The organism is Streptomyces poriferorum, from assembly GCF_019399235.1.
Classification (GTDB): domain Bacteria; phylum Actinomycetota; class Actinomycetes; order Streptomycetales; family Streptomycetaceae; genus Streptomyces; species Streptomyces poriferorum.
Map to the genome: position 1 here is coordinate 364 of NZ_JAELVH010000028.1, position 56,238 is coordinate 56,601.

At 70.2% G+C, this 56,238-nt stretch carries 57 protein-coding genes (1 of these 57 only partly in view); 41 read left to right on the forward strand and 16 right to left on the reverse strand.

The features are described 5' to 3' along the window. Positions 1 to 43 precede the first annotated feature (43 nt). A complete protein-coding gene (locus tag JGS39_RS07935) occupies positions 44 to 898 on the reverse strand; it encodes a class I SAM-dependent methyltransferase (protein WP_219568044.1) in 855 nt (284 codons plus the stop codon). A 594-nt stretch (positions 899 to 1,492) separates the two neighbouring features. On the opposite strand from JGS39_RS07935, the gene JGS39_RS07940 reads away from it, so the two are divergent. From JGS39_RS07940 to JGS39_RS08025, 18 genes are all read left to right on the forward strand, one after another. After that, positions 1,493 to 2,086 (forward strand): hypothetical protein, encoded by a 594-nt coding sequence (locus JGS39_RS07940; protein ID WP_073739095.1) that lies wholly within the window; start codon positions 1,493 to 1,495, stop codon positions 2,084 to 2,086. 158 nt (positions 2,087 to 2,244) lie between these two features. Continuing rightward, positions 2,245 to 2,688, forward strand: a complete 444-nt coding sequence (rpsP, locus tag JGS39_RS07945; RefSeq protein ID WP_148021156.1) for a 30S ribosomal protein S16 — start codon at positions 2,245 to 2,247, stop codon at positions 2,686 to 2,688. Positions 2,689 to 2,690: 2 nt separating this feature from the next. Continuing rightward, positions 2,691 to 2,930 (forward strand): RNA-binding protein, encoded by a 240-nt coding sequence (locus JGS39_RS07950; RefSeq protein ID WP_003980229.1) that lies wholly within the window; start codon positions 2,691 to 2,693, stop codon positions 2,928 to 2,930. Positions 2,931 to 3,009: 79 nt separating this feature from the next. After that, positions 3,010 to 3,615, forward strand: coding sequence for a ribosome maturation factor RimM (gene rimM, locus JGS39_RS07955; protein WP_219568045.1), 606 nt, complete (start codon positions 3,010 to 3,012; stop codon positions 3,613 to 3,615). Then, the gene (gene trmD / locus JGS39_RS07960; protein WP_148021158.1) at positions 3,615 to 4,436 is read left to right on the forward strand and encodes a tRNA (guanosine(37)-N1)-methyltransferase TrmD; all 822 of its coding nucleotides are present in this window, start codon (positions 3,615 to 3,617) and stop codon (positions 4,434 to 4,436) included. Before rimM ends, trmD begins: the two co-directional genes overlap by 1 nt. A gap of 126 nt (positions 4,437 to 4,562) precedes the next feature. Continuing rightward, positions 4,563 to 4,913: a 50S ribosomal protein L19 gene (gene rplS / locus JGS39_RS07965; RefSeq protein ID WP_136329605.1), complete on the forward strand. Its 351-nt coding sequence runs from the start codon at positions 4,563 to 4,565 to the stop codon at positions 4,911 to 4,913. A 45-nt stretch (positions 4,914 to 4,958) separates the two neighbouring features. Beyond that, complete coding sequence (gene lepB, locus JGS39_RS07970; protein WP_219568046.1) at positions 4,959 to 5,729, forward strand: signal peptidase I; 771 nt, start codon at positions 4,959 to 4,961, stop codon at positions 5,727 to 5,729. Next, positions 5,722 to 6,801 carry a signal peptidase I gene (gene lepB / locus JGS39_RS07975; RefSeq protein WP_219568047.1) on the forward strand — a complete coding sequence of 360 codons (1,080 nt, stop codon included), beginning with the start codon at positions 5,722 to 5,724 and terminating at the stop codon, positions 6,799 to 6,801. Before lepB (JGS39_RS07970) ends, lepB (JGS39_RS07975) begins: the two co-directional genes overlap by 8 nt. Continuing rightward, positions 6,698 to 7,618: a signal peptidase I gene (gene lepB, locus JGS39_RS07980; protein ID WP_219568090.1), complete on the forward strand. Its 921-nt coding sequence runs from the start codon at positions 6,698 to 6,700 to the stop codon at positions 7,616 to 7,618. Before lepB (JGS39_RS07975) ends, lepB (JGS39_RS07980) begins: the two co-directional genes overlap by 104 nt. A gap of 267 nt (positions 7,619 to 7,885) precedes the next feature. After that, on the forward strand, positions 7,886 to 8,800 hold the full coding sequence (gene lepB / locus JGS39_RS07985) for a signal peptidase I (RefSeq protein ID WP_219568048.1): 915 nt from the start codon (positions 7,886 to 7,888) through the stop codon (positions 8,798 to 8,800). A 49-nt stretch (positions 8,801 to 8,849) separates the two neighbouring features. Then, a complete protein-coding gene (gene lepB, locus JGS39_RS07990; protein ID WP_219568049.1) occupies positions 8,850 to 9,599 on the forward strand; it encodes a signal peptidase I in 750 nt (249 codons plus the stop codon). Continuing rightward, the gene (locus JGS39_RS07995) at positions 9,589 to 10,077 is read left to right on the forward strand and encodes an NUDIX hydrolase (RefSeq protein WP_219568050.1); all 489 of its coding nucleotides are present in this window, start codon (positions 9,589 to 9,591) and stop codon (positions 10,075 to 10,077) included. Before lepB (JGS39_RS07990) ends, JGS39_RS07995 begins: the two co-directional genes overlap by 11 nt. A gap of 64 nt (positions 10,078 to 10,141) precedes the next feature. Then, positions 10,142 to 10,450 carry a DUF2469 domain-containing protein gene (locus JGS39_RS08000; protein ID WP_003965949.1) on the forward strand — a complete coding sequence of 103 codons (309 nt, stop codon included), beginning with the start codon at positions 10,142 to 10,144 and terminating at the stop codon, positions 10,448 to 10,450. A gap of 84 nt (positions 10,451 to 10,534) precedes the next feature. Next, positions 10,535 to 10,894 carry a YraN family protein gene (locus tag JGS39_RS08005; protein ID WP_219568051.1) on the forward strand — a complete coding sequence of 120 codons (360 nt, stop codon included), beginning with the start codon at positions 10,535 to 10,537 and terminating at the stop codon, positions 10,892 to 10,894. After that, positions 10,894 to 12,519 carry a YifB family Mg chelatase-like AAA ATPase gene (locus JGS39_RS08010; protein WP_219568052.1) on the forward strand — a complete coding sequence of 542 codons (1,626 nt, stop codon included), beginning with the start codon at positions 10,894 to 10,896 and terminating at the stop codon, positions 12,517 to 12,519. Before JGS39_RS08005 ends, JGS39_RS08010 begins: the two co-directional genes overlap by 1 nt. A gap of 89 nt (positions 12,520 to 12,608) precedes the next feature. After that, positions 12,609 to 13,793, forward strand: coding sequence for a DNA-processing protein DprA (gene dprA / locus JGS39_RS08015; RefSeq protein WP_236063231.1), 1,185 nt, complete (start codon positions 12,609 to 12,611; stop codon positions 13,791 to 13,793). Between the two features lie 290 nt (positions 13,794 to 14,083). Beyond that, complete coding sequence (gene whiG, locus JGS39_RS08020) at positions 14,084 to 14,920, forward strand: RNA polymerase sigma factor WhiG (RefSeq protein ID WP_219568054.1); 837 nt, start codon at positions 14,084 to 14,086, stop codon at positions 14,918 to 14,920. A gap of 273 nt (positions 14,921 to 15,193) precedes the next feature. Then, positions 15,194 to 15,769, forward strand: a complete 576-nt coding sequence (locus JGS39_RS08025; protein WP_219568091.1) for a TetR/AcrR family transcriptional regulator — start codon at positions 15,194 to 15,196, stop codon at positions 15,767 to 15,769. A gap of 50 nt (positions 15,770 to 15,819) precedes the next feature. On the opposite strand, the gene JGS39_RS08030 is transcribed toward JGS39_RS08025, so the two are convergent. After that, complete coding sequence (locus JGS39_RS08030) at positions 15,820 to 16,425, reverse strand: peptidoglycan DD-metalloendopeptidase family protein (protein WP_372456133.1); 606 nt, start codon at positions 16,423 to 16,425, stop codon at positions 15,820 to 15,822. Positions 16,426 to 16,876: 451 nt separating this feature from the next. Here JGS39_RS08030 and rpsB point away from each other — a divergent pair, with 451 nt between their 5' ends. The 5 genes from rpsB (at position 16,877) to JGS39_RS08055 (ending at position 21,449) form a co-directional block, all read left to right on the forward strand. Then, the gene (gene rpsB / locus JGS39_RS08035; protein ID WP_219568056.1) at positions 16,877 to 17,887 is read left to right on the forward strand and encodes a 30S ribosomal protein S2; all 1,011 of its coding nucleotides are present in this window, start codon (positions 16,877 to 16,879) and stop codon (positions 17,885 to 17,887) included. Next, complete coding sequence (gene tsf / locus JGS39_RS08040) at positions 17,865 to 18,701, forward strand: translation elongation factor Ts (protein WP_219568057.1); 837 nt, start codon at positions 17,865 to 17,867, stop codon at positions 18,699 to 18,701. The genes rpsB and tsf overlap by 23 nt, the downstream gene beginning before the upstream one ends. Positions 18,702 to 18,859: 158 nt before the next feature. Continuing rightward, positions 18,860 to 19,636, forward strand: coding sequence for a UMP kinase (pyrH, locus tag JGS39_RS08045; protein ID WP_219568058.1), 777 nt, complete (start codon positions 18,860 to 18,862; stop codon positions 19,634 to 19,636). Between the two features lie 170 nt (positions 19,637 to 19,806). After that, positions 19,807 to 20,364: a ribosome recycling factor gene (gene frr / locus JGS39_RS08050; RefSeq protein WP_024488459.1), complete on the forward strand. Its 558-nt coding sequence runs from the start codon at positions 19,807 to 19,809 to the stop codon at positions 20,362 to 20,364. After that, the gene (locus JGS39_RS08055) at positions 20,364 to 21,449 is read left to right on the forward strand and encodes a phosphatidate cytidylyltransferase (protein WP_219568059.1); all 1,086 of its coding nucleotides are present in this window, start codon (positions 20,364 to 20,366) and stop codon (positions 21,447 to 21,449) included. Before frr ends, JGS39_RS08055 begins: the two co-directional genes overlap by 1 nt. Before the next feature lie 74 nt (positions 21,450 to 21,523). On the opposite strand, the gene JGS39_RS08060 is transcribed toward JGS39_RS08055, so the two are convergent. Then, entirely contained in the window at positions 21,524 to 22,051 is a 528-nt protein-coding gene (locus tag JGS39_RS08060) for a hypothetical protein (protein WP_219568060.1), read from the reverse strand. A 139-nt stretch (positions 22,052 to 22,190) separates the two neighbouring features. Between JGS39_RS08060 and rlmN the strand changes: the two genes are divergently transcribed. The 6 genes from rlmN to JGS39_RS08090 all read left to right on the forward strand — a co-directional run bounded on the left by rlmN (position 22,191) and on the right by JGS39_RS08090 (position 29,802). Continuing rightward, a complete protein-coding gene (gene rlmN / locus JGS39_RS08065) occupies positions 22,191 to 23,297 on the forward strand; it encodes a dual-specificity RNA methyltransferase RlmN (RefSeq protein ID WP_219568061.1) in 1,107 nt (368 codons plus the stop codon). A 238-nt stretch (positions 23,298 to 23,535) separates the two neighbouring features. Further along, the gene (locus JGS39_RS08070) at positions 23,536 to 24,639 is read left to right on the forward strand and encodes a thiamine ABC transporter substrate-binding protein (RefSeq protein WP_219568062.1); all 1,104 of its coding nucleotides are present in this window, start codon (positions 23,536 to 23,538) and stop codon (positions 24,637 to 24,639) included. A gap of 86 nt (positions 24,640 to 24,725) precedes the next feature. Then, the gene (locus tag JGS39_RS08075) at positions 24,726 to 26,339 is read left to right on the forward strand and encodes an ABC transporter permease (protein WP_219568092.1); all 1,614 of its coding nucleotides are present in this window, start codon (positions 24,726 to 24,728) and stop codon (positions 26,337 to 26,339) included. A 2-nt stretch (positions 26,340 to 26,341) separates the two neighbouring features. Continuing rightward, a complete protein-coding gene (locus tag JGS39_RS08080) occupies positions 26,342 to 27,364 on the forward strand; it encodes an ABC transporter ATP-binding protein (protein ID WP_219568063.1) in 1,023 nt (340 codons plus the stop codon). A gap of 570 nt (positions 27,365 to 27,934) precedes the next feature. Then, positions 27,935 to 29,119, forward strand: coding sequence for a globin domain-containing protein (locus JGS39_RS08085; protein ID WP_219568064.1), 1,185 nt, complete (start codon positions 27,935 to 27,937; stop codon positions 29,117 to 29,119). Then, positions 29,116 to 29,802 (forward strand): pyridoxamine 5'-phosphate oxidase family protein, encoded by a 687-nt coding sequence (locus JGS39_RS08090; protein WP_219568065.1) that lies wholly within the window; start codon positions 29,116 to 29,118, stop codon positions 29,800 to 29,802. Before JGS39_RS08085 ends, JGS39_RS08090 begins: the two co-directional genes overlap by 4 nt. A 116-nt stretch (positions 29,803 to 29,918) precedes the next feature. Here the strand turns inward: JGS39_RS08090 and JGS39_RS08095 are convergent, their stop codons facing one another. From JGS39_RS08095 to JGS39_RS08115, 5 genes are all read right to left on the reverse strand, one after another. Beyond that, entirely contained in the window at positions 29,919 to 31,058 is a 1,140-nt protein-coding gene (locus tag JGS39_RS08095) for an LOG family protein (protein WP_219568066.1), read from the reverse strand. A gap of 68 nt (positions 31,059 to 31,126) precedes the next feature. Continuing rightward, on the reverse strand, positions 31,127 to 32,311 hold the full coding sequence (locus JGS39_RS08100; RefSeq protein WP_219568067.1) for a hypothetical protein: 1,185 nt from the start codon (positions 32,309 to 32,311) through the stop codon (positions 31,127 to 31,129). Then, a complete protein-coding gene (locus JGS39_RS08105) occupies positions 32,293 to 33,030 on the reverse strand; it encodes an ABC transporter ATP-binding protein (RefSeq protein ID WP_148021194.1) in 738 nt (245 codons plus the stop codon). Before JGS39_RS08105 ends, JGS39_RS08100 begins: the two co-directional genes overlap by 19 nt. 255 nt (positions 33,031 to 33,285) lie before the next feature. Beyond that, positions 33,286 to 34,665 (reverse strand): aspartate aminotransferase family protein, encoded by a 1,380-nt coding sequence (locus tag JGS39_RS08110; RefSeq protein WP_219568068.1) that lies wholly within the window; start codon positions 34,663 to 34,665, stop codon positions 33,286 to 33,288. Beyond that, positions 34,650 to 35,156: an Lrp/AsnC family transcriptional regulator gene (locus JGS39_RS08115; RefSeq protein WP_219568069.1), complete on the reverse strand. Its 507-nt coding sequence runs from the start codon at positions 35,154 to 35,156 to the stop codon at positions 34,650 to 34,652. Before JGS39_RS08115 ends, JGS39_RS08110 begins: the two co-directional genes overlap by 16 nt. 163 nt (positions 35,157 to 35,319) lie before the next feature. Between JGS39_RS08115 and JGS39_RS08120 the strand changes: the two genes are divergently transcribed. The 3 genes from JGS39_RS08120 to JGS39_RS08130 all read left to right on the forward strand — a co-directional run bounded on the left by JGS39_RS08120 (position 35,320) and on the right by JGS39_RS08130 (position 38,718). Next, on the forward strand, positions 35,320 to 36,759 hold the full coding sequence (locus JGS39_RS08120; protein WP_219568070.1) for a gamma-aminobutyraldehyde dehydrogenase: 1,440 nt from the start codon (positions 35,320 to 35,322) through the stop codon (positions 36,757 to 36,759). Between the two features lie 195 nt (positions 36,760 to 36,954). After that, on the forward strand, positions 36,955 to 38,118 hold the full coding sequence (locus JGS39_RS08125; protein WP_219568093.1) for an ABC transporter substrate-binding protein: 1,164 nt from the start codon (positions 36,955 to 36,957) through the stop codon (positions 38,116 to 38,118). A gap of 54 nt (positions 38,119 to 38,172) precedes the next feature. After that, entirely contained in the window at positions 38,173 to 38,718 is a 546-nt protein-coding gene (locus tag JGS39_RS08130) for a hypothetical protein (RefSeq protein WP_219568071.1), read from the forward strand. Between the two features lies 1 nt (position 38,719). Here JGS39_RS08130 and JGS39_RS08135 read toward each other — a convergent pair whose 3' ends face one another. The 6 genes from JGS39_RS08135 to JGS39_RS08160 form a co-directional block, all read right to left on the reverse strand. Beyond that, on the reverse strand, positions 38,720 to 39,922 hold the full coding sequence (locus tag JGS39_RS08135; RefSeq protein ID WP_219568072.1) for a serine hydrolase domain-containing protein: 1,203 nt from the start codon (positions 39,920 to 39,922) through the stop codon (positions 38,720 to 38,722). A gap of 84 nt (positions 39,923 to 40,006) precedes the next feature. Beyond that, the gene (locus JGS39_RS08140; RefSeq protein WP_219568073.1) at positions 40,007 to 40,735 is read right to left on the reverse strand and encodes a response regulator; all 729 of its coding nucleotides are present in this window, start codon (positions 40,733 to 40,735) and stop codon (positions 40,007 to 40,009) included. Then, on the reverse strand, positions 40,732 to 41,931 hold the full coding sequence (locus tag JGS39_RS08145; protein WP_219568074.1) for a sensor histidine kinase: 1,200 nt from the start codon (positions 41,929 to 41,931) through the stop codon (positions 40,732 to 40,734). The genes JGS39_RS08140 and JGS39_RS08145 overlap by 4 nt, the downstream gene beginning before the upstream one ends. Continuing rightward, a complete protein-coding gene (locus tag JGS39_RS08150; protein ID WP_219568075.1) occupies positions 41,931 to 42,737 on the reverse strand; it encodes an SAM-dependent methyltransferase in 807 nt (268 codons plus the stop codon). Before JGS39_RS08150 ends, JGS39_RS08145 begins: the two co-directional genes overlap by 1 nt. A 63-nt stretch (positions 42,738 to 42,800) precedes the next feature. Further along, a complete protein-coding gene (locus tag JGS39_RS08155) occupies positions 42,801 to 43,520 on the reverse strand; it encodes a glycerophosphodiester phosphodiesterase (RefSeq protein WP_219568076.1) in 720 nt (239 codons plus the stop codon). A gap of 24 nt (positions 43,521 to 43,544) precedes the next feature. Beyond that, entirely contained in the window at positions 43,545 to 44,579 is a 1,035-nt protein-coding gene (locus JGS39_RS08160) for an adenosine deaminase (protein WP_219568077.1), read from the reverse strand. A gap of 120 nt (positions 44,580 to 44,699) precedes the next feature. Here JGS39_RS08160 and JGS39_RS08165 point away from each other — a divergent pair, with 120 nt between their 5' ends. Next, on the forward strand, positions 44,700 to 45,500 hold the full coding sequence (locus JGS39_RS08165; RefSeq protein ID WP_219568078.1) for a DUF4190 domain-containing protein: 801 nt from the start codon (positions 44,700 to 44,702) through the stop codon (positions 45,498 to 45,500). A 146-nt stretch (positions 45,501 to 45,646) separates the two neighbouring features. Here the strand turns inward: JGS39_RS08165 and ybiA are convergent, their stop codons facing one another. Continuing rightward, positions 45,647 to 46,225 (reverse strand): riboflavin biosynthesis intermediates N-glycosidase, encoded by a 579-nt coding sequence (gene ybiA, locus JGS39_RS08170; protein ID WP_219568079.1) that lies wholly within the window; start codon positions 46,223 to 46,225, stop codon positions 45,647 to 45,649. 206 nt (positions 46,226 to 46,431) lie between these two features. On the opposite strand from ybiA, the gene JGS39_RS08175 reads away from it, so the two are divergent. The 8 genes from JGS39_RS08175 to JGS39_RS08210 all read left to right on the forward strand — a co-directional run bounded on the left by JGS39_RS08175 (position 46,432) and on the right by JGS39_RS08210 (position 56,230). Further along, positions 46,432 to 47,946: a gamma-aminobutyraldehyde dehydrogenase gene (locus JGS39_RS08175; protein WP_219568080.1), complete on the forward strand. Its 1,515-nt coding sequence runs from the start codon at positions 46,432 to 46,434 to the stop codon at positions 47,944 to 47,946. Between the two features lie 43 nt (positions 47,947 to 47,989). Further along, entirely contained in the window at positions 47,990 to 49,240 is a 1,251-nt protein-coding gene (locus tag JGS39_RS08180; RefSeq protein ID WP_219568081.1) for a polyamine ABC transporter substrate-binding protein, read from the forward strand. Between the two features lie 60 nt (positions 49,241 to 49,300). Continuing rightward, the gene (locus JGS39_RS08185) at positions 49,301 to 50,449 is read left to right on the forward strand and encodes an ABC transporter ATP-binding protein (protein ID WP_219568082.1); all 1,149 of its coding nucleotides are present in this window, start codon (positions 49,301 to 49,303) and stop codon (positions 50,447 to 50,449) included. After that, complete coding sequence (locus JGS39_RS08190; RefSeq protein ID WP_219568083.1) at positions 50,446 to 51,372, forward strand: ABC transporter permease; 927 nt, start codon at positions 50,446 to 50,448, stop codon at positions 51,370 to 51,372. Before JGS39_RS08185 ends, JGS39_RS08190 begins: the two co-directional genes overlap by 4 nt. Then, a complete protein-coding gene (locus tag JGS39_RS08195) occupies positions 51,372 to 52,172 on the forward strand; it encodes an ABC transporter permease (RefSeq protein WP_219568084.1) in 801 nt (266 codons plus the stop codon). The genes JGS39_RS08190 and JGS39_RS08195 overlap by 1 nt, the downstream gene beginning before the upstream one ends. Positions 52,173 to 52,195: 23 nt before the next feature. Then, entirely contained in the window at positions 52,196 to 53,611 is a 1,416-nt protein-coding gene (locus tag JGS39_RS08200) for an NAD(P)/FAD-dependent oxidoreductase (protein WP_219568085.1), read from the forward strand. A 252-nt stretch (positions 53,612 to 53,863) separates the two neighbouring features. Next, positions 53,864 to 54,313, forward strand: coding sequence for a hypothetical protein (locus tag JGS39_RS08205; RefSeq protein WP_219568086.1), 450 nt, complete (start codon positions 53,864 to 53,866; stop codon positions 54,311 to 54,313). An 87-nt stretch (positions 54,314 to 54,400) separates the two neighbouring features. After that, positions 54,401 to 56,230 (forward strand): chitinase, encoded by a 1,830-nt coding sequence (locus JGS39_RS08210; RefSeq protein WP_219568087.1) that lies wholly within the window; start codon positions 54,401 to 54,403, stop codon positions 56,228 to 56,230. Here the strand turns inward: JGS39_RS08210 and JGS39_RS08215 are convergent. Beyond that, a protein-coding gene (locus JGS39_RS08215) for a phosphatase PAP2 family protein (RefSeq protein WP_236063235.1) crosses the window boundary here: on the reverse strand, positions 56,181 to 56,238 show its 3' end. 761 nt of this gene lie beyond the right edge of the window; 58 of the gene's 819 nt are visible here — the last part of the coding sequence; its start codon lies off the right edge, out of view; the stop codon is at positions 56,181 to 56,183. The genes JGS39_RS08210 and JGS39_RS08215 overlap by 50 nt on opposite strands.

Below are 56,238 nucleotides of genomic sequence, written 5' to 3' on the forward strand. Positions count from 1 at the left end.
CGACGAAGCGGCCGCCCGCCGTCCTGCGAGGTGCTGTGACGTCCTACGTGGTGCAGACGAGGTAGCGGAACACGTTCGGCATCCACACCGTGCCGTCCCGGCGCAGATGCGGATGCAGGGCCTCCGCGACCTCCTTCTCCACCTGGGACCGGTCCGTCGCCCGTACCGCGGCGTCGAAGAGGCGCGTCGACAGCAGGCCCCGTACCGCGCTGTCCACGTCCGCGTAGCCGAACGGGCACGCCACCCGCCCCGATCCGTCCGGCCTCAGGCCGGACCGGAACGCCACGTTCTCCAGGTCGTCCCGCCGCGCCCCCCGCCCGCCGGCGGCCCTCGCCGCGCCCGGGCCCTCCGCGAGCCGGGTCGCCACCCGCAGCACGGCATCGGTGGCGCACCGCTCGGGCGGCCCCCAGCCGGTCAGGACGACCGTGCTGTGCCGGCCGGCCGAGGGCACCGCGGCGCCGAGCGTCCGCACCAGCTCCTCCCCGTCGTCGGGGGAGCAGCCGATCGGGGTGAAGGCGGTGATCAGGTTGTAGGGCTCCCGGCCGGGAGCCGGGGGCGCAACGGACTCCAGGAGCTGCGGTTCGGCGGGACCGGGCCCGCTCTCCTCCTCCGGACCGGGCAGCAGCCGGATCCGGGCGAGCGACAGACGTTCGAGGTCGGGATCGACGCCGGTGACGTGGGCCCCGCGGCCGGCCGCGATCAGCAGCGCGAGCCCGGATCCGCAGCCGAGCGAGAGCATGCGCGTGGCGGGCCCCACCTCGAGCCGCGTGTACACCGCCTCGTAGAGCGGCGCGAGCATCCGCTCCTGGATCTCGGCCCAGTCGCGGGCACGGGAACCGGTGTCCACGGACGCGGACGGCTCCGCCTGCGTGTGGTGCCGGACGAGCGTTGGTGTCATGGAATGCGCCCCAATCCGCCGAGAGCCGGTCAGACCGGTCGGCCGTACCGATCGGTCGAGCCTGTATGGACGATCTCCCCGTGGTCGTACGCCCGCGCTTCCCCCGTATGCCAGAGAACTGCGCATCCGCCGCCGCGTCCAGGGGTCTACGGGCAATGGTTGCCCGCGGTGGCCGGATGCGATGCGCCCGGAGCCGGGGCGCCCGTGGACAGGGGTGCCCCAGCGTTTCCGCTTTCCCGTGCTGCGGTCCAGTCTCACCCGGCACGCGGGGGCGGGCACGTCGAGCGCTCGGGTCCGGGCCGGCCGGCATCTGCGGCGCTGCTCCGGGGACGGGTACGGGGAGGGCGGTGTGCCGCGGGTACTGTCGGTGTCCGGGCCCGGCGCCCGCGCATCGGCGGGCGGGCGTACGCGCCGTCTACGCGCCGGGGCGTACCCGGCGCTACGTACCACCTTGGTGTGAGCTGTGCGTCTTCTCCGCAGATCAGCGCACCCGCCCTCGTCAGGACGCATGAACGGCAACTGACTGGTACGTGCAAAATATTTGGGATGGCCCGGAATCGGAACACCGAGGGCCCCGCGCTCGTTGGTCACGACGTGAGCACGACACCACCTGTACTTGCCGCAGAGCTGGCACAGGCGTGGGCCGATATTCAGCGGTACCACCCCGAGCTGCCCGATCTTGCCGCGCCCGAGTCCCTGATCGGAGAGTCCTCGTCCGCCTGCGGCGCCGAGCTCTCCTTCGAGCGACTGCTCCATGAGGCAGTCCACGGCATTGCCGCCGCCCGAGGTGTCCGTGACACCTCGCGCGCCGGCCGATACCACAACCGTCGATTCCTCGCGATCGCCGAGGAGCTGGGCCTCGATCACGCCGAGGAACCCCACCCCAGCAGTGGCTTCTCGCTGGTCACGCTCAATCCCGAAGCCAAGCGCCGGTACCGGCCGACGATGGAACGGCTGCAGCGCGCCCTCAAGGCGCACACCGTGGCCACCGCCGCCGACACCAAGCGCTCCTTCCGCGGGCCCGCGGCCCGGCACGGCTCCTCCGGAGGAGGCGTCCGGGTCAAGGCCGTCTGCGACTGCGGTCGCAACGTGCGCGTCGTCCCGTCGGTCCTCGCGCAGGCCCCGATCGTCTGCGGTGGCTGCGGAAAGCCGTTCCGGATCCCGGAGGCAGTGGTCGCGGTGGGGTGAGGCGGCGGGGTGTGGCACAATGGCTAGCTGTACTCGACAGTCGCATAGGACCCCTCTCTCCTCCGGCTGACGCGTCCATCGGGCACTCCGAGTACCGCAACCCCACGTGGCATCTTCGTTGTGCCCAACCACGTCATAGACCAGGAGACACCACTTCCGTGGCAGTCAAGATCAAGCTGAAGCGTCTGGGCAAGATCCGTTCGCCTCACTACCGCATCGTCGTCGCCGACTCCCGTACCCGCCGTGATGGCCGGGCCATCGAGGAGATCGGCCTGTACCACCCGGTGCAGAACCCCTCGCGCATCGAGGTCAACGCAGAGCGCGCGCAGTACTGGCTCTCCGTCGGCGCCCAGCCGACCGAGCCGGTTCTCGCCATCCTGAAGCTCACCGGTGACTGGCAGGCGCACAAGGGCCTCCCGGCCCCCGCGCCGCTGCTGCAGCCGGAGCCCAAGGCTGACAAGCGCGCCCTGTTCGAGGCCCTCACCAAGGACGCCGGCGAGGAGTCCAAGGGCGAGGCCATCACGCAGAAGGCGAAGAAGGCCGACAAGAAGGCGGACGAGGCTGCTGACGCTGCCGCGCCCGCCGAGTCGACCGAGGCCTGAGCATGCTCGAGGAGGCTCTCGAGCACCTCGTGAAAGGCATCGTCGACAACCCCGACGACGTGCAGGTCGCCTCGCGCACCCTGCGTCGTGGTCGTGTGCTCGAGGTTCGGGTCCATCCCGATGACCTCGGAAAGGTGATCGGCCGCAACGGCCGCACCGCACGCGCGCTGCGTACCGTCGTGGGCGCCATCGGCGGCCGTGGTATCCGCGTCGACCTCGTCGATGTGGACCAGGTTCGCTGACAGAGTTGAACACCGGCACGGGCCGGGGAGGGCCATGCGCCCACCCCGGCCCGTCGTCGTACGACAGGAGATACACAAGGTGCAGTTGGTAGTCGCGCGGATCGGTCGCGCCCACGGCATCAAGGGCGAGGTCACCGTCGAGGTGCGCACGGACGAGCCGGAGCTCCGGCTCGGGCCCGGCGCCGTACTGGCCACCGAACCGGCCTCCACGGGGCCGCTGACGATCGAGACCGGCCGGGTGCACAGCGGCAGGCTGCTGCTGCGTTTCGAGGGCGTACGGGACCGTACGGCCGCCGAGGCGCTGCGCAACACGCTGCTGATCGCCGAGGTCGACCCGGCGGACCTTCCGGAGGACCCCGAGGAGTTCTACGACCATCAGCTGATGGACCTCGACGTCGTCCTCGCCGACGGCACCGAGATCGGCCGGATCACCGAGATCACGCACCTGCCGTCCCAGGACCTCTTCATCGTGGAGCGTCCCGACGGCACCGAGGTCATGATCCCGTTCGTCGAGGAGATCGTCGCCGAGATCGACCTGGAGGAGCAGCGCGCGGTGATCACGCCGCCGCCCGGGCTGATCGACGAGAGCCAGGCGGTCGTGGTGTCGACGCGCGACGAGGAAGCGGAGTCCGCCGAGGACGGGTCCTCGCAGGCCGGTTCCGGCGACGCCGGGAAAGACGTCTGATGCGCCTCGACGTCGTCACGATCTTCCCCGAGTACCTGGAACCGCTGAACGTCTCGCTCGTCGGCAAGGCCCGCGCCCGCGGACGCCTCGACGTGCAGGTGCACGATCTGCGGGAGTGGACGTACGACCGCCACAACACGGTCGACGACACCCCCTACGGCGGCGGCCCCGGCATGGTCATGAAGACCGAGCCCTGGGGTGACGCGCTGGACGAGGCGCTGGCGGACGGGTACGAGTCCGGGGCGCACTCCCCGGTGCTCGTGGTCCCCACACCGAGCGGCCGGCCGTTCACCCAGGAGCTCGCCGTCGAGCTGTCCGAGCGGCCCTGGCTGATCTTCACCCCGGCTCGCTACGAGGGCATCGACCGGCGGGTGACGGAGGAGTACGCCACCCGGATGCCGGTCGTCGAGGTGTCCATCGGCGACTACGTGCTGGCCGGCGGCGAGGCCGCGGTGCTGGTCATCACGGAGGCGGTGGCCCGGCTGCTGCCCGGCGTCCTCGGCAACGCAGAGTCCCACCGGGACGACTCCTTCGCCCCGGGCGCGATGGCGAACCTGCTGGAGGGTCCCGTCTACACCAAGCCGCCCGAGTGGCGTGGCCGGGGGATCCCGGACGTGCTGCTCAGCGGCCACCACGGACGGATCGCGCGCTGGCGCCGGGACGAGGCCTTCCGTCGTACCGCACTCAACCGGCCCGATCTGATCGAGCGTTGCGAGGCGAGCGCCTTCGACAAGAAGGACCGCGAGATGCTCTCCATCCTCGGCTGGTCACCGGAGCCCGGCGGCCGATTTTGGCGCAGGCCCCAGGCCGTGGAAGAATAGGCCGCTGCTGTACGTCCGCGTGCGCCCCTGCCACAGGGGGAAAGACGCCCGTCCGACGCGATCAGCACCCCGAACTCACCACTCTCCCGTCGATGACCTGTGGCATCGGCGAAGAAAGCAGACACCATGGCTTCCCTGCTCGATGACGTCAACGCCGCTTCGCTGCGTACCGACGTCCCCGCGTTCCGCCCCGGCGACACGGTCAACGTCCACGTCCGCGTGATCGAGGGCAACCGCTCCCGTATCCAGCAGTTCAAGGGCATTGTCATCCGCCGCCAGGGCGCGGGCATCAGCGAGACCTTCACGGTCCGCAAGGTCTCCTTCCAGGTCGGCGTCGAGCGCACCTTCCCGGTGCACAGCCCGATCTTCGAGAAGATCGAGCTCATCACCCGCGGTGACGTGCGTCGCGCCAAGCTGTACTTCCTCCGTGAGCTGCGCGGCAAGGCCGCGAAGATCAAGGAGAAGCGCGACCGCTGAGCTGACTCCCTGGTCCACAGGACGGCCGGATAAGCTCTGGCCCCGATGGACACGGAAGCAGAGCACCTGGAGCGCGACCGCTCCTCCGCACCCACTACGGGTCCGGAGGAGGGGTCGCGCTTCTCGCGTATCACGAACCGTTTCGCCGCCACGGTGTCGTGGCGGCGCACCCTCGCGCTCGGGGCCGTCTGTTCGGTCGGCGTGCTGCTCTTCAGCACCTTCGTGGTACAGCCCTTCCTGATCCCCAGTGGCTCGATGGAGTCCACCCTGCAGATCGGGGACCGGGTGCTGGTCAACAAATTGGCGTACCGTTTCGGCTCCGTACCCCAGCGCGGTGACGTGGTGGTCTTTGACGGCACCGGATCCTTCGTCCAGGAGACGCCGTCGGAGAACCCTGTGACCGGGCTGCTGCACGGCGCGGCGGCTTCCCTGGGGCTCGCGGAGCCCGCCGAGACCGACTTCGTGAAACGGGTGGTGGGCGTGGGGGGTGACCGGGTGGTCTGCTGCGACAGACGCGGGCGGGTCGAGGTGAACGGCCGGCCGGTGAACGAGGGCTACCTGTTCGCGGGGGACGCACCGTCCCGGGCGCCCTTCGACATCGTCGTGCCCGACGGCACGCTCTGGATGATGGGCGACCACCGGAGCAATTCCCGCGACTCCCGCGACCACCTGGGCGAACCGGGCGGCGGCATGGTGCCCGTCGACAAGGTGATCGGCAGGGCCGACTGGCTCGGCTGGCCGCTGGGCAGGCTGGGGGCCGTTCCCGGCACCGCGGCGTTCGACGGCACACCCGCTCCCGGTCCGGCGCATGGGTAACCGCGGGCGGACGCACGGCGCAGCGGATCCCGAGATCCCGCTGCCCACCGGCACCCGGCCGACGGCCGCGCGCTCGCTGCCCACCCGCGCGGAGCGGCGCAAGCTCGCCCGCAAGGTGAAGCGGAAGCGGCGCCGGTCGGCGGTGAAGGAGATCCCGCTCCTCATCACCGTGGCCCTGCTGATCGCCCTGGTCCTCAAGACGTTTCTGGTGCAGGCCTTCGTGATCCCGTCGGGGTCGATGGAACAGACCATCCGGATCGGTGACCGGGTCCTCGTGGACAAGCTGACGCCCTGGTTCGGGTCGAAGCCGGAGCGCGGCGACGTCGTCGTGTTCAAGAACCCCTCCGACTGGCCGCCGCCGAACCCGGTGGAGGCGTCCAAGGAGTCCCCGGTCGTCATCAAGCAGGTGAAGGAAATGCTGACCTTCATCGGTCTGCTGCCCTCCGACGACGAGCAGGACCTGATCAAGCGGGTGGTCGCCGTGGGCGGCGACACGGTGAAGTGCTGCGAGCAGGACGGCAGGCTCATCGTGAACGGGGTGGCGGTCGACGAGCCCTATATCTACCCCGGCGATTCGCCCTCCACGATCAAATTCGAGGTAAAGGTTCCAGCGGGGAGAATCTTCGTGATGGGTGACCATCGCTCCAATTCCGCTGATTCGCGTTTCCACTTGGACAAGACGGGTCACGGCACGGTTTCCGAGGATGCCGTGGTGGGCCGTGCCGTGGTGATCGCCTGGCCCCTGGGGCACTGGCGCCAGCTGGAGGAACGTTCGGCGTTCTCCTCGGTTCCGGACGCGCGCGCCGGGACGGCTGCTGCCACCCGGCCGTCGAATAGTGTGTCCCCGGATCCCAACGGATTGATCCGGCTCCCGACCCCTGCGGAACTCCCGCTCGTTATGGGAGTGGTGGGCCTGCACCGGCTAGGGCGCAGGCGGCGGCACGGAATAAGGAGTGGATGTGGGGGATTTGGCGGTCGGCGCACGATCCGGACACGACGAGCCCGAGGACCGGCCGGGCAATCCGGAGAACGCCGAGTCCGCCGGGGCGACGGCGGACCCGGCGGAGAGTGACGGCAGCTCCCCGGGCAGCGGCAGCACGGCGCAGAAGAAGCCCCGCTCCTTCTGGAAGGAACTGCCCCTTCTCATCGGCATCGCGCTCATCCTCGCGCTGCTGATCAAGACCTTCCTGGTGCAGGCGTTCTCGATCCCGTCGGACTCGATGCAGAACACGCTGCAGCGGGGCGACCGGGTGCTGGTGGACAAGCTGACGCCGTGGTTCGGCTCGGAGCCCGAGCGCGGCGAGGTGGTCGTCTTCCACGACCCGGGCGGCTGGCTGGAGGACACCGCGGCACCCGACCCGAACGTGGTGCAGAAGTTCCTGAGCTTCATCGGCCTGATGCCCTCGGCTGAGGAGAAGGACCTGATCAAGCGCGTCATCGCGATCGGCGGCGACACGGTGGAGTGCAAGAAGAACGGCCCGGTCACGGTCAACGGCAAGGCGCTGGACGACAAGTCGTTCATCTTCGAGGGCAACACTCCCTGCAACGACGAGCCGTTCGGGCCGATCAAGATCCCCAAGGGCCGCATCTGGGTGATGGGCGACCACCGCCAGAACTCCCTCGACTCGCGCTACCACCAGGAGCTGCCGGGCGGCGGCACCGTCTCCACCGACGAGGTGGTCGGCCGGGCCGTCGTCATCGCGTGGCCGGTGAACCGCTGGGCGACTCTGCCCATCCCGAAGACCTTCGACCAGCCGGGTCTGAACGCCGCGATGTCCGTGGCGCCCGGTGCGATCGGCATCGCCGGAGCTGTGCCGTTCGTGTTCTGGCGGCGTCGACGGGCCGATGCGCGATTCCGGGCGGCAGAGGTGCACGGCAGCTCGTCGTGACCGGCTGACTCGTGTCGGTTCACCGCACAGGCGAGCTGAGACACCCCGCTGAGATGTGGCACGGACGGACCGCCCTCCGGTTGCTCGATGAGCAACCGGAGGGCGGTCCATTTCGTGGGCGGCCCGGGGCTCCCCCGAAGCGGTCGGCGGGACGGCCGGGTGACGACGTGGCTGCGGAACTCCCGTTCGTTGTCCGAAGCAGTGGGCCTGTACGAACAGGTCCTGGAGCAGGCGAAGGCCGCAGAGTGAGGTAGGAACGTGACGGACATGGCTGCCGGTGCACGACCTGGACATGAGGAGCCCGCGGAGTCGTCTGACGGGCCCGGTCAGCCCGCCGATACCGTCCCCGGCACGCTGGACGGGCCACTGGGCCCGGACGCTCCCGCGGACACGACCGCGACGGACGACGGTGGCGGGAAGACGCGGAAACAGCGGCCCTTCTGGAAGGAGCTGCCGCTGTTGATCGTCGTCGCGCTGGTTCTCGCTTTGCTGATCAAGACCTTCCTGGTGCAGGCGTTCTCGATTCCGTCGGACTCGATGCAGGACACCCTGCAGCGCGGCGACCGGGTGCTGGTGGACAAGCTGACGCCGTGGTTCGGCTCGGAGCCCGAGCGCGGCGAGGTGGTCGTCTTCCACGACCCGGCCGCTTGGCTGGCCGGGGAGCCCACACCCGAGTCGAACGTGGTGCAGGACTTCCTGAGCTTCATCGGCCTGATGCCGTCGGCCGAGGAGAAGGACCTGATCAAGCGGACGATCGCGGTGGGCGGCGACACCGTGGAGTGCGCGAAGGGCGGCCCGGTCGAGGTCAACGGGAAGGCACTCGACGAGCCGTACATCTTCCCGGGGGATTCGGCGTGCGACGACAAGCCGTTCGGTCCGTTCACCGTGCCCGAGGGAAAGATCTGGGTCATGGGCGACCACCGGCAGGACTCCTCGGACTCGCGCTATCACACCGATGACGTGACCAAGGGCTTCGTCCCCGTCGACGACGTGGTGGGGCGGGCCGTGGTGGTGGCGTGGCCGGTCGACCGCTGGGCGGTGCTGTCGGTCCCGGACACCTTCGGCCAGTCGGGGATCGGCGCGGCGGCGGGCCTGGCCCCCGGGGCGCTCGGCCTCGCGGGTGCGCTGCCTCTCGTACTGTGGCGCCCCTGGAGGCTGACCCGCGGGCGTACCGCCGGGTAGGGTGCCGACTCGGATCAGCGATTGTCGATCTCCGATGGGGGACGCTGCGATGAGTGCAACAGGACGTACGGGAGACGGCCGCGGCCGGCTCGGCAGCAAACTGTCGGGGCTGGCCGTGGCCGTCGGCTGTGTGCTCTTCCTCGGTGGCTTCGCCTGGGCGGCCGTGGTGTACCGGCCGTACACGGTGCCGACCGAGTCGATGACCCCGACGGTGAACGCCGGAGACCGGGTCCTCGCGCAGCGGGTGGACGGAGGCGAGGTGCGCCGGGGTGACGTGGTGGTGTTCACCGACGCGGCGTGGGGTGACATGCCGATGGTGAAGCGGGTCGTCGGGATCGGCGGCGACAGGATCGCCTGCTGTGAGAAGGACGGCCGGCTCACGGTCAACGGCATACCCGTCGCGGAACCGTATCTTCAGGCCGGTGAACCCGCCTCGGGAAACGACTTCACGGCCGAGGTGCCGAAGGGCAAGCTCTTCCTCCTGGGTGACGACCGCAGGTCCTCGCTGGATTCCCGGGTCCACCTTGAGGAGGGCGACCACGGTGCGGTGCCGCGCAGCGCCGTGCAGGCCCGGGTGGATGCCGTCGCCTGGCCGCTGGGCGGCATGATCGGACGGCCGCAGGCCTTTGCCGCCCTGCCCGGCGGAGTGTCCGCCCAGGGGCCTCTGAAGCTTCAGCTCGGAGCCATGGCCGGGGGCGTGGTGCTCATCCTCGGAGGTGCCGTGTACGGGCCGGTCGCGGCGCGGTCCGCCCGGTCGAAGCGGAACAAGCGGGAGACGGTGACCGCAGGTGCCCGCTGAGGCGCGCAAGGTCGCCCGTCTGGTGCTGCTCGATCCGGAGGACCGCATTCTGCTGATGCACGGGTTCGAACCGGAGGACCCGGGGAGCACCTGGTGGTTCACCCCCGGCGGCGGCCTCGAAGGCGACGAGACCCGCGAGCAGGCCGCCCTGCGCGAGCTGGCCGAGGAAACCGGGATCACGGACGTCGAGCTGGGCCCGCTGCTCTGGCAGCGGATGTGCTCCTTCCCGTTCGACGGAAGGCGCTGGGAGCAGGACGAGTGGTATTTCCTGGCCCGCACGACGCAGACCGCGACGGACACCAGCGGGCAGACCGGGCTGGAACGCCGCAGTGTCGCGGGTCTGAGGTGGTGGACCTCCGCCGAACTGTCGGCGGCGCGTGAGACGGTGTACCCGACCAGACTCGCCGAGCTGCTGCGCACGCTGCTCGACGAGGGTCCTCCGCGTACGCCGCTGGTTCTCGCCCCCGAAATCGCCTGAGCGACCGGGGGTACCGGGCCCTGGCGCACAATGGGGGAACGCACGGCTGAAGGGGAACATGCCAATGAGCGCCGAGGACCTCGAGAAGTACGAGACCGAGATGGAGCTGAAGCTCTACCGGGAGTACCGCGATGTCGTCGGTCTGTTCAAATATGTGATCGAGACCGAACGGCGCTTCTACCTCACCAACGACTACGAGATGCAGGTGCACTCGGTCCAGGGCGAGGTGTTCTTCGAGGTGTCCATGGCGGATGCCTGGGTCTGGGACATGTACCGGCCCGCACGTTTCGTCAAGCAGGTACGGGTCCTGACGTTCAAGGACGTCAACATCGAGGAGCTCAACAAGAGCGATCTCGAGCTTCCGGGTGGCTGAGTTCTCCACAACGGCCGAGTTGTCCACCAAGATCCACTAGTTGGGGGCGGACGCGTCAGAGTCGGTGCCGGAGGTGGTGCCGATATGAACGCACGGGGGGCACTCGGGCGGTACGGCGAGGACGTGGCGGCACGGCTGCTGGCCGATGCCGGCATGTCCGTACTGGAACGGAACTGGCGCTGTCGCGCCGGTGAGATCGACATCGTCGCGAAGGACGGTGACGCGCTCGTCATCTGCGAGGTGAAGACCCGCAGGGCGGGGGCCTTCGAGCACCCGATGGCCGCGGTCACACCGGTCAAGGCGGAACGGCTGCGGCGGCTGGCCGGGATCTGGCTGGCCCGGCACGGCGGCCCGCCGCCCGGCGGGGTGCGGATCGACCTGGTCGGTGTGGTGCTGCCAAGGCGCGGTGCGCCCCTGGCCGAGCATGCGCGGGGGGTGGCCTGATGGCGTTCGCGCGAGCCTGCTCGGTCGCCCTCGTCGGTGTCGAGGGCGTGGTGGTGGAGGTCCAGGCGGACCTGGAGGCCGGGGTTGCCGCGTTCACCCTGGTGGGGCTGCCGGACAAGAGCCTGGTGGAGAGCCGGGACCGGGTCAGGGCGGCCGTGGCCAACTCCGGGGCGGAGTGGCCGCAGAAGAAGCTCACGGTGGGACTGTCGCCGGCCTCGGTACCCAAGGGAGGGTCGGGATTCGATCTCGCCGTCGCGTGCGCGGTGCTCGGTGCCGCCGAGCGGATCGACCCCGCGTCGATCGCCGACGTGGTGATGATCGGGGAACTGGGGCTGGACGGCAGGGTGCGGCCCGTGCGCGGGGTGCTGCCCGCCGTCCTGGCCGCGGCGGAGGCCGGGTACCGCCAGGTGGTCGTGCCCGAGCAGACCGCGGGCGAGGCCGCCCTGGTCCCCGGGGTCTCCGTGCTCGGGGTCCGGAGCCTGCGGCAGCTGATCGCCGTGCTCTGCGACGAGCCCGTGCCCGAGGAGACGGCGGCCCACGACGAGGGCCGGCCCGACACGATGCTGGCCGGTCTGATGGTGCCGGGTGCCGGTATGGGAACGGGGATCGCCCGGGGCTCGGCGCAGGGCGAGGGCAGCCGGCCGGACCTGGCGGACGTCGCGGGCCAGGAGCGGCCGCGCATGGCCCTGGAGGTCGCCGCGGCGGGCGGACACCACCTTCTGCTGTCAGGGCCGCCGGGTGCGGGCAAGACCATGCTGGCCGAGCGGCTGCCCGCCATCCTGCCGCCGCTGACCAGGCAGGAATCCCTTGAGGTGACCGCGGTGCATTCGGTGGCCGGCATCCTGCCGCCGGGCGAACCGCTCGTCTCCCGCCCGCCCTACTGCGCCCCGCACCACTCGGCGACCATGCAGTCGCTGGTCGGCGGGGGCAACGGGCTGCCGAGGCCCGGCGCGGTCTCGCTGGCGCATCGCGGGATTCTCTTTCTCGACGAGGCGCCGGAGTTCTCGGTGAAGGCGCTGGACGCGCTGCGCCAGCCGCTGGAGTCCGGGCATGTGGTGGTGGCCCGCAGCGCCGGTGTGGTGCGGCTGCCGGCCCGGTTCCTGATGATGCTCGCCGCGAACCCCTGCCCGTGCGGGCGGCACACCCTGAGCGGGGCCGGGTGCGAATGCCCGCCCTCGGCGGTCCGCCGGTACCAGGCCAGGCTCTCCGGGCCGCTGCTCGACCGGGTGGACCTGCGCGTGACCGTCGACCCTGTCAGGCGCGAGGACCTGATGGGCCGCGGCGGCCGGGGCGAGTCGACGGAGACGGTCGCCGCCCGGGTGCTCAGGGCCCGGGCGCGGACCGCGGAGCGGCTGGCCGGCACCCCCTGGACCACGAACAGTGAGGTGCCGGGGCATGAGCTGCGGACCCGGCTGGCCGCGGCACCGGGCGCGCTGATGGCGGCCGAGCGGGACATGGAGCGGGGCATGCTCACGGCGCGCGGTCTCGACCGGGTGCTGCGGGTGGCGTGGACCGTCGCGGATCTGCGCGGAGCCGACCGCCCGGACGCCTCGGACATCGGGGTGGCCCTGGAGTTGCGCACCGGGATTCCGCGCGGGGCTCCGATGGGCGCGAGGGCGTCATGAGCGGGCAGGGGACAGGGAACGGCCCGGACCCCGCCGGGGGAGCGGGCAACTGGGCAGAGTCGCGAGGCCGGGCGGCCGATGACCGGCGGATGCCCGGGTGCACGGGTGCCCGCGACGGGGTGGGCGACGGGGAGCGGCTGGCCCGGGCGGCGCTGACCCGGGTGCTGGAGCCGGGGGACGTGCGCGGTGGGCGCTGGCTGCGGGAATGCGGTGGTACGGAGTTGATGCGGCGGATCACTACCCCGGACGGTTCGGCCGAGCAACTGAACGGGATGACGGCGAGACGGCTGGCCGGCTACCGGCTGCGGGCCCGGACCGTCGAGCCCGAGCGGGACCTGGCGGCGGCGGCCTCGGCCGGCGGGCGCTTCGTCTGCCCCGGAGACCGGGAGTGGCCGAGCCAGCTGGACGACCTGGGCGACGCCCGGCCGACGGGACTCTGGGTGCGCGGGAGGCCCGATCTGCGGCTCTGGGCGCTGCGCTCGGTCGCCGTGGTCGGGGCCAGGGCCTGCACGCCGTACGGGGCCCACATGGCGACGGCCCTCGGCGCGGGCCTCGCGGAACGGGGGTGGGTGGTCGTCTCGGGCGCGGCCTTCGGGGTCGACGGGGCGGCTCACCGGGGCGCCTTGGCAGCCGGCGGCGCGACCATGGCGGTCCTGGCCTGCGGGGTGGACGTCGCCTACCCCCGGGGCCATGCCGAACTGATCGGACGCATCGTCGAACAGGGGCTCGTCCTCGGTGAACTGCCACCAGCCGAGCACCCCACCCGCAGCAGATTCATCCTTCGGAACCGGGTGATCGCCGCGTTGACGCGGGGCACGGTCGTCGTCGAGGCCGAGTACCGCAGCGGCTCCCTGGTCACGGCCCGGTGCGCGCAACGGCTCGGCCGCCACACCATGGGAGTGCCGGGTCCCGCCACCAGCGGCCTGTCGGCAGGTGTCCATGAACTCCTGCGAGGCGAGGGCGTGCTGGTGACGGATGCCGCGGAAGTCGCGGAAATGGTGGGTGACATCGGGGATCTGGCTCCGCCGAGGCACGGTCCGATGCTGCCCCGCGACTACCTCGATCCTGTCTGCGGCAGGGTGCTTGACGCGCTGCCGCCCCACGGCTCCGTCAACGGGCGGGAGGTGGCGCGTGCGGCGGCGACGAGTGAGGACGAGGCGCTCGGGAAGCTGTACGAACTGCACTCACTGGGGTTCGTCGAACGCGAAGGCGACGGATGGAGGTTGACGAAGCGGCCGACATGCAACGGCGACGCGCGGCGAGGCGGTTCTTGACCTGGGGCATTCGGGTGAAAAGGTGATGCCGATGACCTCGGTGGATCCTTCGGCGGCGCCTCCGGGGCCGACGTGTGACGCGGCGGCCCCGGACACCCGTCATGTCCTCGCCCAGGTGCGAGGCCGGGTCCGCCGCCACGTCCTGCTCCGTGTCCGTTCGCCGGGAAGCCCACCGCACCCATCCCTTATCCTGCGCGGACCGCGACACTCCAGTCACGCTACGCTCACAAGGATTCCGGCCCAGACGCAAGTCCCCCAGCACTTCACGGCAGAACGGCTCAAGGCACCACATGCCCCAGCACACCTCCGGGTCTGACCGCGCGGTAGTACCACCGGCTGCGCGTGGCACTGTGCGCCCGCCCGCCCCCTCCTCGCTCGACGAGTTGTGGCGCTCGTACAAGACCACGGGCGACGGGCGGTTGCGGGAACAGCTGATCCTGCACTACTCACCCCTGGTGAAGTACGTCGCCGGCCGGGTGAGCGTGGGCCTGCCGTCCAACGTCGAGCAGGCGGACTTCGTCTCCTCGGGCGTCTTCGGGCTGATCGACGCGATCGAGAAGTTCGACATCGAGCGCGCGATCAAGTTCGAGACGTACGCGATCACCCGCATCCGGGGCGCGATGATCGACGAACTGCGGGCGCTGGACTGGATCCCGCGCTCCGTGCGCCAGAAGGCGCGGGCCGTGGAGCGCGCCTACGCCACCCTGGAGGCACAGCTCAGACGCACGCCCTCGGAGGCGGAGGTCGCCGCCGAGATGGGCATCGCGCTGGAGGAACTGCACGCGGTTTTCAGCCAGTTGTCGCTCGCCAACGTCGTCGCACTGGAGGAGCTCCTCCATGTGGGCGGTGAGGGCGGCGACCGGCTGAGCCTGATGGACACGCTGGAGGACACCGCTGCCGACAATCCGGTGGAAGTGGCCGAGGACCGTGAGCTCAGAAGGCTTCTCGCCCGCGCGATCAACACCCTCCCGGACCGTGAGAAGACGGTCGTGACGCTCTACTACTACGAGGGCCTCACCCTCGCCGAGATCGGCAACGTCCTCGGCGTCACCGAGAGCCGGGTCAGCCAGATCCACACCAAGTCGGTGCTGCAACTGCGCGCGAAGCTGGCCGACGCCGGCCGCTGATACGGCCCGGACAGGCCCCCGGACAGGCCCTGGACGGGCCCCGGCAGAGGCGAACGTGCGCCGGGCGGAACCCCGACGGGCCCCGGCAGGTGTGAACCGGGCCCCGGGCGGACCCGGCAGGTGTGAACCGGACCCCGGGCGGACCCGGCAGGCGTGAACGGCCCCCCGGGAGGACCCGGCAGGAGCGCTTCGGCCAACGATCGGAGCCGCCCGCCCCCTCTCCGACACCGGCCGCCGTAGAGTGTTCGTGTGCCCAGGATTCGAGCGGCCTCCGTGGCCGAGCACCGGACCATGCAGCGCGGCGCCCTCCTGGACGCAGCGCGCTCCCTGCTGTCCGAGGGTGGCACGGAGGCGTTGACCTTCCCCGCCCTCGCCGAACGCACGGGCCTCGCACGGTCCTCCGTCTACGAGTACTTCCGGTCCCGCGCAGCCGTCGTCGAAGAGCTCTGCGCCGTCGACTTCCCCGTGTGGGCGGCGGAGGTCGAGAGCGCGATGGAGCGGGCGGGCACGCCCGAGGAGAAGATCGAGGCGTACGTCAGGCGTCAGCTCGACCTCGTCGGGGACCGTCGCCACCGGGCCGTCGTCGCGATCTCCGCGAGTGAACTGGACGCGGGTGCGCGCGAGAAGATCCGGGCGGCGCACGGTGGCCTGATCACCATGATCGTGGAGGCGCTCGGCGATCTCGGACACGACGAGCCCCGGCTGGCGGCCATGCTGCTCCAGGGCTCCGTGGACGCGGCGGTCCGGCGTATCGAACTGAGTGTGGCGGAGGAACCCGCCGTGATCGCGGACACCGCCGTCGCGATGGTCCTGAACGGCGTCCGCGGCATCCGCGACGACCAGGGCTGACCGCCCACGCCACGAGGACCGGCCAGGGTGCTTTCCGCCGTTGCCAGGGCCTACGTGGGACCGGGTGCGGGTACGCCCCACACCGGCAGCAGCCGCGAGGGCCCGCGCCGCAGCAGGGACGGCGGCAGCAGCGACAGCGGGTCCAGATACGCCTCCGCGCGCCGCAGGCCCCAGTGCAGACAGCCAGGAGCGCAGTGGGACGCCCCGGCCGACATGACCGCCACCACCTGTCCCGCCGCGACCTCGTCGCCCTTCGCGACCAGCGGGCGTACCGGCTCGTAGGTGGTCCGCAGCGGCGGATCACCCGTCCCGGCAAGTTCGATCACGACCACTCCGCGCCCCGCCACGCCACCCGCGAAGGACACCCGGCCCGCCGCGGCCGCGAGCACCCGCGCGCCGGGTCCGGCGCCGAGGTCCACCCCGCGGTGCCCGCGCCCGTACTCGGTGGCCGGCGGCTCCCACCCGCGTACGACCGGAGGTCTCCCCTCCAGCGGCCAGCTCCGCCCACCGGCCGGAACCGCCGGGACGGCTGCCCGGCCGTCCGCCGCACCGGGAGCCATCACCTGCCCCGCGGCCACAGCCGCGCTGGGCGGTGGCCGCTGCGCCGCCCGGGCGTACAGCCCGCCGCACCCCATCGCGAGCAGTCCCAAGAGCACTAGCCCCGAGACGGCCGCCACCGCCCGGCCGGCCCGCCATCCGGAAGTGCCGGCCGCCCATCCGGAGCCGCCGGCCCGTCGCCCGCCCCGGCGGTCCAGCACACCGCGGTGCGCGGCAGGGTGGAGACGACCGCTCCGGATCCGCTGACAACGACGTTCCGATGTGAATCGCATGCCGCCCACCGTCCCCCGCCCCGGGGATCCGCGGGGATCATGGAGCGGATCTGTGGACTACCGGCCGGTTGTGGACAGCGTCGTCACCCGGCACCCGACGGGTCCCGTACACTTCTTCTGGCGATCCGGGTCACCGGGTCGACTTCGCACGCCCCGCCACCTCCTTCTCTGCGGAGGTGGCCGCGCTCCTCGGTCCTTCGTGGCACGGCGCGTCGGGGCGTCAGGCGCGACAGCAAACCTGCGGTCGCGATAACCGAGCACCTCAAGGAGTACGGCCATGGCCGTCGTCACGATGCGGGAGCTGCTGGAAAGCGGCGTCCACTTCGGTCACCAGACCCGTCGTTGGAACCCGAAGATGAAGCGCTTCATCTTCACGGAGCGCAACGGCATCTACATCATCGACCTGCTCCAGTCGCTGTCGTACATCGACCGCGCCTACGAGTTCGTCAAGGAGACCGTCGCCCACGGCGGCTCCATCATGTTCGTGGGTACGAAGAAGCAGGCCCAGGAGGCCATCGCCGAGCAGGCGACGCGCGTCGGCATGCCGTACGTCAACCAGCGTTGGCTCGGTGGCATGCTCACCAACTTCTCCACCGTCTACAAGCGCCTTCAGCGTCTGAAGGAGCTCGAGCTCATCGACTTCGAGGACGTGGCCGCCTCCGGCCTCACCAAGAAGGAGCTCCTGGTTCTCTCCCGCGAGAAGGCCAAGCTGGAGAAGACCCTCGGTGGTATCCGCGAGATGCAGAAGGTGCCGAGCGCCGTCTGGATCGTCGACACCAAGAAGGAGCACATCGCCGTCGGTGAGGCGCGCAAGCTCCACATCCCGGTCGTCGCGATCCTCGACACCAACTGCGACCCCGACGAGGTCGACTACAAGATCCCGGGCAACGACGACGCGATCCGCTCCGTCACCCTGCTCACCCGCGTGATCGCCGACGCCGTCGCCGAGGGCCTCATCGCCCGTTCCGGCGCTGCGACCGGCGACTCGAAGCCGGGCGAGAAGGCCGCCGGCGAGCCGCTCGCCGAGTGGGAGCGCGACCTGCTCGAGGGCGACAAGAAGGCTGACGCCGAGGTCCAGACCTCCGCCGAGACCGAGAAGGTCGCGGACGCGGAGGCCGCCGAGGCCCCCGCCGCCGAGGCTGCTGCCGAGGCCCCCGAGGCTGAGGCCCCCGTCGCCGAGGCNGACGGGGGGGGCGGGTGCCACAGGCACCGCCCCCGCCGTTCACCCGTAGATCTTTCAGACTTCGAGAGAGAAATACAGACTCATGGCGAACTACACCGCCGCTGACGTCAAGAAGCTCCGTGAGCTCACCGGCGCCGGCATGATGGACTGCAAGAAGGCGCTCGACGAGGCCGACGGCAACGTCGACGGAGCCGTCGAAGCCCTCCGTATCAAGGGTCAGAAGGGCGTCGCCAAGCGCGAAGGCCGTTCTGCCGAGAACGGCGCGGTCGTCTCCCTCGTCTCCGAGGACAAGACGTCCGGCGTGCTCGTCGAGCTGAAGTGCGAGACGGACTTCGTCGCCAAGGGTGACAAGTTCCAGGCCGTCGCCAACGCGCTCGCCGCCCACGTCGCCGCGACCTCCCCGGCCGACATCGAGGCGCTGCTCGCGTCCGAGATCGAGCCCGGCAAGACCGTCCAGGCGTACGTGGACGAGGCCAACGCCAACCTCGGCGAGAAGATCGTCCTGGACCGCTTCGCGCAGTTCCAGGGTGCCTTCGTGTCCGTGTACATGCACCGCACCATGCCCGACCTGCCGCCGCAGATCGGTGTCATGGTCGAGCTGGACAAGGCCGACGCCGAGCTGGCCAAGGGCATCGCCCAGCACATCGCCGCCTTCGCGCCGAAGTACCTGTCCCGCGAGGACGTCCCGGCCGAGGTCGTCGAGGCCGAGCGCCGTGTCGCCGAGGAGACCACGCGCGCCGAGGGCAAGCCCGAGGCCGCGCTCCCGAAGATCGTCGAGGGTCGCGTCAACGGCTTCTTCAAGGAGGCCACCCTCCTCGGCCAGCCGTACGCGCTGGACAACAAGAAGTCCGTCCAGAAGGTCCTGGACGAGGCCGGTGTCACCCTGAAGCGCTTCTCGCGCATCAAGGTCGGCATCTGAGTCCGTCCGCGAAAAACGGTGGACCCCGATAGGGTCAGGTGCAGTCGACGGCCGCACACCGCCGTACGACCGCAGATCTGACGAGGAGGCCATTGCCGCTGAGGGACACCAGACCCACCGGCAATGGCCTTCTTCGTATGTGCACGAGGAGAATCTCCATGAACAAGGGCGCGGACGCCGCAACAGGTGACCACAAGCGCGACGACGGCAAGGTGCGCGGACGCTTCATGCTGAAGCTGTCCGGAGAGGCGTTCGCCGGCGGCGGGGGTCTCGGTGTCGACCCCGACGTCGTGCACGCCATCGCCCGCGAGATCGCGGCCGTCGTGCGCGGCGGTGCGGAAATCGCGATCGTCATCGGCGGCGGCAACTTCTTCCGCGGTGCCGAGCTCCAGCAGCGCGGCATGGACCGGGCCCGGTCCGACTACATGGGCATGCTCGGCACCGTCATGAACTGCCTCGCTCTCCAGGACTTCCTGGAGAAGGAGGGCATCGACTCCCGCGTCCAGACGGCCATCACCATGGGCCAGGTCGCGGAGCCTTACATTCCGCTGCGCGCCGTACGGCACCTGGAGAAGGGCCGCGTCGTCATCTTCGGCGCCGGCATGGGCATGCCGTACTTCTCGACCGACACCACCGCGGCACAGCGCGCCCTGGAGATCGACGCCGAGGCACTGCTGATGGGGAAGAACGGTGTGGACGGGGTCTACGACTCCGACCCGAAGACCAACCCCGGCGCGGTGAAGTTCGACGCGCTGGAGTACAGCGAGGTGCTCGCCCGCGATCTCAAGGTCGCCGACGCCACCGCCATCACGCTCTGCCGCGACAACCAGCTGCCGATCCTCGTCTTCGAGCTGACCACCGCGGGCAATATCGCCCGCGCCGTCAAGAGTGAGAAGATCGGCACGCTCGTGAGTGACCAGGGCACCCGGGCCTGACAATCGGGGGGACCGTACCGGGGCGACCCGGTGGGGCCCCGGGGGTGCAGGGGGTGCCCCCGAAGGATGGACAACGGCCTGCCGGTCGGACACCGTGCAGGTGAGGACGCGACGCAGGACCCGCCGGGCCCGAGCACGCCGGGCCCACTCAAGACACGCAGGAGCACGTGGTGATCGAAGAAACCCTCCTCGAGGCCGAGGAGAAGATGGAGAAGGCCGTCGTGGTCGCGAAAGAGGACTTCGCCGCGATCCGTACCGGCCGTGCGCACCCGGCGATGTTCAACAAGATCGTCGCGGACTACTACGGTGCGCTGACCCCGATCAACCAGCTCGCCTCGTTCTCGGTGCCCGAGCCCCGTATGGCCGTCGTGACGCCGTTCGACAAGACCGCGCTGCGCAACATCGAGCAGGCCATCCGCGACTCGGACCTCGGCGTCAACCCGAGCAACGACGGCAATATCATCCGGGTGAACTTCCCCGACCTCACCGAAGAGCGCCGTCGCGACTACATCAAGGTCGCGAAGACGAAGGCCGAGGACTCCAAGATCTCGATCCGGGCCGTGCGCCGCAAGGCCAAGGAGACCCTGGACAAGCTGGTCAAGGACAAGGAGTCCGGCGAGGACGAGGTCCGCCGCGCCGAGAAGGAGCTCGACGACACCACCGCGAAGTACGTCGCGCAGGTGGACGAGCTGCTGAAGCACAAGGAAGCCGAGCTGCTCGAAGTCTGATGAACGACTCCTCCTGGGGCGTCCCGCAGGGCGTCGGTCATCGGGCTGCGCCCGAGATGCGGGCCGCTCCGGCGGGTCCTGCATACGATGTGCATGACGCCCAGCAGACTCGGCCCATGCCCATCGTGCCGGACGTTCCCGACGCAGGTAGAGACGCTGACGACCGTGATGACCGGGACCAGGGGGCCGGACGCCTGAGCGGCGGCCCCCTGTTCCGCGACGAGAAGCCGCAGGAGCCCATGTCCACCGCGCCACCACCCCCGCAGAAGAAGCGTGCGGGCCGTGATCTGGGAGCCGCCATAGGGGTCGGCGTGGGGCTCGGTGCCGTCGTGGTCGCCTCGCTCTTCATCGTCAAGGCCGTCTTCGTCGGCGTGATCGTCGTCGCCGTCGTCGTGGGTCTGTGGGAACTCACCTCACGGCTGGAGGAGCGCAAGGGCATCAAGGCGCCGCTCGTGCCGCTCGCGATCGGTGGCGCGGCCATGGTCGTGGCCGGTTACGCGCGGGGTGCGGAGGGTGCCTGGATCGCCATGGCCCTGACCGCTCTGGCGGTACTCGTCTGGCGGATGACCGAGCCGCCGGAGGGCTACCTCAGGGACGTCACGGCCGGCGTCTTCGCCGCGTTCTACGTGCCGTTCCTGGCGACCTTCGTCGCCATGCTCCTGACCGCCGACGACGGGCCTCAGCGGGTCCTGACCTTCCTGCTGCTGACCGTGGTCAGCGACACGGGGGCGTACGCCGTCGGCTGGCGCTTCGGCAAGCACAAGCTCGCACCGCGCATCAGCCCCGGAAAGACCCGCGAGGGCCTCTTCGGAGCCGTGGCCTTCGCGATGGTGGCCGGCGCGCTGTGCATGCAGTTCCTGATCGACGACGGCACGTGGTGGCAGGGCCTGCTGCTCGGCCTCGCGGTCGCCGCCAGCGCCACCCTCGGGGACTTGGGCGAGTCCATGATCAAGCGTGACCTCGGGATCAAGGACATGGGCACGCTCCTTCCCGGACACGGCGGGATCATGGACCGGCTGGACTCCCTGCTGCCGACGGCGCCGGTGGTCTGGCTGCTGATGGTGATCTTCGTCGGCTCCGGCTGAGCGCCCGCAGGCATGACACGAGTGAGGGCCCGCCGTNACGGCGGGCCCTCACTCGTGTCATGCCTGCTGTGACATCAGCCACGCTCCCGCAGCGCCGAGCGCATGTGGTGAAGGAGCTCCAGCGCCCGGCGGCGCATCCACAGGATCCAGAGGCAGAACGCGACCGCGCCGACGGCGAAGACCAGCGGAAAGACCACCGACCCGTTGACGGCCCCCAGGACGAGTAGCCCTGCCGCGACCAGACCCATGAAGCCCAGCCAGTACGGCAGCCACCTGCCTCCCCGCTCGATCTTCCCCAGCTGATCGTCGACCAGGCGCAGCATGAGGGCCCGCTCCTCGGGATCCCGTGGCACCTCGCGGTGCCGAATCTTGCGGTTGAGGCCGGCGATCGCATGCGGGCCGGCGCCGGTTGCCCGGCTGGTCCTGCGGCGCTGGACAGCCAGGAACCCGACGACCACGACGGTGTAGAACAAGCCCTGGAGCATCCACACGCCGGGGTCTTCATCCCGGCGGACCAGGGCTCCCACACCCAGACCCAGTACAAGGACCACCAGTCCCTGTGCGATCAGGCTGTCACTGAACCAGTGCTTCACGGTCTGCACGGCACTTACCTCCTGTGACGTCGGCGGGGAGTCCCTGTCATGTCCCGGATACCCCGTACGGCCCGGTTCACCGGGGCCACAGCCGGGGTGCGGGCGACGAACGAAGGCACCTCCGCGCGTCTGCGACACTGGATGAACCATGCCTAAGCCCGGAGAACTCACTTTCGTCGCGCCCCGCGGAGCCAAGAAGCCCCCGCGGCACCTCGCCGACCTCACGCCCGCCGAGCGCAAGGAAGCGGTCGCCGCGACCGGCGAGAAGCCGTTCCGCGCCCAGCAGCTCTCGCAGCACTACTTCGCGCGGTACGCGCACGACCCGGCGGAGTGGACCAACATCCCCGCCGGATCGCGGGACAAGCTCGCCGAGGCGCTGTTCCCCGATCTGATGTCCGTGGTGCGGCACATCAGCTGCGACGACGACACCACCCGTAAGACGCTCTGGAAGCTGCACGACGGGACGCTGGTCGAGTCCGTCCTGATGCGCTACCCCGAGCGCGTCACGATGTGCATCTCCTCGCAGGCCGGGTGCGGCATGAACTGCCCGTTCTGCGCCACCGGGCAGGCCGGTCTCGACCGCAACCTGTCCACCGCGGAGATCGTCCACCAGATCGTGGACGGCATGCGGGCGCTGCGTGACGGCGAGGTCCCGGGGGGCCCGGCGCGCCTGTCCAACATCGTCTTCATGGGCATGGGCGAGCCGCTCGCCAACTACAACCGCGTCGTCGGCGCGATCCGCAGGCTGACCGACCCGGAGCCGGACGGCCTCGGGCTCTCGCAGCGCGGGATCACGGTCTCCACCGTCGGCCTCGTGCCCGCGATGCTCCGGTTCGCGGACGAGGGCTTCAAGTGCCGTCTCGCCGTCTCGCTGCACGCCCCGGACGACGAGCTGCGCGACACCCTCGTGCCGGTGAACACCCGCTGGAAGGTCCGCGAGGTGCTGGACGCCGCATGGGAGTACGCGGAGAAGTCCGGCCGTCGCATCTCCATCGAGTACGCGCTGATCCGCGACATCAACGACCAGGCGTGGCGGGGCGACCGGCTCGGCCGGCTGCTCAAGGGCAAGCGGGTCCACGTCAACCTGATCCCGCTGAACCCGACCCCCGGCTCGAAGTGGACCGCCTCGCGGCCCGAGGACGAGAAGGCGTTCGTCGAGGCGATCGCCGCCCACGGGGTGCCGGTCACCGTCCGGGACACCCGGGGCCAGGAGATCGACGGGGCCTGCGGGCAGCTGGCGGCATCCGAGCGCTGAGGCCGAAACCGGCCGTGTAGCCTGGGCTCGAAATCAACTTCATATTCCGACAGGGGAGCGCCACAGCGCTGAGAGTGCGGCACCAAGGACAGGTTGGCCGCAGACCCTCTGAACCTCGCCCGGGTCATTCCGGGTAGGAAGTTCGGACCTTACTCAAGCTGTTGCGCCCTGCCCGCTTCCGGTTTCGACCGGCGCGGGCGGGGCCGCGTCTCTTCCTGGTCACTCCAGGAGGAATCACATGAGCACCACCAAGAAGATCGCGGGGGCGGTCGCCGCCGCCGCACTCGGCGCCACCGCGCTGGCCGGTTGCGGAAGCTCCGACGACTCGGCGTCCGGCTCCGGGCCCACCGGGGGCTCCGGTTCCAAGACGGTCACCCTCGTCAGCCACGACTCCTTCAACGCCTCCAAGGACGTACTGAAGGAGTTCACCGCGGAGACCGGCTACACCGTCAAGGTACTGAAGAGCGGTGACGCCGGCGCCGCCCTCAACCAGGAGATCCTGACCAAGGGTTCGCCGCGCGGCGACGTGTTCTTCGGCGTCGACAACACCCTGCTCTCACGCGCTCTCGACAACGGCCTGTTCACGCCGTACGAGGCCAAGGGCCTCGGCCAGGTCGCGGCCGATGTCCAGCTGGACGCCGGGAAGCACCGGGTCACCCCGGTCGACACCGGCGACATCTGCATCAACTATGACAAGAAGTACTTCGCCGACAAGAAGCTCGCGCCGCCGAAGACCTTCGACGACCTGGCGAAGCCCGCGTACAAGGACCTCCTCGTCACCGAGAACGCGGCGACCTCCTCGCCCGGCCTCGGCTTCCTCCTCGGCACCGTCGCCACCTACGGCGAGGACGGCTACCAGGACTACTGGAAGAAGCTGAAGGACAACGGCGTCAAGGTCGTCGACGGCTGGGAGCAGGCGTACAACGAGGAGTTCTCCGGTTCCGCCGGCGGCAAGAAGGCCAAGGCGGACCGGCCGCTCGTCGTCAGTTACGCCTCCAGCCCGCCCGTCGAGGTGCTGTACGCGGACCCGCAGCCGAAGACCGCCCCCACCGGCGTCGCCACCGGGACGTGCTTCCGTCAGATCGAGTTCGCCGGTCTGCTCGACGGAGCGAAGAACGAGGCGGGCGGCAAGGCCCTGCTGGACTTCCTGATCGGCAAGAAGTTCCAGGAGGACATGCCGCTCAACATGTTCGTCAGCCCGGTCAACAAGGGCGCGAAGGTGCCGGACCTCTTCACGAAGTTCGGTGCCACGGTCGACAAGCCGACGACCGTCGCCCCGGACGAGATCGCCAAGAACCGTGAGCAGTGGGTCCAGTCATGGTCCTCGCTCGTAGTGAAGTAGCGAAGACTCCCGTACGCGGACCGGGCGCGCGCGGGAAGTCCGCACGCGCCCGGTCGCTGCGCGGGGGAGCGGTGCGGCTCGGCCTGATGGCCGTGCCCGCCGCGTTCTTCGCGCTGTTCTTCGCCTACCCCGTCGTCGCGATCGTCGGGCGCGGGCTCAAGTCCGGCGGCGTGTGGCAGTTCGGGCGGTTCGGTGAGGTGCTGAGCCGGCCGGACATCCAGCACGTCCTCTGGTTCACGCTCTGGCAGGCCCTCGCCTCGACCGCGCTGACCCTGTTGATCGCGCTGCCCGGCGCGTACGCCTTCGCCCGGTTCGACTTCCCCGGCAAGCAGCTGCTGCGGGCGGTCGTCACCGTGCCGTTCGTGCTGCCGACCGTCGTGGTCGGGACCGCTTTCCTCGCGCTCCTCGGCCGTGGCGGCTTCCTCGACGAGCTGTGGGGCGTACGGCTCGACACCACGGTGTGGGCCATCCTGCTCGCCCATGTCTTCTTCAACTACGCGGTCGTCGTGCGCACCGTCGGCGGACTCTGGTCGCAGCTCGACCCCCGGCAGGAGGAGGCCGCGCGGGTCCTGGGTGCCGGACGGTTCGCCGCCTGGCGCCGGGTCACCCTTCCCGCGCTCGGCCCCGCCGTGGCCGCTGCCACGCTGATGATCTTCCTCTTCACCTTCACCTCCTTCGGCGTCGTCCAGATCCTCGGCGGCCCCGGCTTCTCCACGCTGGAGGTGGAGATCTACCGGCAGACCGCGCAGCTGCTCGACCTGCCCACCGCCGCCGTACTGACGCTGGTGCAGTTCGTCGCGGTCGGCGCCGTCCTCGCCGTGCACGCGTGGACCGTACGGCGCCGGGAGACCGCGCTGAGACTTGTCGACCCGGCCCGGACGGCTCGCAGGCCGCGCGGCACGGGGCAGTGGGCGCTGCTCGGCGGGGTACTGCTGACCGTGCTGGTACTGATCCTGCTGCCGCTCGCCGTCCTGGTGGAGCGGTCGCTCGATGTGTCCGGCGGCCACGGCTTCGCCTTCTACCGTGCGCTCGGATCGGCGGAGGCGAACAGCGGTACGTTCCTGGTCGCACCCATCGAGGCGATCGGGAACTCGCTGCGCTACGCCCTGGTGGCCACCCTGATCGCGCTGGTCGTCGGTGGGCTGGCCGCGGCGGCCCTGACCAGGAAGGCGGGCCGGCTCGTCCGGGGATTCGACGCGCTGCTGATGCTGCCGCTCGGCGTCTCCGCCGTCACCGTCGGTTTCGGCTTCCTGATCAGCCTCGACAAGCCGCCGCTGGATCTGCGTACCTCCTGGATCCTGGTGCCGCTCGCCCAGGCACTGGTCGGGGTGCCGTTCGTCGTACGCACCATGCTGCCGGTCCTCCGAGCGGTGGACGAACGGCTGCGCGAGGCGGCCGCGGTGCTCGGTGCCTCGCCGTGGCGGGCCTGGCGCGAGGTGGACCTGCCGCTGGTGCGCCGGGCGCTGCTGGTCGCGGCGGGCTTCGCGTTCGCCGTGTCGCTCGGTGAGTTCGGCGCCACGGTCTTCATCGCACGGCCCGACAACCCGACGCTCCCGGTGGCTGTCTCCCGGCTGCTGGGCCGGTCCGGGGAGCTCAACTACGGCCAGGCGATGGCCCTCAGCACCATCCTGATGCTCGTGTGCGCGGTCTCGCTGCTGCTGCTCGAACGTATCCGCACCGACCGATCCGGGGAGTTCTAGAGATGCTGACACTCGAATCGGCCACCGTGCGCTTCGGCGACCGCGCGGCGCTCGACGCCGTGGACCTGGAGGTCGCCGAGCACGAGATCGTCTGCGTACTCGGACCGAGCGGCAGCGGCAAGTCCACACTGCTGAGGATCGTCGCCGGACTTCAGCAGACCGACGGCGGACGGGTACTGCTCGACGGCGCCGACCAGGACGGCGTTCCGGTGCACCGGCGGGGCCTCGGCCTCATGTTCCAGGACCATCAGTTGTTCCCCCACCGCGACGTCGGCGCCAACGTCGCCTTCGGGCTGCGGATGCACGGGGTGAAGCGCGCGGAGCAGGACCGCAGGGTCGCCGAACTCCTCGACCTGGTGGGCCTGCCCGGCGCCGAACGGCGGGCCGTCGCCGCGCTCTCGGGCGGCGAACAGCAGCGCGTCGCCCTCGCCCGGGCCCTCGCTCCCCGCCCCAAACTCCTGATGCTGGACGAGCCCCTGGGCCAGCTGGACCGCAGTCTGCGCGAACGCCTCGTCGTCGAACTGCGCACGCTCTTCGGCCGCCTGGGTACGACGGTGCTCGCCGTCACCCACGACCAGGGCGAGGCCTTCGCGCTCGCCGACCGCGTCGTCGTGATGCGTGACGGACGCATCGCCCAGGTGGGCACACCCCTGGAGGTCTGGCGGCGTCCCGCCTCCGCCTTCGTCGCCCGGTTCCTCGGCTTCGACAACGTGGTGGACGCGATGGTCACCGGTGAGGCCGCGATCACGGACTGGGGCAAGGTGCCGGTACCGGCGGGTTCACCCCAGGGGGCTTGCGATCTGCTGGTCCGTCCGGCCGGGGTCCTCATCGGCGGTCCGCAGGACGGTCTGCGCTGCACCGTGGGCGCCCGCACCTTCCGCGGCAACCACGTCGCGGTGAAACTGCGCCCGGAGCGCGGCCCCGTCCTGGACGCGGAGTGCGCGCTGGAGGGCACTCCGGACGAGGGCGCGCAGGTCGGGGTCACCTTTGCCGCGGCGGAGAGCGTCGTGCTTCCCGTCGTGTGAACGGCCGTCTCCTGGCCCGCTCCGTGTCCGCGCCGGCGCGGTGGAACGGGCCCCGGGCGGCGGGGGGCCGTCAGGACTGTGCCGGGCCCCGGGCGCCCCGCGGGCCACCACGGTGTGCGCGCCGGAGATGCGTTCACTCAATCTCGCAGATTTGCTTACCGAATCTCCCCGTCACGCTCGTTTGCCCACTGCCGGTACCCCTCCGAGGGGATCATCGGGCAGGTTGGAGCCCTGGTGACGTTCAGTGACCACGCCTCGCGCTCGTGGGTGCGGACTGACGCGGGACGCCGTTTTCGGCAGGATTGTGTTTGTTCGAGAATCGGGGGCAGATGCCCGGGGTGGGTCCCGGCCCTGGCGGCCCGTGCACAATGTCTCGTCAGGCGAACACACTTTCACTGTTCTGAACCTGAGTGACGTGGAACGTCCTTCTACGATTGCGAACTTCTACTTGTCAGCGCATCCAGTACACATGGTGACCCCCTCACCATGTGCGCAACCCGCTCATCCCCACGCCGTTCCCGTCAGACGCGTGAGGACGTACCCGCGCCCCGCGCTCTTCGGGGGCCGGTCGTGACATCGGCTCCGCTGACAGACCGGGAGATCTCCCTGGTGCGTACGAGTCTGGCGGTGGTCGCACCGCAGGCCACGGAGATGACCGTCTACTTCTACGCCATCCTCTTCACCCGGCACCCCGAGGTGCGGGGGTTGTTCCCGGAGAACATGGACGTCCAGCGTGACCGGCTGCTGCGTGGACTGCTGCGCATCATCGATCTGGTCGATGACGTCGACAACCTCGTACAGTTCTGCTCCCGGCTGGGCCGGGACCATCGTAAGTTCGGAGCGCTGGACGCCCACTACCCAGCAGTGGGTGACTGCCTGCTGGCCTCCCTGGCCCGCTATGCGGGCACCGCGTGGAACGCCGAGATTGCCGCAGCCTGGACCCGCGCCTACACCGTCGCCGCCCAAGTGATGATCGCGGCCGCCGAGGACGACACGCGCCTGCGCCCGGCTGCCTGGGAAGCGCAGATCATCCGCCACGAATACCGCGGCAACGGCATCGCCGAGATCACTGTGCAGCCCGACCAGCCCTACCCCTACGTCGCCGGGCAGTACGTGAGCATGGAAACCCCCTGGTACCCCCGTACCTGGCGTCACTATTCCCCCGCTCACCGGCCGCGCACGGACCACTCGATGACGTTCCACGTCCGGGCGGTCCACCGGGGTCAGGTCAGCAACGCGCTGGTTCACCACGCCGCCGCCGGACACCGGGTGCGGCTGGGGTCGCCCCAGGGTGAGATGACCCTCGCCGCCGCAGGTGACCGCGATCTGTTGCTGGTGGCCGGCGGGACCGGCCTCGCGCCGATCCGCGCCCTGATCGAGGAAGCCGCCGCCCGGGACATGCGCCGCTATGTGGAGCTGTTCGTCGGAGCGCGCACCGCTGAGGAGTTGTACGGGCTCGACGACATGCTGCGCCTGACCCAACGCCACCATTGGCTGACCGTCAGGGCGGCCGTCTCGCACGAGCACATCCCCGGCCAGCGGGGAACCCTCCCGCAGGTGCTGCGTGAATTCGGCCCCTGGTACCGGCACGAAGCCTTCCTGTGCGGTCCGCCCGACATGGTCACCACGGCCGTGCGCACCCTCCTGGAGCAGGGGACCCCCCGGTCCCGCATTCACCATGACCCGCTCGACACACCCGTTCTCACCGCTCCCCTCACTCCGCCCCGCCCCAGTCAGGAGATCGACCAGCCGTGACCCGCCACGACGCCACCCCTTCGCACGGGGAGCGCCTGCTGCAGGCCCACCTGGGCACCAGTGAACGCGCCGACGCCTTCTACGACCGGCAGGTCCATCCGCACCTCACCGCAGCCATGCGTGACTTCATCCACCGCCAGTCCATGGTCTTCCTCTCCACCGCCGACGCCCGTGGTCACTGCGACGCCACCTTCCGCGCCGGCCCTCCCGGATTCGTCACCGTGCTGGGCGACCGCACCCTGGCCTACCCCGAGTACCGCGGGAACGGCGTCATGGCCAGCGCCGGGAACATCACCGACAACCCGCACATCGGTCTGCTCTTCATGGACTTCACCCGGGACCACATCGGACTGCACGTCAACGGCTCCGCCCAGCTCGTCAGCGATCAGGATCTGCGTGCCGCCCACTCCTGGATACCCGCCGATACCGCCCCGGGGCGGCTCCCCGTGCTGTGGACGCACATCACCGTCCACGAGGCCTACGTGCACTGCTCCAAACACATCCCCCACCTCGAGCCCGCTCCCCGCCCCCTGGGACTGGCACGCACGCGCCCCAAGGACGCCGACTACTTCCCCGAACCAACCGCGCAGGCCGTGGCAACCGGCCCGAGGCCGGACCTGGCACCCGGAAACGCCGACGTCTCCGACCCTGCCCACGCGCCCCTTCGGTCGCGCATCCGCTGATCGGCTCACACGACCGCTGAGACCCTCCGTCACGGCATCGGCCGGCCTCGCCGGCCTCCGTCATGGACAGCCGGCGGCATCAGCCCGGGTTCGACGATCCCGGCACCGACCGGTCGTCACCCGTCGGCGGCGCCCTGCGTCGAGGACAGCCGCGCGAGCGCTTCGGGCGCTTCCTCCACCGTGTCGACGAGCGCGATGCGGGACTCCATCGGCCGGCCCGCCGCGAGGGCCCTGAGCAGCGGCCAGGCGGGAAGCTCCCGCGTCCAGTGATCACGGCCCACCAGCACCATCGGGGACGGCTCACCGCGGGAGCCGTAGTAGTTCGGGGTGGTGCTGTCGAAGATTTCCTGGACCGTGCCCGCCGCGCCCGGCAGGAAGATCACGCCCGCCGTCGAGCGGGCCAGCAGTCCGTCCTCACGCAACGCGTTGGCGAAGTACTTGGCTATGTGGCCGGCGAACGGGTTCGGCGGCTCGTGGCCGTAGAACCAGGTGGGGATCGCCACGGACCCGCCGCCGCGCGGCCACTGCTCCCGTACGGTGAACGCCGCCATCGCCCAGTCGGTGACCGACGGGGTGAACGAGGGCACCGTGCCCAGGAGTTCGCAGGCCTTGTCCAGCATCGCGTCGGGGTGCGGGGCCGCGTAGGCGCCCAGGTTGGCCGCCTCCATCGCGCCAGGGCCGCCGCCGGTCGCCACCGTCAGGCCGCTGCGGGCCAGGGTCCTGCCGAGCCGGGCCGCCGCCGCGTACGAGGCGCTGCCCCGGGGTGTCACGTGACCGCCCATCACGCCCACCACCCGCGTCCCGACGAGGAGTTCGTCCAGCGCGTCGGAGACCGCGTCGTCGTGGAGCGCCCGCAGCATCGAGGAGAAGACGTCGCCGTCCGAGCGGGTGCGGCAGAACCAGCGGTAGGCGTGGGCGTCGGGCGTGGCCTCGTAACCGCCCTGCGCCAGACCGTCGTAGAGGGCGTCGGGGGTATAGAGCAGACCGCGGTACGGATCGAAGGGCAGACCCGGCACCGGAGGGAACACGAATGCGCCCTCGGCCCGCACCTTCTCGGCCGCCGCCGGCTCCATCCGGCAGCCGAGGAAGACGGCGCCGGACGTGTCCGTGGCCAGCAGCGCCGCGCTGCGGTCCGCCAGGTCGACGGACTGGACGCGTCGGCCTGCCAGCGAACCGGCGGCGACGGCCGCGTCGAATTCGGTGAGCGACTCGATCTCGTTGTCGGGTGAGGGTGTGCCGGCTTCCGGGGTGTCCACGCCCTCATGCTACGGACCGGGGTTCTCGGGCTACGGACCGGCCGGGACCCACGCCCCGGTCGGCCCGTTCAGGCGGTCAGCGGCAGTGCGGCCAGCTCGGCGATCGCCCAGGTCAGCGGGGCGAACAGGAGAAGCAGGGCGGCCGCGCGCAGCGCCGTCGCCGCCCGCAGCGCCGAGGCCGGGGCGCCGAGCCGCAGCAGCGCCCGAGCCGTTTCGGCACGGGCCTGCCTCGCCTCCAGCGCGGAGGTCAGCAGCGTCGCGGTGGTGCAGCCGATGACGAGTACGGCGCCGAGTGCGGTGAGCGGGCCGAAGGGGCGTGGCCCCGTCCCGTACAGCGCGAACGCGGCGATGACCGCGGAGAGGACCGCGCAGACGACTCCCAGCGGCCGGCCGATCCGGCGTGCCTCGTTCATCAGGACGCGGCCCGCCAGCAGACGTACGGCTCCGGGACGCACCGCCTGGAGGAGGCGCCCGCACAGGTAGGTCAGCCCCGGGCCCGCCGTGGCGAGACCGATCGCGGTCAGGGTCCAGCCCACCAGGACCCAGGCGGGTGTGGAGTCGAGCTTGCCGGGGAGCGGGAAGGCGCTGCCGGTCGAGCCGCGGTTCGCGTACGCCTCGACGGCGAGTCCGGCGGCGGTCAGGGCGACGCCCCAGGGCAGTCCGGCGGGCGGCGCCGCCGGGGCCGGGATCTGCTCCTCGGGCAGCAGGTCGTCGGCATCCTCCGGCGCGCCCGTGGCCCGCGGCGGGGCGGTGCGCAGCGCCATCGCGCTCGCCGTCGCGGCGGCTGCGGGCACCAGGGTCAGCAGGACGAGGGCGGCGGCCAGGGGCAGCGGTGCCCCGGCGCCGAGCAGGCCGGCCGCCGCGCCGTCGAACGGCAGCCCGGACAGGTCGCCGCGCAGGTGGAGGAAGAACAGCAGCGCCACCATCGAGCCGAGGGTGCACGAGACGGCGGTGGAGACCGCGGCGAGCACGCTGAGCCGCACCGGTCCGAGGCCGACGGCGGACAGTCCGGCGCGCGGGCGGGTGCTCGGGTCGGTACGCGCCACCGCGACCGCGAACTGCACCGTGGCGGCCAGCGGTACGAAGCACCACAGCAGCCGCAGTACGGAACCGGCGGAGTGCGCCGGATGCCCGGAGGCGTAGCCGAGGGTGCACAGCAGGAGGAAGCCGACCCCTGCGGAGGCGGCCGCGACGAGCAGCCGCCGCATCAGGACCAGTGGGTGGGAACCGCGGGCTAGACGGAGAGCGAGCACGCCGCGCGGCCCTCCGTATCGGCCTCGGCGGGCAGGGCGACCGTGGCGACCCGGCGTCCGTCCAGCAGCGGCACCACACGGTCGGCGAGTGCGGCGATTTCCGCGTCGTGCGTGGCGAGCACCACCGTGATGCCGTGCGAGCGGGCCGCGCTGGTGAGGGTGCGCAGGACGTGAGCACGGTCGGTGCGGTGCAGCGTGGCGGTCGGCTCGTCGGCGAAGATCACCGAGGGTGCGGCGGCCAGTGCGCGGGCCACCGAGATCCGCTGCCGCTGGCTCTGCTGGAGGGTGTGCGGCCGCTTCCGCGCGCACATGCCGATGTCGAGGCGTTCCAGCCACTCCATGGCGGCCTTCTTGGCCTCCCGGCGGCCGGTGCCGCGCAGCATCAGCGGCAGGGCGGTGTTCTCCCAGGTGTTCAGTTCCGGGACGAGCTGGGGTTCGGGGGCGATCCAGCCGAACTTGTCGCGGCGCAGCCGCTCCCGCAGCCGCGGGCCCATGGTGTGCACCGGGACGCTGTTGAACCACACCTCGCCCTGCTGGGGCACCAGCTGGCCGGAGAGGCAGTGCAGCAGGGTCGTCTTGCCGCTGCCGCGCGGACCGGTCACCGCGAGGATCTCGCCATCGCGGATCCCCAGGGAGACCCCGCCGAGCGCGGGTGAGCCGTTGTGGGAGTGCTGCAGGGAACGCGCCCAGATCACGTCGTTGTCCGGCGGGGCCACCATGGCGTACACCTCGGTTCAGATCAGATATCCCGTTCCCCCGTACGGGGGAACGAAGGCGGGGCCGATCGGTCACTCGGCACCGTAGGGATTCGGACCGCGGTGTGCGCACAGCACGCGGCCCGGGTGCGCTTCTTCCCACTCGAATGGGCGCATCCGGGCCGCGTGGACCGTATGAAATGACCGCCGGAGGGCCCTCGTGGGACGGTCAAGCGGTGGTCAAGGCGGTGCCGGCCGTTGGGCCGTCCGGGCTATCGGTCAGAGCTTCGTCCAGGCCTCCGTCAGGACGGACCGCAGGATGCCCTCGATCTCGTCGAACGTGGACTGGTCGGAGATCAGCGGCGGGGCGAGCTGGACGACCGGGTCGCCGCGGTCGTCGGCCCGGCAGTACAGGCCGTTGTCGTACAGCGCCTTGGAGAGGAAGCCGTACAGGACGCGCTCGGTCTCCTCGTCGGTGAACGTCTCCTTGGTGGCCTTGTCCTTCACCAGCTCGATGCCGTAGAAGAAGCCGTTGCCGCGGACGTCGCCGACGATCGGCAGGTCGTGCAGCTTCTGGAGCGTGGTGAAGAAGGCGTTCTCGTTGTCGAGGACGTGCTGGTTGAGGCCCTCGCGCTCGAAGATGTCGAGGTTGGCGAGGCCGACCGCCGCGGACACCGGGTGGCCGCCGAAGGTGTAGCCGTGCAGGAAGGTGTTGTCGCCCTCGTAGAACGGCTCGGCGAGCTTGTCCGAGATGATGCAGGCACCGATCGGGGAGTAGCCCGAGGTCATGCCCTTGGCGCAGGTGATCATGTCCGGTACGTAGCCGAACTTGTCGCAGGCGAACATCGTGCCGAGGCGGCCGAAGGCGCAGATGACCTCGTCGGAGACGAGCAGCACGTCGTACTTGTCGCAGATCTCGCGGACGCGCTGGAAGTAGCCGGGCGGGGGCGGGAAGCAGCCGCCCGCGTTCTGTACGGGCTCCAGGAAGACGGCCGCGACGGTGTCCGCGCCCTCGAAGAGGATCTCCTGCTCGATCTGGTCGGCTGCCCAGCGGCCGAAGGCCTCCGGGTCGTCGCCGAAGAGCGGGGCGCGGTAGATGTTGGTGTTCGGCACCTTGTGAGCACCGGGGACCAGCGGCTCGAAGGGGGCCTTGAGGGCCGGCAGACCGGTGATGGACAGGGCGCCCTGCGGGGTGCCGTGATAGGCGACCGCACGCGAGATGACCTTGTACTTGGTCGGCTTGCCCTTGAGCTTGAAGTACTGCTTGGCCAGCTTCCAGGCGGTCTCGACGGCCTCGCCGCCGCCGGTGGTGAAGAAAACCTTGTTGAGGTCGCCCGGGGCGTAGTCCGCGAGGCGCTCGGCCAGCTCGACGGCCTTCGGGTGGGCGTAGGACCACACCGGGAAGAAGGCCAGCTCCTGGGCCTGCTTGTACGCGGCCTCGGCGAGCTCGTGGCGGCCGTGGCCGGCGTTGACGACGAACAGGCCGGACAGGCCGTCGAGGTAGCGCTTGCCCTGGTCGTCGTAGATGTAGGTGCCCTCGCCACGCACGATGGTGGGAACGCTTGCGTTCTCGTAGTCCGACATGCGGGTGAAGTGCATCCACAGGTGGTCGTACGCGGTCCGGCTGAGGTCCTTGCTCACGGCTATCGGGTTCCCCACATGTAGGTCTGCTTCTTGAGCTTGAGGTAGACGAAGCTCTCGGTGGAGCGCACACCGGGTATGGCCCGGATGCGTTTGTTGATCGTCTCCAGCAGGTGGTCGTCGTCCTCGCAGACGATCTCCACCATCAGGTCGAAGGAGCCCGCGGTCATCACCACGTACTCGCATTCGGTCATGGCCGACAGGGCCTCCGCGACGGGATCGAGGTCGCCATCGACGTTGATCCCCACCATCGCCTGCCGCCGGAACCCCACGGTGAGCGGGTCGGTGACGGCGACGATCTGCATCACGCCCTGGTCGAGCAGCTTCTGGACGCGCTGGCGCACGGCCGCCTCGGAAAGGCCGACGGCCTTGCCGATCGCGGCGTACGGACGACGCCCGTCCTCCTGGAGCTGCTCGATGATTGCGAGGGACACGGCATCGACCGCTGGGGACGATCCGTTCCCGGTCCTGGAGTCTGCGCTGCGACTGGCCACAGGGCCACTCTGCACCGGGACTCGTCTGTCTCGCAACCCTCAATCGATGAAATTCGTTGTTGAAGGCCTCGGATCACACTGAATCCGAAGTTCGCGGCGGTTGGGTATGTCGAAACCGTTACCCATGCGACTAGGCTGGGTGTCTCACCCATTGGACGTGTCGACAGGAGGGGTGGTTGTGACCACCGAGGTGCGCCGTCTGCGCAACTACATCAACGGCGAGTTCCGGGACGCTGCGGACGGGCGGACCATCGATGTGGTCAACCCGGTGACGGAGGAGGTCTACGCGACCTCTCCGCTGTCCGGCGAGGCCGACGTCGATGCCGCGATGGACGCCGCCGCTGCCGCCTTCCCCGCGTGGCGCGACGTGACGCCCGCCGAGCGCCAGCGCGCCCTGCTGAAGATCGCGGACGCCTTCGAGGAGCGCGCCGAGGACCTCATCGCGGCCGAGTCCGAGAACACGGGCAAGCCGGTCGGGCTGACCCGCACCGAAGAGCTCCCGCCGATGGTGGACCAGATCCGCTTCTTCGCGGGCGCCGCCCGGCTGCTGGAGGGCCGCTCGGCCGGCGAGTACATGGAGGGACTGACCTCCATCGTCCGCCGTGAGCCGGTCGGTGTCTGCGCGCAGGTCGCGCCGTGGAACTACCCGATGATGATGGCCGTCTGGAAGTTCGCCCCGGCGCTCGCCGCGGGCAACACCGTCGTCATCAAGCCGTCCGACACCACCCCGGCGTCCACCGTGCTGATCGCCGAGATCATCGGGCAGATCCTGCCCAAGGGTGTCTTCAACGTCATCTGCGGCGACCGCGACACCGGCCGTGCGATGGTCGAGCACCGGACCCCGGCCATGGCCTCCATCACCGGTTCGGTCCGGGCCGGAATGCAGGTGGCCGAGTCCGCCGCCAAGGACGTCAAGCGGGTCCACCTGGAGCTCGGCGGCAAGGCTCCCGTCGTCGTCTTCGAGGACACGGACATCGCCAAGGCCGTCGAGGACATCTCGGTCGCCGGCTACTTCAACGCCGGGCAGGACTGCACGGCAGCGACCCGGGTGCTCGTCCACGAGTCGATCCACGACGAGTTCGTCACCGCACTGGCCAAGGCGGCCGCCGACACGAAGACCGGGCAGCCGGACGACGAGGACGTGCTCTACGGCCCGCTCAACAACGCCAACCAGCTCGCCCAGGTCAGCGGCTTCATCGAGCGGCTCCCCGCCCACGCCAAGGTCGAGGCCGGCGGCCACCGGGTCGGCGAGAAGGGCTACTTCTACGCCCCTACCGTCGTCTCCGGGCTCAAGCAGGACGACGAGATCATCCAGAACGAGGTCTTCGGCCCGGTCATCACCGTCCAGTCCTTCACGGACGAGGCCCAGGCCCTGGAGTGGGCGAACGGCGTCGACTACGCGCTGGCCTCCTCGGTGTGGACCAAGGACCACGGCCGTGCCATGCGGATGTCCAAGAACCTCGACTTCGGCTGTGTGTGGATCAACACCCACATCCCGCTCGTCGCCGAGATGCCGCACGGCGGGTTCAAGAAGTCCGGCTACGGCAAGGACCTCTCCGCCTACGGCTTCGAGGACTACACCCGCATCAAGCACGTCATGACCTCGCTCGACGGCTGACCTTCGCTCCATCCGTTACGGACACGGCCCCGGGCGCACTGTGCGAGCGCCCGGGGCCGTATCCGTGCCCCGCCCCCGTGCCGGACCCTCGACAGGGTGTGCGCAGTGGGCGGGCAGCGCTGGACGGTTGGTCCATTGCCCGCCGCACCGGCCGACCGGCATCCTGCGCAGGTGCGAGCGATCCCGAACCACCCCATGTCCCGCCGGTCCGTGCTCCGCGCCTTCGGGGCGGGAGCGGCCGGCGTCACGCTGGCCGGCTGCGGAGTCCCCGCCGCCTTCGTGGAGCCGGGTGACCGTGCCGGACGCGACTACTCCGCCGGCGATCACACCCTGCACTTCGCGAACTGGCCCCTCTACATCGACACGGACGACAAGGACGAGTCGAAGCGGCCCACCCTCGACGCGTTCAGCGAGCGGACCGGGATCTCCGTCACGTACACCGAGGAGATCAACGACAACGACGAGTTCTTCGGCAAGATCAGCCCGGCCCTGATGAACCACCAGCAGACCGGCCGCGATCTGATCGTCATCAGCGACTGGATGGCGGCGCGGTTCGTCCGGCTCGGCTGGGTCCAGGAGATGGACCGGGCGAAGCAGCCCAACGTGGCGAAGTACCTCGATCCGCAGCTGCGCTCGCCCGCCTTCGACAAGGGCCGGACGCAGAGCGTGCCCTGGCAGTCCGGCATCACCGGCATCGCGTACAACCGCAAGAGGCTCGGCCGGGAGATCAGGCACACGAGCGAGCTGTGGGCGGACGACCTGCGCGGCAAGGTCACCCTGCTGTCCGGGCTCGACGAGTCCTTCGCCCTGCTGATGCAGGGCAACGGTGTCGACATCACCCGCTGGAAGCGCGACGACTTCTACGACATCTGCGACCAGGTGGAGAAGCTGGTGAAGACCAAACACATCCGTCGCTTCACCGGCAACGACTACATCAAGGACCTCTCCACCGGAGACGTGCTCGCCTGCCAGGCCTACTCCGGTGACGTCATCCAGCTCCAGGCGGACAACCCCGACATCGAGTTCGTGGTGCCCGAGGAGGGGGCCGAGCTCTGGGCCGAGTCGCTCATGATCCCCAACCTCGCCCGCCACAAGCGCAATGCGGAGAAGCTCATCGACCACTACTACGAGCCCGAGGTCGCCGCCGAGCTCGCCACCTGGGTCAACTACGTCTGCCCGGTGCCGGCCGCACGCGAGGTGCTCGCCTCCTCCAAGGACGAGGAGACCGCCGCGCTGGCGGAGGACCCGCTGATCTTCCCCGACGACGACATGCGCAAGCGGCTGGCCATCGCCCGCGACATCACGTCCGAGGAACGCACGGAATTCGCCAAGAAGTGGAACGCCGTCGTCGGCTTGTGAGGCCCTTCCGAGGGTGGCGTAAAGGCCCGGTAAACATGGGCGTACGCTGCGGACATGAGCGAGCGACGCGCCCTTCGGAGGCGTATACGCGTGTGGTTGGCGGTCTTCGTCGTCTGTCTGGTTCTGAGCGGGCTGACCGCCTTCCCGCTCGTCCATGAACTGCGCTGGGCCGAGGACCTGCTGAGCTCCTCGGCCTCGCCCGTGCCCGAGCACTTCCCGGCCCTGATGGAGTGGATCACCCGTGTCCGCACCGGAATCGACACGGCCGACGCCGAGTACCCGTTCGTGCTGTACGGCACCGACTGGCTGGCCTTCGCGCATCTCGTGATCGCGGTCGCCTTCTACGGCCCCTACCGAGATCCGGTCCGCAACATCTGGGTCATCGAGTTCGGCATGATCGCCTGTGCCGGGATCATCCCGCTCGCCCTGATCTGCGGTCCGATCCGCGACATCCCCTTCTGGTGGTCGGTCATCGACATGTCGTTCGGCGTCTTCGGGGTGATCCCGCTGCTGATCGTGCACCGCAGGATCAAGCGGCTGGAGGCCATGGAGCGGACACCGGATCCGGTGCATGCCGCGGCGCCCGCCCCGGCTGCCTGAGTCACCTGTCCGATGGGGCGCCGAAGGCGGCCACCACGATGTCCAGCGCCGTGGGATTCATGTCCCCGCCCTTCGCGTCCGTCGAGTTGACGCTGTAGACGAGGGTCCGGGAGAGGTCACGGGTGGCCGCTATGACCGTGTTGTATCCCCAGCGGCCGCCCGTCTTTCCCCAGACCTCGCGTCCGCCCAGCGTCATCACCGAGAGACCCGCGCCGAACGCGGCGGGCCTGCCCGTGCCGTACTCCCGCACCGACGCGTCGGGCAGCGTGAACATCTCCTCCAGCAGCGGTCCGCGCACCACCCGTCCGCCGAACAGCGCCCGGGTGAAGCGCTCCAGATCGGCGGTGGTCGAGATCAGGTCTCCCGCCGCCCAGGCGTCGCTCACCCCCCACGCCGTCACGTCGCGCAGCTCGCCCTCCGTACCGAATATCTGGTACCCGCGGTTGTGCCGGCCGCGTATCGACGGATCGGTGCCGGGGAAGTAGGTGTCCACGAGACGCAGTGGCTCCAGGACGCGGCGCGAGACCTGGGAGGCGTATGTGTCACCCGTGACCCGCTCGATGAGCAGGCCCGCCACCGTGTAGCCGATGTTGGCGTAGTGCTGCTGGGTGCCGGGCGCGAAGTCCGGCCGGTGTGCGGTGGTTTCGCGCACCACGTCCGCCGGGTCGATCACGTCGAACCGGTGCTCGTACCAGTCCTCCAGCGTGTCGCCGTTGCCCGGGTCGACGGACGGGAGGCCGCTCGTGTGGTTCAGCAGCTGGCGCACCGTGACCTGGCCGTACGTCGCCGGGATCAGGTCGGGCAGGTAGCGCCGGACCGGGCGGTCCAGGCCGATCCTGCCCTCCCCGGCCAACTGGAGGACCACGGCCGCCGTGAAGACCTTGGTGACCGAGCCGACCCGGAAGCGCCCGGAAGGGTCCGCCGCCCGCCCGGACGCCAGGTCGTGGACACCGGCGCTGCCCCGCCAGACACCCCCGGTGCCCGAGACGCGCACCAGCGCGGCCGTGGCGTCGTCCGACGGGAGCCCGCCGATCGCCGCCCGCAGCGCCTCGGCCTCCGATCCTCCGACGGGCGACGAATGCCGGGCGCCCGGGCCTGCCACCGGGGCGGCGGCTGCCGCAAGGGCCGGTGAGGCCGCCGGGCCCGCGGCGATGCCGAGGAGCAGGGCGGCTGCGATGACGGTGCGGGACGTGCGGGCGTTCATGTCCGGTGCCTCCTGGGCGTGGGATCCGGGGGAGTCCTCAACTGCTTTCGGAATCCATCCTGTTGATCCACGCGCCCGGGCGGATCACCCGAGCGGGGGTTTCCTCGGGGGAGGCTTCCTCCCCTGCGCGGGGGACAAGCCTTCGGGCCCTCCCTCCGCGGAGGGAGAGACGACACCGCACTCGTACGCGCAGATCACCGCCTGGATCCGGTCGCGCAGCCCCAGTTTGGACAGCACGTTGCCGACGTGCGTCTTCACCGTGTGCTCGCTGACGACCAGCGCGGCCGCGATCTCCGCGTTCGACAGCCCGCGCGCCAGATGGAGCAGCGTCTCGTGTTCCCGCGTGGTCAGCACGTCCAGGCGCGCGGACGGCTCCGCCGCCGCGGTGGGCGGCCGCGAGGTGTACTCGGCGATCAGGCGGCGGGCCACCGAGGGCGCCAGCAGCGAGTCCCCGGCCGCCACCACGCGTACCGCGTGCACCAGATCGTCCCGGCGCACGTCCTTGAGCAGGAAGCCGCTCGCCCCCGCGTGCAGAGCTTCGTAGACGTACTCGTCCGAGTCGAACGTGGTCAGCATGACCGTCCGGCAAGCGCTCCCGGCCGTGATGGTGCGGCAGGCCTCGATGCCGTCCGTTCCGGGCATCCGGATGTCGAGCAGCGCCACCTCGGGGGCCAGCCGCCGCACGGCCTCGACCGCCGAGGCGCCGTCACCTGCCTCGGCCACCACCTCGATGTCCGGTTGCGCGTCCAGGATCATCGCGAAGCCACTGCGCACCAGCTCCTGATCGTCGGCGACCACCACGCGGATCGTCACTGCCCCACCCCTGTCCGTCGTACCGTCACAGATTCCTGCCGCGGGTGCGGGATCGTCACCGCGACCCGGAAGCCACGGCCGTCCGGACCGGGGCCGGTGCGGGCCGTGCCTCCGTGTGCGGCGGCGCGCTCCCGGATGCCGGTCAGCCCCAGCCCCGCTCCACCGCCCGGGCCGCGTCCGTCATCGGTGACCGTCAGGGTCAACGCATCGCGCCCGTGCTCCAGCCGCACCCGGACCGAGGCCGCGCCGGCATGCCGGACCACGTTCGTCAGGGCCTCCTGCACGATCCGGTAGACGGTGGCCTCGACCGCCAGGCCGGGCGGCCGGCCGTTGCCGCTCACCTCGTACGAGACCGGCGGACCACCCGCACGTACCCGCTCCACCAGGCCGGGCAACCCGTCCAGCACCGGCTGGGGCTCGCGGGGCGCTTCCGGCTCTCCGTCGCCTTCGCGCAGCACACCGAGCATCCGGCGCAGCTGCACCATCGCGTCCCGGCCCGACTCCGAGATCGCGTCGAAGGCGGCCTCGGCACGTTCCGGAGCCGTACGGACCGCCACCGGTCCGGCCTCGGCCTGCACGATCATCAGGCTCACCGCATGGGACAGGACGTCGTGCATCTCCCGGGCGATCCGGGCCCGCTCACGGGCCGCGGCCTGTTCCGCCTCGATGAGGTGCGTCAGCTCCAGCTGACGGGCCCGGTCCTCCACCGCCCGCAGATACGCCTTGCGTGTCACGGCGAGCCGGCCGAAGGCGTAGGCCGCGGCGAACACGAACAGGGAGAAGAGCAGCTCCCGCAGCGCGTCGCTGTCCAACCCCACCGAGACCAGGACCGCGAGCATCGTGAGCGCCGCGATCCCGGTCCGCTTCGGCGGCGAGGACAGTTCGGCCACCGTGTAGAACGCCACGAGGCCGGTGTACGGGAGCGGCTGGCCCGGTCCGTCGACGGTGAACCTGTACAGCCCGCCGGCCACGAGCACGGCAAGGAGGACCGCGACCGGCGCCCGGCGGCGGGCGATCAGCGGCAGCACCATCAGGGTGGTCAGCCCGTACGACGTCCACGTCGCCTCCGGCAGACCGGGCGCGCGCGGCACCACGAACGGCATGGTCATGGCGGCCTGGACCAGCAGCGCGATGAGGAGGTCGACCGTGCGAGGGCCGGCCCCGAGCGCTTTCGCCGCGAGGCCACGCAGACGCATCAGGGCTTCCGTGCCACCGCGCCGAACTGGGCGACCTCCGCCCCGGCCGGGCCGGGACCGGGGCGCCAGCGCGCGCACGAGACGATGCCCGGATCGAGGATGTCCAGCCCGTCCAGGAACGCGGCGAACTCGAAACGGCCGCGGGCGGTGATCGGGGGAGTGGCGTTCTCGTTCCAGAACCGCATCGCCGCCTCGTTGCCCTCGCCGCCCAGCTCCAGCGTGGGGTGCGTGAGGACCAGATAGCTGCCGGACGGCACCGCGGCCATCAACTGCCGGACGATCCGCAGCGCCTCGTCCGTGTCGAGGACGAAGTTCAGGATGCCCAGCAGCATGACCGCGACCGGCCGCTCCAGGTCGAGGGTGGGCTGCGCGGCCCGCAGGATCCGGTCCGGGTGACGGGCGTCCGCGTCGATGTACTCGGTCGCGCCCTCCGGTGAACTGGTGAGCAGCGAGCGGGCGTGCGCCAGGACGATCGGATCGTTGTCGACATAGACGACGCGGGCGTCGGGCGCGGTGTGCTGGGCCACCTCGTGGGTGTTGTCCGCCGTCGGCAGGCCGGTGCCTATGTCCAGGAACTGGCCGATGCCCGCGTCGCCGGCCAGATGGCGCACCGCCCGGCCGAGGAACGCCCGGTCCGCCCGCGCCACTTCGCCGATGCTCGGATACATGCCGGTGACCTGGTCACCGACCGTCCGGTCCACCGGGAAGTGGTCCTTTCCGCCGAGCCAGTAGTTCCACACGCGGGCGTTGTGGGCGACGTCGGCACGGACGCGTGCGGGGAGGGAATTGCTGCGGGGGGCGGTCACGTCTGGCTCCTTGGTGCCGGCCTGGCATCGGGACGATGAGGTCCGTCCATGATGCCGGACCGGTCAAGATCCCTGGCTGGGCGTGGAGTTGAGGATCACCTTGTGCAGGACGTCGATCCGGTTGGTGGTGATGGAGTCCACGCCCTGCCTGATCAGCCGTCGCATCGTGCGGCCGGTGTCCGCCGTCCACGCCGACACCAGCAGCCCGTCACGGTGACAGCGGTCCGTCAGCTCCCGGCTCACCAGCCCGAACCGGTAGTTCAGCCAGCGCGGCCGCACCGCGTCCAGCAGGGCCGCCCGGGGAGGGGCCAGTGTCGTCCAGGTCATCGCGATCTCGGCGGACGGGTCGGCGGCCCGCACCCGCAGCATCGCCTCGGGCCCCGCGCAGTAGTAGACGCGCTCACCGGCCCCGCACTCACGGACCACGCCGACGGTCCTTCGGACGGAATCGGGCGTGGACCCGGGCAGATCGAGCATGACGCGGTGCGCCCCGGCGACGAGCAACGCCTCGCGCAGGGTGGGCACCGCGCCCTCGGTCCGCTCGGTCAGCTCCTGATGCGTGAGCCGGTCCAGCCGCACGTCATGCCCCCAGAGCCGCTCCAGCGTGGCGTCGTGCAGCAGGACCGGTACGCCGTCGCCGGTGACCCGGACGTCGATCTCGACCGCGTCCGCCCCCCGTTCGAGGGCCGAGCGGATCGAGAGGAGGGTGTTCTCGCGGACGCGGTAGGGATCTCCGCGGTGCGCGACGGCGGTGACAGAGGTGACAGGAGTGACAGTGGCCATGGGGCCATTGTCACCACTGCGGCGTCACCGGCCGGTGTGCTCCAGCCAGTCCGTCGTGTACGTGTCGATCTCGGCAGCCAGCGTGCGCTTCCCGGCCGCGTCGAGGAAGGACGCCTCGACCGCGTTCTTCGCGAGCGCCGCGAGACCCCGCTCGTCGAGTCCCAGGAGGCGGGCAGCCACCCCGTACTCACTGTTGAGGTCGGTACCGAACATCGGCGGGTCGTCGCTGTTGATGGTGACCAGGACACCGGCCTCCACCATCTCCTTCACCGGGTGCTGCTCGATGTCCGTGACCGCCCGGGTCGCGATGTTGGAGGTGGGGCACACCTCCAGCGCGATGCGGTGCTCGGCGAGATGGGCCAGCAGCCTCGGGTCGCGGACCGAACTGGTGCCGTGGCCGATGCGCTCGGCCCGCAGTGAGGTCAGCGCGTCCCAGATCGTCTGCGGTCCCGTGGTCTCACCGGCGTGCGGCACGGAGTGCAGGCCCTCGGCGATCGCCCGGTCGAAGTAGGGCTTGAACTGCGGGCGGTCCACGCCGATCTCCGGGCCGCCGAGACCGAAGGAGACGAGCCCCTCCGGCCGTAGGTCCACGGCGAGGCGGGTGGTCTCCTCGGCGGCCTCCAGACCTGCCTCGCCCGGAATGTCGAAGCACCAGCGCAGGACGACCCCGAGCTCGGACTCGGCGGCCTTGCGGGCGTCCTCGATGGCCTCCATGAAGGCCTGTTCGGGGATGCCGCGGCGGGTGGAGGAGAAGGGGGTGACGGTCAGTTCCGCGTAACGGATGTTCTGCCGCGCCATGTCCCGGGCGACCTCGAACGTCAGCAGCCGGACGTCCTCCGGGGTGCGGATCAGGTCCACGACCGAGAGGTACACGTCGATGAAGTGGCCGAAGTCGGTGAAGGTGAAGTAGTCGGCCAGCGCCTCGGGTGCGGTGGGGACCTTGGAGTCGGGGTGGTGCGCGGCCAGTTCGGCGACGATGCGGGGCGAGGCCGAGCCGACATGGTGGACATGGAGCTCGGCCTTGGGCAGCCCCGCGATGAAGGGGTGCAGATCGGTCATCGGATCCTCCTGGGGCAGGGGTGGTGCGGGGCCCGGTGTGTCGGGGAACCGGGCAGGGGACGGGAGTCATCGTAGGACGGGGTGGCCCGTAGCATGACGGCATCACGATGGGGGAGGCTCATGTCAGACAGCTCAGAACGGCCTGCGGACGGGTCCGCGCCGCGCGATCCGTGGGCTCCGCCGGACGCCAAGGTGCCGCTGGACAAGAACACCGGCGACACCCGTCCGCAGACGGACGAGGGCACCGGGAATCCGGGGCCGCCGCCCGTGCATGATCATCAGACGGTCACGTCGATGCCGAACTCCGGGACGGGCCCGATACCCACGGCCGGTTTCGGCCCGCCCGGCCAGGGACAGCCGGCCGGCCCCTGGCAGGACCCGGGGGCGGTGCCGCCACCGCCGGTCGGACCGAACGGTCCCGGTCAGGCGGCCCCGCCGCCCGCGGGGCAGTACGGCTACCCGGCTCCGCCGCAGTCGCAGTACGGCTACCCGGCCCCGTCACAGTCGCAGTACGGCTACCCGGCTCCGCCGGCCCCGCAGTACGGCGGCTATCCGGGCTACGGCGGCCAGCCGGCGTGGGGCGCTGGCCCCTCCAACGGCATGGGCACGGCGTCGATGGTGCTGGGAATCCTCGCCGTCTGCCTGTTCTGCATCTACGGCATCCCCAGTCTCATCCTGGGCACGCTCGCGCTGATCTTCGGCATCATCGGCCGCAAGCGGGCCTCGCGAGGGGAGGCGGACAACGCCGGCCAGGCGCTGGCCGGGCTCATCCTGGGGTCCATCGGCATCGCGATCGGCGTCATCATCATCGGTGGCCTCATCTGGCTCTTCGCCACGCACGCGGACGAGTTCGACGACGACACCAGTTACAACGACGACAACACCTACGGGACATCGCTCGTCATCGAAGACGCGCGGTGACGCACCCGGCCGTCGCGGGCGCGCGATGACGTCCTTCGTCGCCGAGGGCGCGTAACGACACTCCTGGCCCTGGGCGGTGCCCGGTGAGCGGCCAGGGAACGGGGCCTCGGGGATATGGAACGTGTCCATATCCCCGAGGCCCCTTCTCATATGCCGCCCGCGCCGTCCCTCAGCGCGGCCCGCGCCTCCATCAGCGCGAACCCCAGCAGATTCAGGCCCCGCCACGTCGCCGGGTCCTCCGCGCGCGGGTCGTCCGCGGCGAGCCCGATGCCCCAGATCCGGTCCACCGGGCTCGCCTCGACCAGCACCCGGTCGCCCGTGCCCAGCAGGAACCCGCCCAGCTCCGCGTCCTGGCCGAACTTGTGGACGCTGCCCGCGACCACCAGCCCGAACCGCTCGCGCTCCCACACGTCCCCGTCGAAGTCGCGGACCAGCCGGCCCACCTTCTTCGCCTCGGCCGGGGTCTTCGCCTCCACCGCCCGCTCCGCGGCCTCCGCGTCACCGAACAGCCTCGCCTTGCCGGCCATCATCCAGTGCTCGGCCGACGCGTACGTCACCCCGTCGACCGTGAACGGCGAGGGCCACCACTGGCTGAGGCAGCTCGCGCCGATCCGGCCGTCCGGGCGCGGCCGGTGCCCCCAGAACAGCAGGTACTTCACTCTGTCGCCCCCGGCTGCCCGCGACACGAGCCCGCCGGCGTCCCGGACATCCCCGATGTGTTCCATGACACGCGAGTCTGGCATCCGCCACTGACATTCCGTACGTGGAAGTCCGCACCGACACGACACATGGTCGACAGATTTCGTCGCGTAACCAAAAGGCAACAACGGAATCACTTGTTGGGCTCGGTCTCCTCTGTCAGGATCGGCACTCAAATCGAGCAGAAGCTACGCCGTCCCCGGTCTGCGGGGCAGCGGCGGAGGAGAGCGTGATGGGCAACAGCTTCCAGGTGCAGGACCGCTTCGCGGACGGCGCGCAGTACATCGGCGGAAGGCTGCGGTCCGGCACATCAGGACACAGTCACGAGGTGGTGGATCCGGCCACCGGCGACACCGTCTACACCTATGAGGCGGCCGGGACCGCGGACGTGGACGCGGCCGTCGAGGCGGCACGCGAGGCGTTCCCCGGCTGGTCCGGGGCGACCCCGGCCGAGCGGTCCGAGGCCATGAACCGCTTCGCCGCCGTGCTCGCGGAGCAGGCGGACGACTTCGCCTACGCGGAGTCCCTCCAGTGCGGCAAGCCGCTCAAGCTCTCGACCGAGTTCGATGTTCCCGGCACGGTCGACAACACGTCCTTCTTCGCGGGTGCCGCCCGCCATCTGGAGGGGAAGTCCGCCGCCGAATACGACGGCGACCACACCTCGTACGTACGGCGTGAGGCGATCGGTGTCATCGGCTCCATCGCTCCCTGGAACTACCCGCTCCAGATGGCCGCCTGGAAGGTCCTCCCGGCCATCGCGGCAGGCAACACCATCGTGCTCAAGCCCGCCGAGATCACCCCGCTGACCTCGTTGATGTTCGCGCAGGCGGCCACCGAGGCGGGCATTCCGGACGGCGTGATCAACATCGTCACCGGCGTCGGCAAGGAGGCGGGCGAGCACCTCGTCGGGCACCCGGACGTCGTGATGACCTCGTTCACCGGATCCACCGCCGTCGGCAAGCGCGTCGCCGAGATCGCCACCTCCACCGTCAAGCGCCTCCACCTCGAACTCGGCGGCAAGGCTCCCTTCGTGGTCTTCGACGACGCCGACCTGGAGGCCGCGGTCAACGGGGCCGTCGCCGGATCCCTCATCAACACCGGCCAGGACTGCACGGCGGCCACCCGCGCCTACGTCCAGCGCCCGCTCCACGACGCCTTCGTCCAGGGCGTCGCCGCGCTGATGGAGACGGTCCGCCTCGGTGACCCGTTCGACCCGAAGACCGACCTCGGCCCGCTGATCAGCCACGCCCAGCGCGACCGGGTCGCCGGCTTCGTCGAGCGCGCCCGCGCCTACGCCACCGTCGTCACCGGCGGCGAGGCCCCCGGCGGCGAACTGGCGGAAGGCGCCTACTACCGGCCGACCCTGATCGCCGGGGCCGCCCAGGACAGCGAGATCGTCCAGGCCGAGATCTTCGGCCCGGTCCTGATCGTGCTGCCCTTCGACACCGACGACGAGGGCATCGCGCTCGCCAACGACACCCCCTACGGACTCGCGGCCTCCGCATGGACCCGCGACCTGTACCGGGCCAATCGCGCCACCCGCGAGATCAAGGCGGGCTGCGTGTGGATCAACGACCACATTCCGATCATCAGCGAGATGCCGCACGGCGGCTACAAGGCCAGCGGCTTCGGCAAGGACATGTCGTCGTACTCCTTCGAGGAGTACACGCAGGTCAAGCACGTCATGTACGACAACACCGCGGTCGCCCGGAAGGACTGGCACCGCACGATCTTCGGGGACCGATAACCCGGCCGGTCCGGCCGCACACCCACCCGAAAGGGCAACGCGTATGGAGCAGTACGAGCCCGAGCGACTCTCCGCGGCCCAGCTGGCCGCGATGCGCCGGAGTCTGACCAATGGCAGGGGAGCCCTCACCCGCCGATCGCTGCTGCGCGCCTCAGGCATGGGCGCCCTCGCGATCGGCGGTCTGGGGACACTGAGCGCGTGCGGCATCCCGCCCGCCAAACGCGAGGGCGACGCGGCTGCGGCCTCGGACGACCACTCGGCCAAGGAGAAGCAGGTCAACTTCTCCAACTGGACCGAGTACATGGACGTCAGCGAGGACGAGAAACACCGGCCCACCCTGGAAGCGTTCACCGAACGCACCGGGATCAAGGTGAAGTACACCGAGGACATCAACGACAACGTCGAGTTCTTCGGGAAGATCAAACCGCAGCTCGCGGCCGGCCAGGACACCGGCCGCGACCTGATCATCGTCACCGACTGGCTGGCCGCCCGCATCATCCGGCTCGGCTGGGCCCAGAAGCTCGACCCGGCGAACCTGCCGCACGCGTTCGCCAACCTCTCGCCCCAGTTCCGCACCCCCGACTGGGACCCGGGCCGCGCCTACTCCTACCCCTGGACCGGCATCCCGACCGTCATCGCGTACAACTCCAAGGCGACCGGCGGCCGCAAGGTCGACTCCGTGACGCAGCTGCTCGACGACCCCACCCTCAAGGGCCGGGTCGCGTTCCTCTCCGAGATGCGCGACTCCGTCGGGATGACCCTGCTCGACATGGGCAAGGACCCGGGCAAGTTCACCGACGCCGACTACGACGCCGCGATAGGCCGGATGCAGAAGGGCGTCGACAAGAACCAGATACGCCGCTTCACCGGCAACGACTACACCGCCGACCTCGACAAGGGCGACATCGCCGCCTGCGTCGCCTGGGCCGGTGACATCATCCAGCTGCAGGCCGGCAACCCGGACATCAAGTTCGCCATCCCGGCCGCCGGATACATCACCTCCAGCGACAACATGCTGGTCCCGGCCAAGGCCCGGCACAAGACGAACGCCGAGAAGCTCATGGACTACTACTACGAGCCCCCGGTCGCCGCCCAGCTCGCCGCGTACATCAACTACGTCTGCCCGGTCGACGGGGTCCGCGAGGAACTCGCCAGGATCGACAAGGCGATGGCCGCCAACACGCTGATCCTCCCGGACAAGGCGATGGCCGCCAGGTCGCACGCCTTCCGCTCCCTGACCGCCGAGGAAGAGACGGCGTACGAGGAGAAGTTCGCCAAGCTCATCGGCGCCTGACCCCCAACGCCACGCCCTCCCTCCCCTGATCTCCCTCTGACACCACTGGGACTGCGATCCATGACACAGCAGCAGACAGGCGGCGACGTCCGCCTCACCGGGATCAGCAAGACGTACGGCTCCTTCGCCGCCGTCCAACCGCTCGATCTGACCGTCCCGCAGGGTTCCTTCTTCGCGTTGCTCGGCGCGTCCGGCTGCGGCAAGACCACCACCCTGCGGATGATCGCGGGCCTGGAGGAGGCCACCACCGGAACCGTCACCCTCGGCGGCCGGGACATCACCGGCCTCCCCCCGTACAAGCGGCCCGTCAACACCGTCTTCCAGAGTTACGCGCTGTTCCCGCACCTCGACATCACGGAGAACGTCGCCTTCGGACTGCGCCGGCGCGGCATCAAGTCGGTCAAGAAGCAGGTCGACGACATGCTGGAACTCGTCCAGCTCGGCGACTTCGCCAGGCGCAGGCCCCATCAGCTCTCCGGCGGCCAGCAGCAGCGCGTCGCCGTCGCCCGCGCCCTGATCAACCACCCGCAGGTGCTGCTCCTCGACGAACCGCTCGGCGCCCTCGACCTCAAGCTGCGCCGCCAGATGCAGCTCGAGCTCAAGCGGATCCAGACCGAGGTCGGCATCACGTTCATCCACGTCACCCACGACCAGGAGGAGGCCATGACCATGGCCGACACCGTCGCGGTGATGAACGCGGGCCGGGTCGAGCAGCTCGGCGACCCGGCGGATCTGTACGAGAACCCGCGGACCACGTTCGTCGCCAACTTCCTCGGTACCTCCAACCTCATCGAGGGCGAGGTCGTCTCCACCGGCACGGACATCGTCGTATCGGCCGGCGGCGGCAAGCTGAGGCTGCCCGCCGACCGCTGTCCGGCGCCGACCGCGAACGGCGGCAGGCTGCTCCTCGGCATCCGCCCCGAGAAGATATCCCTCGCCCACCGCGACGACGCCGACGAGATAGCCGAGGGCCGTAACCGGGTCACCGGCCGCATCGTCGACTCCAGCTTCATCGGGGTCTCCACGCAGTACGTGGTGGAGAGCCCGGCGGGCAAGTCCCTCCAGGTCTACGAGCAGAACGTCGAGAGGCGCGCGCGGCTCACCCCCGGGGCCGAGGTCGTCCTGCACTGGAACCCGGCCCACACCTTCGGTCTGGACGCCGCCCAGGACATCGACGCCGGTGTGGAGACGGTGGAGGACGCGGCGTGAGCCTCACCAAGGAGGCGCCACCGGCCCCCGCCACCGAGCCGGTCCTGCGCAAGCCCTCCACCCGCAGGCGCCTCGTGCCGTACTGGCTGCTGCTCCCCGGCATCCTGTGGCTCGTCGTCTTCTTCGCGCTGCCGCTGGTCTACCAGGCCTCGACCTCCGTACAGACCGGCTCCCTGGAGCAGGGGTACGAGGTCACCTGGCACTTCCAGACGTACTGGGACGCGCTGACCGACTACTACCCGCAGTTCATCCGGTCCCTGCTGTACGCGGGCACCGCCACGATCCTGTGTCTGCTGCTCGGCTACCCGCTCGCCTACCTCATCGCGTTCAAGGCCGGCCGCTGGCGGAACCTGGTGCTGGTGCTGGTCATCGCGCCGTTCTTCACCAGCTTCCTGATCCGTACGCTCGCCTGGAAGACGATCCTCGCGGACGGCGGGGCGGTCGTCGACGTACTGAACACGCTGCACGTCCTGGACGTCACCAGCTGGCTCGGCTGGACCGAGAACAACCGCGTCCTGGCCACACCGATGGCGGTCGTCTGCGGTCTCACGTACAACTTCCTGCCGTTCATGATCCTGCCGCTCTACACCTCGCTGGAGCGGATCGACGGCCGGCTGCACGAGGCCGCCGGGGACCTGTACGCCACGCCCGCCACCACCTTCCGCAAGGTGACGTTCCCGCTGTCCATGCCGGGTGTCGTCTCCGGGACGCTGCTGACCTTCATCCCGGCCAGCGGTGACTACGTCAACGCGGAACTGCTGGGCTCCACCGACACCAAGATGGTCGGCAGCGTCATCCAGACCCAGTTCCTGCGCGTCCTCGACTATCCGACGGCGGCCGCGCTCTCCTTCATCCTCATGGCGGTCGTCCTGATCGCGGTCACCTTCTACATCCGCCGCTCCGGGACGGAGGACCTGGTCTGATGCCCGTACTGCGCTGGCTGCGACGCCATCTGATCGTCATCGCGGGTCTGCTGACCCTCGCCTACATGATCCTTCCGAACATCGTCGTGATGGTGTTCTCCTTCAACAAGCCCAACGGGCGCTTCAACTACTCCTGGCAGCGCTTCTCGACCGACGCCTGGAAGGACCCCTGCGGCGTCGCCGACATGTGCGGCTCGCTCTCGCTCTCCCTCCAGATCGCCGTCTGGGCCACGGTCGGCGCGACCGTCCTCGGCACGATGATCGCGTTCGCCCTGGTCCGCTACCGCTTCCGGGCGCGCGGCGCGATCAACTCGCTGATCTTCCTGCCGATGGCGATGCCCGAGGTCGTCATGGCCGCGTCCCTGCTCACGCTGTTCCTGAACATGGGTGCGCAGCTGGGCTTCTGGACGATCCTCATCGCCCACATCATGTTCTGCCTCAGCTTCGTCGTGACGGCCGTCAAGGCGCGCGTCATGTCGATGGACCCGAGGCTGGAGGAGGCGGCCCGCGATCTGTACGCGGGACCGGTACAGACCTTCGTGCGGGTGACCCTGCCGATCGCCGCCCCCGGAATCGCCGCGGGAGCGCTGCTCGCCTTCGCGCTCTCCTTCGACGATTTCATCATCACCAATTTCAACGCGGGTTCGACCGTCACCTTCCCCATGTTCGTCTGGGGCTCGGCACAGCGCGGCACACCCGTACAGATCAACGTCATCGGCACGGCGATGTTCATCATTGCGGTACTGGTGGTTCTCGCCGGTCAGCTGATCGCGAACCGGCGCAAAAAAGCACAACCCTGAAAGTCCCGAAGGAGTTGGAAACCATGGCCCCAGCTGCCATGCGTACTGCCGCACAATCACTCGCCGACGCGAAGCCGGTGTCGTTCTGGCTGGACGACCCCGGCAGGCCCGAAGCGCTTCCCGCACTCACCGGTGACGAGCACTGCGATCTGCTCGTCATCGGGGGCGGCTACAGCGGACTGTGGACCGCGCTGCTCGCCAAGGAACGCGAACCGGAACGCGATGTCGTCCTGATCGAGGGGCGTGAGACGGGCTGGGCCGCCTCGGGCCGCAACGGCGGATTCTGCGCCGCCTCCCTCACCCACGGCCTGCCCAACGGCCTGGAGCGCTGGCCCGACGAGATCAAGAAGCTGGAGGAACTCGGCGCGCGCAACCTGGACGCCATCGAGGCGGCCGTGGCCCGCTACTCCATCGACTGCGAGTTCGAGCGCACCGGCGAGATCGATGTCGCCACCCAGCCCCACCAGCTCGAAGAGCTGCGGGAATGGCATCAGGAAGCCGAACGGCACGGCTTCGGCGGAGTCGAGTTCCTCGACGAGGACGCGCTGCGCGCCGAAGTCGACTCACCGACATTCCTGGGCGGTCTCTGGGACCGCCGCGGCGTCGCGATGCTGCACCCGGCCAAGCTGGTCTGGGGCCTGAAGCAGGCCTGCCTCGACCTCGGTGTGCGGATCTACGAACACACCCGCGGGCTGGAACTGGCCAGAACCGGAACCGGAATGGCGGTCCGCACACCGTACGGAAAGGTCCTCGCCCGCCGGGTCGCTCTGGGGACGAACATCTTCCCCTCGCTCGTGAAACGGGTCCGCCCGTACACCGTCCCGGTCTACGACTACGCGCTGATGACCGAACCACTGACCGAGGACCAGCTCGCCGCCATCGGCTGGAAGAACCGGCAGGGGCTCGGGGACAGTGCCAACCAGTTCCACTACTTCCGGCTTTCCGCGGACAACCGGATCCTGTGGGGCGGATACGACGCGATCTATCCGTACGGTGGCCGGCTCAGCGCCGATCTCGACCAGCGGCCCGAGACGTTCCTGAAACTCGCCGGACAGTTCTTCGAGTGTTTCCCGCAATTGGCGGGCGTGCGCTTCAGCCATGCCTGGGGCGGTGCGATCGACACTTGCTCCCGGTTCTCCGCATTCTTCGGTACGGCCCATCAGGGACGGGTCGCCTACGCGGCCGGATTCACCGGGCTCGGCGTCGGCGCCACCCGGTTCGGTGCCGACGTCATGCTCGACCTCCTGGCGGGCGGACCGACCGAGCGGACCGCCCTGGAGATGGTGCGGACGAAGCCGATGCCCTTCCCGCCGGAGCCCCTCGCCTGGGCCGGGATCGAGCTGACGAAGCGGTCGCTGGCCAGGGCCGACGACAACGGCGGTCACCGCAACCTGTGGCTGCGGACGATGGACCGCGTGGGCCTCGGCTTCGACAGCTGAACCACGGGCCGGGTGGGCCTCGGCTTCGACAGCTGATTCACGGGCCGGGTGGGCCTCGGCTTTGCTTCGGCAGTCGAAACCACGGGCTGCGTGGGCCTCGGCTGCTCCGACAGCTGAACCACGGGCCGCGGGCCGGTGACCCAGATCACTACCGATGGGTAGCCGAACCCGCGTAATGGATCGGCCCGACCCCTCTCTCCCGGGTGAACGCACCGGCGCCTCTGCCGGTGCGACACGGAACGGAGGCCGGTCATGACGGGCGCGGGGGCCAGGGCAGCAGTCGAGTGGCTTGCATCGGTGGCACCGGATCCCGGCGCCTGCCGGTGGGAATGGGAGCGCAATCCGCGAGGGGTGGCGCTCCTGCCCGCCGGCCGGCGCTGGGACGTGCTGATTCTTCCGGGGGAGCTGGGCTATCCGACGCTCGACGTGCTCACCCGCCTCATCGACCGGCCGGGACCGGTCCTCGCCGGCTTCGGCGACGCCCGCATGGGCTTCTTCGTGCCGCCGGGCACGGCCTCCCGCTGGGTGGGCACGGGGGTGCGGGGCGCGGGCCGCGGTACCTGGATCGTCGTACCCCACCCGGGGCGGGCCGTCGTCGGCAAGGTGCGCTGGCTGATCCCGCCGGACGGATCCGGCACGCTCACCGACGCCACGCTGCTGGAGCTGGCGATGCACGAAGCCGCGGCGGGAGGCCGGGAATAGCGGGGCGGATGCCAGAGGTCTTGACAACCCGATTGGTCTGGACCATGTTGTGCGCCACCATCAATTCCCCCCTGCACGGAGGCCGTTGTGGAACGCACGGGACCCCCCGCCCGCATGACCGGACTTCTGGCGGCCTTCTCGGCCGCCCTGCTGGCCGTCGGCGGCCTGGCCGCGACGGCGCCGAGCGCCTCGGCGGCCGACGCCGATGTGGCACGCAACGGCACCTTCGAGGCCGGCCTGACCGGCTGGAACTGTACGGGCGGCAGCGGTGTCGCCGTCAGCACGCCCGTACACGGCGGCACCTCGGCGCTGAAGGCGACCCCGGCCGGCAGCGACAACGCCAAGTGCTCCCAGACCGTGACGGTCAAGCCCAACTCCGCGTACACCCTGAGCGCCTGGGTGCAGGGCAGCTACGTCTACCTGGGCGCGGAGGGCACCGGCACGACGGACGTGTCCACCTGGACGCAGTCCGCCGGGGCCTGGCAGAAGCTCACCACCACGTTCAGGACCGGGGCGTCGACCACCTCGGCCAAGGTCTACACGCACGGCTGGTACGGCACCCCCGCCTACTACGCCGACGACCTCACCCTCGTCGGCCCCGGCGGCGACCCGGTCGTGCTCCCGGCGGTCCCCGCGGGCCTCAGGGCCGGCGCGCCCACCTCGTCCTCGGTCCCGCTGTCCTGGACCGCCGCCACGGGCGCCACCGGCTACAACGTCTACCGGGGCGGTGCGCTGGTCCTCTCCGCCACCGGTACCTCGGCGACCGTGACGGGCCTGACCGCCTCGACCGCGTACAGCTTCCAGGTCACCGCCACCAACGAGGCGGGCGAGTCCGCGAAGTCCGCCGCCGTCTCAGCGACCACGACGGCGGGCGGCGGAGGCGGTGGTGGTGGCTCGGGCCTCCCGGCCCACGCGCTCGTCGGCTATCTGCACTCCAGCTTCGCCAACGGCTCCGGCTACACCCGCATGGCGGACGTGCCCGACTCCTGGGACGTCATCGACCTGGCCTTCGGCGAGCCGACCTCCGTCACCTCCGGCGACATCCGCTTCTCGCTCTGCCCGGTCACCGAGTGCCCGAACGTCGAGTCCGTGGCCGAGTTCAAGGCGGCCATCAAGGCCAAGCAGGCGGCGGGCAAGAAGGTGCTGATCTCCATCGGCGGCCAGAACGGCCAGGTGCAGCTCGCCACCACCGCCGCCCGTGACACCTTCGTCTCCTCGGTCAGCAAGATCATCGACGAGTACGGTCTCGACGGCCTGGACATCGACTTCGAGGGCCACTCCCTCTCGCTGAACACCGGCGACACCGACTTCCGCAGCCCCACCACGCCCGTCGTCGTCAACCTGATCTCCGCGGTGAAGTCCCTCAAGGCCAAGTACGGCGAGAAGTTCGTCCTCACCATGGCCCCCGAGACCTTCTTCGTGCAGCTCGGCTACCAGTACTACGGCTCCGGGCCGTGGGGCGGCCAGGACCCGCGCGCCGGGGCCTACCTGCCGGTGATCCACGCGCTGCGCGACGACCTCACGCTGCTGCACGTCCAGGACTACAACTCGGGCTCCATCATGGGTCTGGACAACCAGTACCACTCCATGGGCGGCGCCGACTTCCACATCGCGATGACCGACATGCTGCTGACCGGCTTCCCGGTGGCGGGCGACCAGACCAAGGTCTTCCCCGGGCTCCGCCCCGACCAGGTCGCGATCGGCCTGCCCGCCTCCACCCAGGCGGGCAACGGACACACCTCGCCCGCCGAGGTCACCAAGGCACTGAACTGCCTGACGAAGAAGACCGACTGCGGCTCGTACGCCACCCACGGCACCTGGTCGGGACTGCGCGGACTGATGACGTGGTCCGTCAACTGGGACCGGTTCAACAACTGGGCGTTCTCCAAGAACTTCGACGCCTACTTCGGCGGCTGAGCACCCAC

Excerpts from the sequence above, each read along its gene's own strand:
- JGS39_RS07935 (WP_219568044.1), bottom strand. The coding sequence starts at position 898 with ATGACACCAACGCTCGTCCGGCACCACACGCAGGCGGAGCCGTCCGCG.
- JGS39_RS07950 (WP_003980229.1), top strand. The coding sequence starts at position 2,691 with ATGCTCGAGGAGGCTCTCGAGCACCTCGTGAAAGGCATCGTCGACAAC.
- trmD (WP_148021158.1), top strand. The coding sequence starts at position 3,615 with ATGCGCCTCGACGTCGTCACGATCTTCCCCGAGTACCTGGAACCGCTG.
- rplS (WP_136329605.1), top strand. The coding sequence starts at position 4,563 with ATGGCTTCCCTGCTCGATGACGTCAACGCCGCTTCGCTGCGTACCGAC.
- lepB (WP_219568046.1), top strand. The coding sequence starts at position 4,959 with ATGGACACGGAAGCAGAGCACCTGGAGCGCGACCGCTCCTCCGCACCC.
- lepB (WP_219568047.1), top strand. The coding sequence starts at position 5,722 with ATGGGTAACCGCGGGCGGACGCACGGCGCAGCGGATCCCGAGATCCCG.
- lepB (WP_219568048.1), top strand. The coding sequence starts at position 7,886 with ATGGCTGCCGGTGCACGACCTGGACATGAGGAGCCCGCGGAGTCGTCT.
- lepB (WP_219568049.1), top strand. The coding sequence starts at position 8,850 with ATGAGTGCAACAGGACGTACGGGAGACGGCCGCGGCCGGCTCGGCAGC.
- JGS39_RS08000 (WP_003965949.1), top strand. The coding sequence starts at position 10,142 with ATGAGCGCCGAGGACCTCGAGAAGTACGAGACCGAGATGGAGCTGAAG.
- JGS39_RS08005 (WP_219568051.1), top strand. The coding sequence starts at position 10,535 with ATGAACGCACGGGGGGCACTCGGGCGGTACGGCGAGGACGTGGCGGCA.
- JGS39_RS08010 (WP_219568052.1), top strand. The coding sequence starts at position 10,894 with ATGGCGTTCGCGCGAGCCTGCTCGGTCGCCCTCGTCGGTGTCGAGGGC.
- dprA (WP_236063231.1), top strand. The coding sequence starts at position 12,609 with ATGCCCGGGTGCACGGGTGCCCGCGACGGGGTGGGCGACGGGGAGCGG.
- whiG (WP_219568054.1), top strand. The coding sequence starts at position 14,084 with ATGCCCCAGCACACCTCCGGGTCTGACCGCGCGGTAGTACCACCGGCT.
- tsf (WP_219568057.1), top strand. The coding sequence starts at position 17,865 with ATGGCGAACTACACCGCCGCTGACGTCAAGAAGCTCCGTGAGCTCACC.
- pyrH (WP_219568058.1), top strand. The coding sequence starts at position 18,860 with ATGAACAAGGGCGCGGACGCCGCAACAGGTGACCACAAGCGCGACGAC.
- JGS39_RS08055 (WP_219568059.1), top strand. The coding sequence starts at position 20,364 with ATGAACGACTCCTCCTGGGGCGTCCCGCAGGGCGTCGGTCATCGGGCT.
- rlmN (WP_219568061.1), top strand. The coding sequence starts at position 22,191 with ATGCCTAAGCCCGGAGAACTCACTTTCGTCGCGCCCCGCGGAGCCAAG.
- JGS39_RS08070 (WP_219568062.1), top strand. The coding sequence starts at position 23,536 with ATGAGCACCACCAAGAAGATCGCGGGGGCGGTCGCCGCCGCCGCACTC.
- JGS39_RS08075 (WP_219568092.1), top strand. The coding sequence starts at position 24,726 with ATGGCCGTGCCCGCCGCGTTCTTCGCGCTGTTCTTCGCCTACCCCGTC.
- JGS39_RS08080 (WP_219568063.1), top strand. The coding sequence starts at position 26,342 with ATGCTGACACTCGAATCGGCCACCGTGCGCTTCGGCGACCGCGCGGCG.
- JGS39_RS08105 (WP_148021194.1), bottom strand. The coding sequence starts at position 33,030 with ATGGTGGCCCCGCCGGACAACGACGTGATCTGGGCGCGTTCCCTGCAG.
- JGS39_RS08125 (WP_219568093.1), top strand. The coding sequence starts at position 36,955 with ATGTCCCGCCGGTCCGTGCTCCGCGCCTTCGGGGCGGGAGCGGCCGGC.
- JGS39_RS08130 (WP_219568071.1), top strand. The coding sequence starts at position 38,173 with ATGAGCGAGCGACGCGCCCTTCGGAGGCGTATACGCGTGTGGTTGGCG.
- JGS39_RS08135 (WP_219568072.1), bottom strand. The coding sequence starts at position 39,922 with ATGAACGCCCGCACGTCCCGCACCGTCATCGCAGCCGCCCTGCTCCTC.
- JGS39_RS08145 (WP_219568074.1), bottom strand. The coding sequence starts at position 41,931 with ATGCGTCTGCGTGGCCTCGCGGCGAAAGCGCTCGGGGCCGGCCCTCGC.
- JGS39_RS08155 (WP_219568076.1), bottom strand. The coding sequence starts at position 43,520 with ATGGCCACTGTCACTCCTGTCACCTCTGTCACCGCCGTCGCGCACCGC.
- JGS39_RS08160 (WP_219568077.1), bottom strand. The coding sequence starts at position 44,579 with ATGACCGATCTGCACCCCTTCATCGCGGGGCTGCCCAAGGCCGAGCTC.
- JGS39_RS08165 (WP_219568078.1), top strand. The coding sequence starts at position 44,700 with ATGTCAGACAGCTCAGAACGGCCTGCGGACGGGTCCGCGCCGCGCGAT.
- ybiA (WP_219568079.1), bottom strand. The coding sequence starts at position 46,225 with ATGGAACACATCGGGGATGTCCGGGACGCCGGCGGGCTCGTGTCGCGG.
- JGS39_RS08175 (WP_219568080.1), top strand. The coding sequence starts at position 46,432 with ATGGGCAACAGCTTCCAGGTGCAGGACCGCTTCGCGGACGGCGCGCAG.
- JGS39_RS08180 (WP_219568081.1), top strand. The coding sequence starts at position 47,990 with ATGGAGCAGTACGAGCCCGAGCGACTCTCCGCGGCCCAGCTGGCCGCG.
- JGS39_RS08185 (WP_219568082.1), top strand. The coding sequence starts at position 49,301 with ATGACACAGCAGCAGACAGGCGGCGACGTCCGCCTCACCGGGATCAGC.
- JGS39_RS08195 (WP_219568084.1), top strand. The coding sequence starts at position 51,372 with ATGCCCGTACTGCGCTGGCTGCGACGCCATCTGATCGTCATCGCGGGT.
- JGS39_RS08200 (WP_219568085.1), top strand. The coding sequence starts at position 52,196 with ATGGCCCCAGCTGCCATGCGTACTGCCGCACAATCACTCGCCGACGCG.
- JGS39_RS08205 (WP_219568086.1), top strand. The coding sequence starts at position 53,864 with ATGACGGGCGCGGGGGCCAGGGCAGCAGTCGAGTGGCTTGCATCGGTG.